Source organism: Streptomyces sp. NPDC008150 (genome assembly GCF_042956945.1).
In the GTDB taxonomy this organism is placed as follows: domain Bacteria; phylum Actinomycetota; class Actinomycetes; order Streptomycetales; family Streptomycetaceae; genus Streptomyces.
Genome location: NZ_JBIBHJ010000002.1, coordinates 679,008 through 734,294, shown reverse-complemented (window position 1 = coordinate 734,294; position 55,287 = coordinate 679,008). Strand labels below are relative to the sequence as shown.

At 73.2% G+C, this 55,287-nt stretch carries 52 protein-coding genes (1 of these 52 cut by a window edge); 29 read left to right on the top strand and 23 right to left on the bottom strand.

Annotated elements, in window-relative coordinates:
* The first annotated feature begins 160 nt into the window (after positions 1-160).
* The 6 genes from ACFZA0_RS09225 to ACFZA0_RS09200 all read left to right on the top strand — a co-directional run bounded on the left by ACFZA0_RS09225 (position 161) and on the right by ACFZA0_RS09200 (position 7,047).
* Positions 161-367, top strand: a complete 207-nt coding sequence (locus ACFZA0_RS09225) for a hypothetical protein (RefSeq protein ID WP_391013489.1) — start codon at positions 161-163, stop codon at positions 365-367.
* A gap of 420 nt (positions 368-787) precedes the next feature.
* Positions 788-1,726 carry an SCO0930 family lipoprotein gene (locus ACFZA0_RS09220; protein WP_391013487.1) on the top strand — a complete coding sequence of 313 codons (939 nt, stop codon included), beginning with the start codon at positions 788-790 and terminating at the stop codon, positions 1,724-1,726.
* A gap of 418 nt (positions 1,727-2,144) precedes the next feature.
* Positions 2,145-2,957: an SAM-dependent methyltransferase gene (locus ACFZA0_RS09215; RefSeq protein WP_391013485.1), complete on the top strand. Its 813-nt coding sequence runs from the start codon at positions 2,145-2,147 to the stop codon at positions 2,955-2,957.
* Positions 2,954-5,092 (top strand): EAL domain-containing protein, encoded by a 2,139-nt coding sequence (locus ACFZA0_RS09210; protein ID WP_391013483.1) that lies wholly within the window; start codon positions 2,954-2,956, stop codon positions 5,090-5,092. Before ACFZA0_RS09215 ends, ACFZA0_RS09210 begins: the two co-directional genes overlap by 4 nt.
* A gap of 255 nt (positions 5,093-5,347) precedes the next feature.
* Positions 5,348-6,166 (top strand): alpha/beta fold hydrolase, encoded by an 819-nt coding sequence (locus tag ACFZA0_RS09205; protein WP_391013481.1) that lies wholly within the window; start codon positions 5,348-5,350, stop codon positions 6,164-6,166.
* Between the two features lie 101 nt (positions 6,167-6,267).
* Entirely contained in the window at positions 6,268-7,047 is a 780-nt protein-coding gene (locus ACFZA0_RS09200; RefSeq protein WP_391013479.1) for an oxidoreductase, read from the top strand.
* 22 nt (positions 7,048-7,069) lie between these two features.
* Here ACFZA0_RS09200 and ACFZA0_RS09195 read toward each other — a convergent pair whose 3' ends face one another.
* Complete coding sequence (locus ACFZA0_RS09195) at positions 7,070-7,954, bottom strand: LysR substrate-binding domain-containing protein (RefSeq protein WP_391013478.1); 885 nt, start codon at positions 7,952-7,954, stop codon at positions 7,070-7,072.
* A 94-nt stretch (positions 7,955-8,048) separates the two neighbouring features.
* Between ACFZA0_RS09195 and ACFZA0_RS09190 the strand changes: the two genes are divergently transcribed.
* The 5 genes from ACFZA0_RS09190 to ACFZA0_RS09170 all read left to right on the top strand — a co-directional run bounded on the left by ACFZA0_RS09190 (position 8,049) and on the right by ACFZA0_RS09170 (position 13,420).
* Positions 8,049-8,756, top strand: a complete 708-nt coding sequence (locus ACFZA0_RS09190) for a succinate dehydrogenase (protein WP_391013477.1) — start codon at positions 8,049-8,051, stop codon at positions 8,754-8,756.
* A 1-nt stretch (position 8,757) separates the two neighbouring features.
* Positions 8,758-10,731 (top strand): fumarate reductase/succinate dehydrogenase flavoprotein subunit, encoded by a 1,974-nt coding sequence (locus ACFZA0_RS09185; protein WP_391013475.1) that lies wholly within the window; start codon positions 8,758-8,760, stop codon positions 10,729-10,731.
* Entirely contained in the window at positions 10,728-11,477 is a 750-nt protein-coding gene (locus tag ACFZA0_RS09180) for a succinate dehydrogenase/fumarate reductase iron-sulfur subunit (protein ID WP_391013473.1), read from the top strand. Before ACFZA0_RS09185 ends, ACFZA0_RS09180 begins: the two co-directional genes overlap by 4 nt.
* A gap of 300 nt (positions 11,478-11,777) precedes the next feature.
* Positions 11,778-12,551 (top strand): GNAT family N-acyltransferase, encoded by a 774-nt coding sequence (locus ACFZA0_RS09175; RefSeq protein ID WP_391013471.1) that lies wholly within the window; start codon positions 11,778-11,780, stop codon positions 12,549-12,551.
* Entirely contained in the window at positions 12,548-13,420 is an 873-nt protein-coding gene (locus ACFZA0_RS09170; RefSeq protein WP_391013470.1) for a 1-acyl-sn-glycerol-3-phosphate acyltransferase, read from the top strand. The genes ACFZA0_RS09175 and ACFZA0_RS09170 overlap by 4 nt, the downstream gene beginning before the upstream one ends.
* Positions 13,421-13,484: 64 nt before the next feature.
* Here the strand turns inward: ACFZA0_RS09170 and ACFZA0_RS09165 are convergent, their stop codons facing one another.
* The 4 genes from ACFZA0_RS09165 to ACFZA0_RS09150 all read right to left on the bottom strand — a co-directional run bounded on the left by ACFZA0_RS09165 (position 13,485) and on the right by ACFZA0_RS09150 (position 17,796).
* Positions 13,485-15,839: an ATP-binding cassette domain-containing protein gene (locus ACFZA0_RS09165; RefSeq protein WP_391013469.1), complete on the bottom strand. Its 2,355-nt coding sequence runs from the start codon at positions 15,837-15,839 to the stop codon at positions 13,485-13,487.
* Between the two features lie 73 nt (positions 15,840-15,912).
* Entirely contained in the window at positions 15,913-16,950 is a 1,038-nt protein-coding gene (locus ACFZA0_RS09160; protein ID WP_391013467.1) for an MsnO8 family LLM class oxidoreductase, read from the bottom strand.
* 49 nt (positions 16,951-16,999) lie between these two features.
* Positions 17,000-17,491: a hypothetical protein gene (locus ACFZA0_RS09155; RefSeq protein WP_391013465.1), complete on the bottom strand. Its 492-nt coding sequence runs from the start codon at positions 17,489-17,491 to the stop codon at positions 17,000-17,002.
* 89 nt (positions 17,492-17,580) lie between these two features.
* Positions 17,581-17,796 (bottom strand): dodecin, encoded by a 216-nt coding sequence (locus tag ACFZA0_RS09150; protein ID WP_391013463.1) that lies wholly within the window; start codon positions 17,794-17,796, stop codon positions 17,581-17,583.
* 247 nt (positions 17,797-18,043) lie between these two features.
* Between ACFZA0_RS09150 and ACFZA0_RS09145 the strand changes: the two genes are divergently transcribed.
* On the top strand, positions 18,044-19,300 hold the full coding sequence (locus ACFZA0_RS09145; RefSeq protein ID WP_391013461.1) for an extracellular solute-binding protein: 1,257 nt from the start codon (positions 18,044-18,046) through the stop codon (positions 19,298-19,300).
* A gap of 71 nt (positions 19,301-19,371) precedes the next feature.
* On the opposite strand, the gene ACFZA0_RS09140 is transcribed toward ACFZA0_RS09145, so the two are convergent.
* Positions 19,372-19,953 (bottom strand): CGNR zinc finger domain-containing protein, encoded by a 582-nt coding sequence (locus ACFZA0_RS09140; protein ID WP_391013459.1) that lies wholly within the window; start codon positions 19,951-19,953, stop codon positions 19,372-19,374.
* A 146-nt stretch (positions 19,954-20,099) separates the two neighbouring features.
* Here ACFZA0_RS09140 and ACFZA0_RS09135 point away from each other — a divergent pair, with 146 nt between their 5' ends.
* Positions 20,100-21,482 carry an MFS transporter gene (locus ACFZA0_RS09135; protein ID WP_391013457.1) on the top strand — a complete coding sequence of 461 codons (1,383 nt, stop codon included), beginning with the start codon at positions 20,100-20,102 and terminating at the stop codon, positions 21,480-21,482.
* Positions 21,483-21,514: 32 nt separating this feature from the next.
* Here the strand turns inward: ACFZA0_RS09135 and egtD are convergent, their stop codons facing one another.
* The 4 genes from egtD to egtA all read right to left on the bottom strand — a co-directional run bounded on the left by egtD (position 21,515) and on the right by egtA (position 25,986).
* Complete coding sequence (gene egtD / locus ACFZA0_RS09130; RefSeq protein WP_391013455.1) at positions 21,515-22,495, bottom strand: L-histidine N(alpha)-methyltransferase; 981 nt, start codon at positions 22,493-22,495, stop codon at positions 21,515-21,517.
* 73 nt (positions 22,496-22,568) lie between these two features.
* A complete protein-coding gene (gene egtC / locus ACFZA0_RS09125; protein ID WP_391013453.1) occupies positions 22,569-23,363 on the bottom strand; it encodes an ergothioneine biosynthesis protein EgtC in 795 nt (264 codons plus the stop codon).
* Positions 23,363-24,685 carry an ergothioneine biosynthesis protein EgtB gene (gene egtB / locus ACFZA0_RS09120; RefSeq protein ID WP_391013451.1) on the bottom strand — a complete coding sequence of 441 codons (1,323 nt, stop codon included), beginning with the start codon at positions 24,683-24,685 and terminating at the stop codon, positions 23,363-23,365. Before egtB ends, egtC begins: the two co-directional genes overlap by 1 nt.
* Positions 24,682-25,986 carry an ergothioneine biosynthesis glutamate--cysteine ligase EgtA gene (gene egtA, locus ACFZA0_RS09115; protein WP_391013449.1) on the bottom strand — a complete coding sequence of 435 codons (1,305 nt, stop codon included), beginning with the start codon at positions 25,984-25,986 and terminating at the stop codon, positions 24,682-24,684. Before egtA ends, egtB begins: the two co-directional genes overlap by 4 nt.
* 288 nt (positions 25,987-26,274) lie before the next feature.
* On the opposite strand from egtA, the gene ACFZA0_RS09110 reads away from it, so the two are divergent.
* Positions 26,275-27,159, top strand: coding sequence for a TIGR02452 family protein (locus tag ACFZA0_RS09110; RefSeq protein WP_391013447.1), 885 nt, complete (start codon positions 26,275-26,277; stop codon positions 27,157-27,159).
* On the opposite strand, the gene ACFZA0_RS09105 is transcribed toward ACFZA0_RS09110, so the two are convergent.
* The 3 genes from ACFZA0_RS09105 to ACFZA0_RS09095 form a co-directional block, all read right to left on the bottom strand.
* Positions 27,144-27,590 carry a type II toxin-antitoxin system PemK/MazF family toxin gene (locus tag ACFZA0_RS09105; RefSeq protein ID WP_391013446.1) on the bottom strand — a complete coding sequence of 149 codons (447 nt, stop codon included), beginning with the start codon at positions 27,588-27,590 and terminating at the stop codon, positions 27,144-27,146. The genes ACFZA0_RS09110 and ACFZA0_RS09105 overlap by 16 nt on opposite strands.
* A gap of 204 nt (positions 27,591-27,794) precedes the next feature.
* Complete coding sequence (locus tag ACFZA0_RS09100) at positions 27,795-29,282, bottom strand: SPFH domain-containing protein (protein WP_391013444.1); 1,488 nt, start codon at positions 29,280-29,282, stop codon at positions 27,795-27,797.
* 157 nt (positions 29,283-29,439) lie between these two features.
* Positions 29,440-29,658: a hypothetical protein gene (locus ACFZA0_RS09095; RefSeq protein WP_391013442.1), complete on the bottom strand. Its 219-nt coding sequence runs from the start codon at positions 29,656-29,658 to the stop codon at positions 29,440-29,442.
* A gap of 213 nt (positions 29,659-29,871) precedes the next feature.
* On the opposite strand from ACFZA0_RS09095, the gene ACFZA0_RS09090 reads away from it, so the two are divergent.
* On the top strand, positions 29,872-30,753 hold the full coding sequence (locus tag ACFZA0_RS09090) for a TIGR03560 family F420-dependent LLM class oxidoreductase (protein ID WP_391013440.1): 882 nt from the start codon (positions 29,872-29,874) through the stop codon (positions 30,751-30,753).
* 101 nt (positions 30,754-30,854) lie between these two features.
* On the opposite strand, the gene ACFZA0_RS09085 is transcribed toward ACFZA0_RS09090, so the two are convergent.
* The gene (locus tag ACFZA0_RS09085; RefSeq protein ID WP_391013438.1) at positions 30,855-31,418 is read right to left on the bottom strand and encodes an NAD(P)H-dependent oxidoreductase; all 564 of its coding nucleotides are present in this window, start codon (positions 31,416-31,418) and stop codon (positions 30,855-30,857) included.
* Positions 31,419-31,536: 118 nt separating this feature from the next.
* Here ACFZA0_RS09085 and ACFZA0_RS09080 point away from each other — a divergent pair, with 118 nt between their 5' ends.
* Positions 31,537-32,196 carry a TetR family transcriptional regulator gene (locus ACFZA0_RS09080; protein WP_391013436.1) on the top strand — a complete coding sequence of 220 codons (660 nt, stop codon included), beginning with the start codon at positions 31,537-31,539 and terminating at the stop codon, positions 32,194-32,196.
* Between the two features lie 106 nt (positions 32,197-32,302).
* Positions 32,303-33,340, top strand: coding sequence for a substrate-binding domain-containing protein (locus tag ACFZA0_RS09075; RefSeq protein ID WP_391013435.1), 1,038 nt, complete (start codon positions 32,303-32,305; stop codon positions 33,338-33,340).
* An 88-nt stretch (positions 33,341-33,428) separates the two neighbouring features.
* Here ACFZA0_RS09075 and trxA read toward each other — a convergent pair whose 3' ends face one another.
* Positions 33,429-33,824 carry a thioredoxin gene (gene trxA / locus ACFZA0_RS09070; protein ID WP_391013433.1) on the bottom strand — a complete coding sequence of 132 codons (396 nt, stop codon included), beginning with the start codon at positions 33,822-33,824 and terminating at the stop codon, positions 33,429-33,431.
* 120 nt (positions 33,825-33,944) lie between these two features.
* Here trxA and ACFZA0_RS09065 point away from each other — a divergent pair, with 120 nt between their 5' ends.
* Entirely contained in the window at positions 33,945-35,375 is a 1,431-nt protein-coding gene (locus ACFZA0_RS09065) for an FAD-dependent oxidoreductase (RefSeq protein ID WP_391013432.1), read from the top strand.
* 86 nt (positions 35,376-35,461) lie between these two features.
* On the opposite strand, the gene ACFZA0_RS09060 is transcribed toward ACFZA0_RS09065, so the two are convergent.
* Together ACFZA0_RS09060 and ACFZA0_RS09055 are read right to left on the bottom strand one after the other, a co-directional pair.
* Positions 35,462-36,109 carry a peptide deformylase gene (locus tag ACFZA0_RS09060; protein ID WP_391013430.1) on the bottom strand — a complete coding sequence of 216 codons (648 nt, stop codon included), beginning with the start codon at positions 36,107-36,109 and terminating at the stop codon, positions 35,462-35,464.
* A gap of 31 nt (positions 36,110-36,140) precedes the next feature.
* Positions 36,141-36,431: a tetratricopeptide repeat protein gene (locus ACFZA0_RS09055; protein WP_391013569.1), complete on the bottom strand. Its 291-nt coding sequence runs from the start codon at positions 36,429-36,431 to the stop codon at positions 36,141-36,143.
* 286 nt (positions 36,432-36,717) lie between these two features.
* Between ACFZA0_RS09055 and ACFZA0_RS09050 the strand changes: the two genes are divergently transcribed.
* Positions 36,718-37,047, top strand: coding sequence for a DUF397 domain-containing protein (locus tag ACFZA0_RS09050; protein WP_391013428.1), 330 nt, complete (start codon positions 36,718-36,720; stop codon positions 37,045-37,047).
* A gap of 270 nt (positions 37,048-37,317) precedes the next feature.
* Here the strand turns inward: ACFZA0_RS09050 and ACFZA0_RS09045 are convergent, their stop codons facing one another.
* The 3 genes from ACFZA0_RS09045 to ACFZA0_RS09035 form a co-directional block, all read right to left on the bottom strand.
* Entirely contained in the window at positions 37,318-37,764 is a 447-nt protein-coding gene (locus ACFZA0_RS09045) for a hypothetical protein (RefSeq protein ID WP_391013426.1), read from the bottom strand.
* A 47-nt stretch (positions 37,765-37,811) separates the two neighbouring features.
* A complete protein-coding gene (locus ACFZA0_RS09040) occupies positions 37,812-38,672 on the bottom strand; it encodes a Scr1 family TA system antitoxin-like transcriptional regulator (protein WP_391013424.1) in 861 nt (286 codons plus the stop codon).
* A 453-nt stretch (positions 38,673-39,125) separates the two neighbouring features.
* Positions 39,126-40,874: a tannase/feruloyl esterase family alpha/beta hydrolase gene (locus ACFZA0_RS09035; RefSeq protein ID WP_391013422.1), complete on the bottom strand. Its 1,749-nt coding sequence runs from the start codon at positions 40,872-40,874 to the stop codon at positions 39,126-39,128.
* A gap of 551 nt (positions 40,875-41,425) precedes the next feature.
* On the opposite strand from ACFZA0_RS09035, the gene ACFZA0_RS09030 reads away from it, so the two are divergent.
* Both ACFZA0_RS09030 and ACFZA0_RS09025 read left to right on the top strand, forming a co-directional pair.
* The gene (locus tag ACFZA0_RS09030; protein WP_391013420.1) at positions 41,426-42,403 is read left to right on the top strand and encodes an aldo/keto reductase; all 978 of its coding nucleotides are present in this window, start codon (positions 41,426-41,428) and stop codon (positions 42,401-42,403) included.
* Between the two features lie 425 nt (positions 42,404-42,828).
* The gene (locus ACFZA0_RS09025) at positions 42,829-43,920 is read left to right on the top strand and encodes an FAD-dependent oxidoreductase (protein ID WP_391013418.1); all 1,092 of its coding nucleotides are present in this window, start codon (positions 42,829-42,831) and stop codon (positions 43,918-43,920) included.
* 87 nt (positions 43,921-44,007) lie between these two features.
* Here the strand turns inward: ACFZA0_RS09025 and ACFZA0_RS09020 are convergent, their stop codons facing one another.
* Both ACFZA0_RS09020 and ACFZA0_RS09015 read right to left on the bottom strand, forming a co-directional pair.
* A complete protein-coding gene (locus ACFZA0_RS09020) occupies positions 44,008-44,202 on the bottom strand; it encodes a hypothetical protein (protein ID WP_391013417.1) in 195 nt (64 codons plus the stop codon).
* A gap of 524 nt (positions 44,203-44,726) precedes the next feature.
* Positions 44,727-45,815, bottom strand: coding sequence for an alcohol dehydrogenase catalytic domain-containing protein (locus ACFZA0_RS09015; protein WP_391013415.1), 1,089 nt, complete (start codon positions 45,813-45,815; stop codon positions 44,727-44,729).
* A gap of 112 nt (positions 45,816-45,927) precedes the next feature.
* On the opposite strand from ACFZA0_RS09015, the gene ACFZA0_RS09010 reads away from it, so the two are divergent.
* On the top strand, positions 45,928-46,821 hold the full coding sequence (locus ACFZA0_RS09010; protein WP_391013414.1) for a LysR substrate-binding domain-containing protein: 894 nt from the start codon (positions 45,928-45,930) through the stop codon (positions 46,819-46,821).
* A gap of 20 nt (positions 46,822-46,841) precedes the next feature.
* On the opposite strand, the gene ACFZA0_RS09005 is transcribed toward ACFZA0_RS09010, so the two are convergent.
* Positions 46,842-47,630 carry an NUDIX domain-containing protein gene (locus ACFZA0_RS09005; protein WP_391013412.1) on the bottom strand — a complete coding sequence of 263 codons (789 nt, stop codon included), beginning with the start codon at positions 47,628-47,630 and terminating at the stop codon, positions 46,842-46,844.
* Between the two features lie 460 nt (positions 47,631-48,090).
* On the opposite strand from ACFZA0_RS09005, the gene ACFZA0_RS09000 reads away from it, so the two are divergent.
* From ACFZA0_RS09000 to ACFZA0_RS08970, 7 genes are all read left to right on the top strand, one after another.
* Entirely contained in the window at positions 48,091-49,116 is a 1,026-nt protein-coding gene (locus tag ACFZA0_RS09000; protein ID WP_391013410.1) for an amidohydrolase family protein, read from the top strand.
* Between the two features lie 21 nt (positions 49,117-49,137).
* On the top strand, positions 49,138-49,821 hold the full coding sequence (ligK, locus tag ACFZA0_RS08995) for a 4-carboxy-4-hydroxy-2-oxoadipate aldolase/oxaloacetate decarboxylase (RefSeq protein ID WP_391013408.1): 684 nt from the start codon (positions 49,138-49,140) through the stop codon (positions 49,819-49,821).
* A 513-nt stretch (positions 49,822-50,334) separates the two neighbouring features.
* Positions 50,335-51,267, top strand: a complete 933-nt coding sequence (locus ACFZA0_RS08990; RefSeq protein WP_391013406.1) for an amidohydrolase family protein — start codon at positions 50,335-50,337, stop codon at positions 51,265-51,267.
* Positions 51,268-51,312: 45 nt separating this feature from the next.
* A complete protein-coding gene (locus ACFZA0_RS08985; RefSeq protein WP_391013405.1) occupies positions 51,313-52,689 on the top strand; it encodes an MFS transporter in 1,377 nt (458 codons plus the stop codon).
* 119 nt (positions 52,690-52,808) lie between these two features.
* Entirely contained in the window at positions 52,809-53,567 is a 759-nt protein-coding gene (locus ACFZA0_RS08980) for a PAS domain-containing protein (RefSeq protein ID WP_391013404.1), read from the top strand.
* Positions 53,564-54,544 carry a pyridoxal-phosphate dependent enzyme gene (locus tag ACFZA0_RS08975; protein WP_391013402.1) on the top strand — a complete coding sequence of 327 codons (981 nt, stop codon included), beginning with the start codon at positions 53,564-53,566 and terminating at the stop codon, positions 54,542-54,544. Before ACFZA0_RS08980 ends, ACFZA0_RS08975 begins: the two co-directional genes overlap by 4 nt.
* A 100-nt stretch (positions 54,545-54,644) precedes the next feature.
* Positions 54,645-55,287, top strand: partial view of an ABC transporter permease subunit gene (locus ACFZA0_RS08970; RefSeq protein ID WP_391013400.1) — the 5' portion only. The gene runs 38 nt beyond the window's last position; 643 of the gene's 681 nt are visible here — the first part of the coding sequence; it begins with the start codon at positions 54,645-54,647; its stop codon lies off the right edge, out of view.

The window sequence follows — 55,287 nt, the reverse complement described above, 5'->3', positions numbered from 1 at the left end:
GGGGGCGGGCCGCGGCGTCGGCTTCGGCCTGGGTTTCGGCGCGGGCGGCGGAGGGGTCGGCGTGGGGGGCGGCGGTGGCGTCGGCCGGGGGCGCGGGGCCGCCGGAGCCGGACGCGGGGCGGGCGGGGGCTTCGGCGCCGGCCGCGGTTTCACGGTCGGCGTGGGGCGGGGCACCGGTTTCGGCGGCGGGGTCGGCCTGGGCGTGGGCTTCGGCGGCGGAGGTGGTGGCGGAGGCGGCGGCGGGGGAGTGGGCGTCGGCGTGGGGGTCGGGGTCGGCGTGGGTGTCGGGGTGGGTCTGGGGCACGACGGCCTGGTGCCGCCGGCGACCGACACCGCGGTCAGGCCGTCCGGGCCGGACGAGGCGTAGGCACAGGCGTCGGCCGCCGCCACCCCGGCCGGGGCGCCGGCGAACAGCCACGCCAGCGTCACCAGGGCCACCACCCGCCGGGCGACGGCGGATCGGGTCGGTTCGGGTCCTTGCACGACCGAGATCATGAGTCCTCGCGCGTGCTGCCACGCCGCAGCCGTGATCCAACCCCCCGAAGGAGGGACGTGGGGGGTGCGGCGGTTTGACCGGACTTCACCCTCAGGACGGGACGAGCGAACGCGCGTACGAGGCGCGGGCGGGGCGATGCGCCGACGGCCGTGCGCGCGAGAGCCGCCGAAAGCCGCCGGCCGGCGGAAAAACCCGCGCCGGTTGAACGCACCCCCCGCCCCGGTCCGTACCCAGGGTCGTGCCGCGGCGCAGAGGGCGCCGCAACACCCTTGCGAGGAGGGGGAGTCGACGATGCAGAACTCCTGGCGGAGCGCCGCGCTCGCGGCCACGGCGGCGGTGGTGCTCGCGCTGACCGCGGCCTGCGGCCAGGGCGGGGCCACCGGGTCGGCGGGCGGTGCCCGAGCGGGCGCCGCGGCCGTGGTCGGCAACGGCGCGGACGACTCGGCCGGGGGTGCCGACGCGCAGGACGCCGGGGCCGCCGCGAAGCCCGCGGGCCGACTGGCCGTCTCCGCGCAGGCGAAGCTCGGCAACGTCGTCACCGACGGCTCGGGGCTCACGCTCTACCGCTTCGACGACGACCTGGCCGAACCCCCCACCACCAACTGCGACGGGCCCTGCGCCACGTCGTGGCCGCCCGTCCCCGCCGACGACGCCAAGGCGGGTGCCGGCATCGACGAGGCGCTCCTCGGCTCGGTGACCCGCTCCGACGGCACCCGGCAGCTCACCGTCGCCGGCTGGCCGGCCTACCGCTACGCGAAGGACACCGCCGCCGGCCAGATCAACGGGCAGGGCGTGGCGGGCTCCTGGTACGCGCTCGCCCCCGACGGCAAGAAGGCCGCCCCGGCCGCCGCCTCCGGTCTGCCCGGCCTGTCCGTCCGCAAGGACGCCCGACTCGGCGACATCGTCGTCGACCACCAGGGCCGGACCGTCTACCGCTTCCTCGAGGACGAGGCCTGGCCCGTGTCCAAGTCCGCCTGCACGGGCGCCTGCCTGGAGAAGTGGCCGGCGGTCGCACCCGTGAAGGCCGCCGACACCGAGGGCGTGCGGAAGAAGGGCCTGATGGGCTTCACCCGGCCCGACGGCGTCAAGCAGATGACGGTCAACTGCTGGCCCGTCTACACCTTCTCCGGCGACACCGCCGCCGGGGACACCAACGGTCAGGGCGTGGGCGGCACTTGGTACGCCGTCGCCCCCGACGGAAAGCCGGTCGGCGCGCCGGCCGCGAAGTGATCACCTCCCCCCACGGTTGATCACCCCGGTCCGGCGGCACGGCCGCAGGGAAGGGAGGGACGGTCGGCCTCGCCGTGCCGGACCGCAGAAGGAAACGCCACGCGCCGGCCCCGGCCCGCCCCCTCCTGCCGAAGGAGGGGGCGGGCCGTCCCGCCGTCACGGTGCGCACCCCGCGACGGCACCCGCGTACGCTGGTGGTGGAGGGCCAACCCCGTTACGGGGCAAGCCCGTTACCGTGCCGGGCGGCTTCGTCCGGCACACTTCGGACACTTTTCGCACGGCGTCCGGGCAAGAGCAGCAGGGCAGTTGGGACGCGGTGACCGGGAACGGACGGTCATTTTCCGTTTCGGGTCGCTCCTTCGGCGGACGATCAGTAGCCTCAGCTCGAACACCGGATCGCCTACGCGTTGGAGAATCGATGGAGCGTCCCGCCTGGGCCCCACGGAGCATCGACACCTCGGTGCCCAGCGTCGCGCGCATCTACGACTACTACCTGGGCGGCTCCCACAACTTCGAGGCCGACCGCGAAGCGGCCCGCAAGGTCATGGAGTTCGTGCCCGGCCTCCCCAAGATCGGCCAGGCGAACCGGGCGTTCATGCGGCGGGCGGTGCGGTACGCGGTGGACGAGGGCATCACCCAGTTCCTCGACATCGGTTCGGGCATCCCCACGTTCGGCAACGTCCACGAGATCGCCCAGGGGGCACGTCCCGGCGCCCACGTCGTCTACGTCGACCACGACCCGGTGGCGGTCGCGCACAGCCAGGCGGTGCTGCGCGGCAACCCGGACGCGGACGTCGTGGCGGGCGACCTGCTCAGGCCGCGGGAGATCCTGGCCGCCGAGCAGGTGGAGCGGCTCATCGACCTGAAGCGGCCGGTCGCCCTGCTCCTCGTTGCCATACTGCACTTCGTGGACGACGCGGACGACCCGTACGGCGCGCTGGCCGAACTCGGCTCGGCGCTCGCACCGGGTAGCCTGCTCGTCCTCACGCACGCCACGTACGAGGGCATGCCGCTCCCGTCCGAGCGCACCGAGGCCGCGGTCGACGTGTACAAGGACATCCGCAACCCGCTGATCATGCGCACACGCGACGAGGTCGCACGGTTCTTCGAGGGGTACGACATGGTGGAACCCGGGCTGGTACCGATGCCGCTCTGGCGGCCGGAGACCGATCCGGAGGACGAGGACCCGTTCGCCTTCTCCGGCTACGCGGGAGTGGGGCGTACGGCGTGAACGCGGAGCCGGACGGACCGGAGGACAGACTGCGCCGGTTCGCGACGATATGGAGCCGCGCGGTCTTCCCGGTCACCTCGACGTCGCTGACACGGCCCGAGTTCGAGGAACAACTCCTGCCGCTCGCACGGCGGTTGAGCACCGCGCTGCGGGCCAGGACCTTCGACGCCGAGGAGGGCAAGGCCGTCGGCGCCGCCCTGGTCGCGGCGCACTGCACCGACCCGGACGCGCTCAGCCACAGCCTGGACTGCGTCGAGGCGTACCTGGTGCTCTACTGCGGCGACGAGAACCCCGCCGACGATCTGCGGGCCCGCTCGGCCCGCCTCCAGCACGCCATGGCCGCCGGGTTCGCCCGCGCCCTGCGCGAACGCACCCTGGGCGAGCAGGAGTCGATCGCCCAGGCCGCCCTCCAGGCGCAGGGCGTGGTCGCCGCGGCGCTGCACGCGAGCGAGGCACGCTTCCGCGCGGTCTTCGAGGGCGCGGCGATAGGCATCGCGATCTCCGACCTCGCCGGGAACGTCCTCCAGGTCAACGACGCGCTGCTGCGCATGTTCGGCGGCTCCGAGCAGAGCGTGCGCGCCCGCAACGCCGGCGAGTGGTCGCACCCCGAGGACGGCCCGCAGATCGGCAAGCTCTACCAGGAACTGGTGCGGGGCGAACGCGAGCACTACCACGTGGAGAAGGCCTTCCACCGGCCCGACGGCACCACCCTGTGGACCAACCTCACGGTGTCCCTGCTGCGCGACGCCGACGGCAGCCCGCAGTACCAGCTCGCCCTCATGGAGGACACCACCGAGCGCCGGCTGCTCAACCTGCGGCTGCGCTACGAGGCCACGCACGACGCGCTCACCGGGCTGCCCAACCGCACCCTGTTCTTCGAGCGCCTGGAGAAGGCGCTGGCCGCGGGCGAGGGCCAGCGGTTCGGCCTCTGCTACCTGGACCTCGACGGCTTCAAGACCATCAACGACAGCCTCGGCCACGCGGCAGGCGACCGGCTCCTGGTCGAGGTCGCCGACCGCATCCAGTCCTGCGCGACCCGCTCCGGCGAGATGGTGGCCCGCCTCGGCGGCGACGAGTTCGTGGCGCTCATCACCGGCCCCGACACCGAGCGCGAGGTCGAGGAACTGGCCGGGCGCATCATGAACGCGCTCGTCACCCCCGTGCGCATCGACGGCCGCGAACTCACCGTGCGCGGCTCCATCGGCGTCGTCGAGGGACCCGCCGGCAGGCGCGGACCTGCCGAGGTGCTGCGCAGCGCCGACATCACGATGTACCGGGCCAAGTCGGCGGGCGGCAACCGCTTCGAACTCGCCGACGAGGAGGCCGACGCGCGCGCCATCACCCGGCACGGGCTCACCACCGCGCTGCCGGCCGCCCTGGACCGCAGCGAGTTCTTCATCGAGTACCAGCCGCTGGTCAACCTCGCCGACGGCGTGGTGCACGGCGCGGAGGCCCTGGTGCGCTGGCTGCACCCGCAGCACGGCGTCCTCGGCCCCGACCGCTTCATCACGCTGGCCGAACACACCGGCCAGATCGTGCCGTTGGGCCGCTGGGTGCTCGAACAGTCGGTCCGCCAGGCCCGCGTGTGGCAGGAGCGCCAGGGCCCGGACGGGGGACCGCTGCGCGTCAACGTCAACCTCTCGCCCCGCCAGCTCACTTACCCCGGTCTGGTGCAGGACACGGTCGACATCCTGGAACGGGCGGGCGTCGGGCCCGAGGCGCTGTGCCTGGAGGTCACCGAGTCCGCGCTGATCGGCGCCGACGACGACCTGCTCAAACCGCTGCGCCGGCTCGCCGAGATGGGCGTCGACATCGCCCTCGACGACTTCGGCACCGGGTACTCCAACCTCGCCAACCTGCGCCGGCTGCCGGTCAGCGTGCTCAAGCTGGACCGCTCGTTCACGCAGAGCATGCAGCAGTTCCCGGCGGACCTCGTGGACCTGAAGATCGTCGAGGGGATCGTCGCCCTCGCGCACAGTCTCGACCTGACCGTCACCGTCGAGGGCGTCGAAACGGGCGCCCAGGCCGACCAGTTGCGCATCCTCGGCTGCGACACCGCACAGGGCTGGTACTACGCCCGTCCCGGCCCGCCGGAGCGGCTGCACGAACTGGCCCTGGTGGACGCGACGGGCTGATTCGCGCGGCCGGCGCGACGGGCTGAGCCGCGCGGCCGGGTGCCCGCCCGGTCCGCGCTGCGGCCGTCGCGCCCGCGCGAGGACCGTCGGGAGCGCGCCCGGGGCGTCCCCGGCACCGTCCGGGGACCGTTGCTTTGCGGTCCTGTTAATCCGTACGGTCATTCGACCGATTCGTCGCGCAGTGCGCCCGCCGGGGCGGGAAGCTTGTGCCGTCGCCCCGCCGCAGCGGCGGGGCCTGGCCCCCAGGAGCCGGTCATGACCGCATCGCCCACGCCGCTCGTGTTCATCCACGGACTGTGGCTGCACGCCACCTCCTGGCAGCCCTGGGCCGACCTCGCCGCCGAGCACGGCTACGCCCCGGTCGCCCCGGGCTGGCCCGGCGAGGCGGCGACGGTGGCCGAGGCCCGCCGCGCGCCGGATGCCGTGGCCGGACGGGGGATCGACGACGTCACCGACCACTACGCCGGCATCATCGGCGCCCTCGACGCGCCGCCGGTCGTGATCGGCCACTCGTTCGGGGGCCTGATCGCCCAGAAACTGCTGGGCAAGGGCCTCGCCCGCGCGGCGGTCGCCATCGACCCCGCCCAGATCAAGGGCGTCAAGGCGCTGCCGCCGGCCCAGTTGCGCTCCGGTTTCCCCGTCCTCGGCAACCCGGCCAACCGGGGCCGGTCCGTCGCGCTGACCGCGGCCCAGTTCCGCTACGGTTTCGGCAACGCGCTGGAACAGGCCGAGTCGGACGAGCTGTTCGAGCGGCACACGATCCCCTCGCCCGGACGCCCGCTGTTCGAGGCCGCGTTCGCCAACTTCAGCAGGAACTCGGCGGCGAAGGTCGCCACGGACAACGCGGACCGCGGCCCCCTGCTGCTGATCTCCGGCGGCGTCGACCACACCGTCCCGGACGTCGTGACCCGCGGCGCGTACAAGCTCTACGCGAAGTCCCCGGCGGTCACGGAGCTCAAGCAGTTCCCCGACCGCGGGCACTCCCTGACCCTCGACCACGGCTGGCGGGAGGTCGCCACGTACGCGCTGGAGTGGCTGGACAAGAAGGGTGTGCACGGCTCACCGGGCGTGTGAGAGAGGGCCGTTGATCCGGTGCGCGGACGATTGGCCCGCGCAGCGCCCCTGTTGACCGAATGTTCGCGCCCCGCGGGGCGCCCACACGGGAGTTGAGAACCATGAGTACGGAGTTCGAGGGCAGGACCGCCGTCGTGACCGGCGCCAGCAAGGGCATCGGGCTCGCCGTCACGCGGGCGCTGGCGGCGGCGGGCGCGCACGTCGTCGCCGGGTCGCGCACCGCTTCCGACGAGCTGGAGGCGCTGGTCAAGGAGGGCTCGGTGACCTGGGTGCCCGTCGACCTCGGGGAGCCGGAGGCCGCCGACCGGCTGGTCGCGGCGGCCGGGGGCCGGATCGACGTGCTCGTCAACAACGTGGGCGCGGCCCCGGCGCGCACCGGTGGCTTCCTGTCGGTGGGCGACGACGACTGGGCGCGCACCCTCGACCTGAACCTCCTCACCGCGGTCCGCGTCACCCGCGCCGCGCTGCCGCCGATGCTGGCGGCGGGGCGCGGCAGCATCGTGACGGTGGCGTCGGTCAACGCCACCCTGCCCGACCCGCTGGTGATCGACTACAGCGCGGGCAAGGCCGCCCTGCTCGCCTTCTCCAAGGCGCTGTCCAAGGAGGTCGGCCCCCGGGGCGTACGGGTCAACACCGTCAGCCCCGGGCCCGTCGAGACGCAGTTGTGGCTCGGGGACGGCGGGGTGGCGCACACGGTGTCGGCGGCAGCGGGCGGCACTCCCGACGACATCGTGGCGCAGGCGGCCTCCGGGACCGCGACCGGGCGCTTCTCCCGGCCCGAGGAGGTCGCCGACGCGGTGCTGTTCCTCGCCGGCGACCGGGCGGGCAACATCACCGGCAGCGACCTGGTGATCGACGGCGGCCTGATCCCGACGCGGTAGCCGGGACGCCCGCCGCGCCCGCTCAGCGCTCCAGCAGCATCCGCTGGAGCTCACGGGCCGCACGCGGCGGGTCGACGTCGCTGCGGTGGGCCAGCGCGATGGTGCGGTGGAGACCGGGGCGGGCCAGCGGGGTGACCCGCAGCCCGCTCCCGGACCGTGCCGCCACCATGCGCGGCACCACGGCCAGCCCGAGGCCCGCGCGGACGAAGCCGAGCACCGCGTCCATCTCACCGCCCTCCACCGCGAAGTCCGGTTCGAAGCCCTCCGCCCGGCACGCGGCGACCGTCAGCTCCCGCAGGTCGTAGCCGTGCCGGAACATCACCAGGCGCTCGCCCTCCAGGTCCGAGATCCGCACCGCGGCCCTCGTCCCGCCCGGACGCGGGGAATCGGGGGAGGACACCACCACCAGGTCCTCGCGCAGCAGCTCCACGGTGGTCAGCGCCGGCGACGGGGTGGGCAGCGGGAGCACGACGAGCGCGAGGTCGAGCGCACCGCGCGCCAGCTCCCGCACCAGGTCGTGCGAGCCGCCCTCCTCGACCATCAGCCGGATACCGGGATAGCGGTCGTGGAAGGCCCGCAGCACGTCGGGCACCAGTCCCGTGCACAGGCTCGGTGTCGCTCCCAGCCGCACCCGGCCGCTGCGCAGCTGCACCAGTTCCTGCACCTCGTACCGTGCCGTGTCCGCGTCGGCGAGGATCCGCCGGGCCAGCGGCAGCAGCGCCTCCCCGGCGTCCGTGAGGGCGATGTTGCCGCGTGCCCGCACGAAGAGATCGGCCCCCAGCTCCCGCTCCAGCGCCTTGATCTGCTGCGACAACGAGGGCTGCGCCACGTGCACGAGGTCCGCCGCGCGCGTGAAGTGCCGGGTCTCGGCGACCGCCACGAAGTACTGGAGCTGCTGGAACTGCATGCCCCCACCCTAGACCTCGATAGTTGCAGGCTATGGAATCAAGGAAAACCATGTCTTGGACCGATCGGGTCCTTCGGCCCTAGCGTTGGCCAACATGGCTCTGGCAACGCGGACGGACCGACGGCCGTCCTTCGCACGCAGCGTGTGGGACAGCACCGTCGGCAAGAAGACAGTGATGGCTGTCAGCGGCCTGATCATGCTGCTGTACCTGGTCGTCCACATGTTCGGCAACCTGAAGATCTTCTTCGGTCCCGGCACGTTCAACTCCTACGCCCACTGGCTGCGCACCGTCGGCGAGCCCTTCATGCACTACGAGTGGACCCTCTGGGTGATCCGCGTGGTGCTGGTGGTCGCCGTCGTCGCCCACGCGGTGTCCGCGTACCAGCTCAGCCGCCGCGACATCAGGGCGCGCCCCACCAAGTACGTGCACAAGAAGGCCGGTTCGAGCTACGCCACGCGCACCATGCGCTGGGGCGGGATCATCCTCGCGCTGTTCGTCGTGTGGCACATCCTGGACCTGACCACCGGCACCGTGCACTCCGGCGGCTTCCAGCCCGGACACCCCTACCAGAACGTCGTGGACACCTTCTCCACCTGGTACGGGAACGTCATCTACATCGTGGCGATGCTCGCGCTCGGCCTGCACGTGCAGCACGGCTTCTGGAGCGCCGCCCAGACCCTCGGCGCCGGCAGCCGCTCCCGCGACCGCGCCCTCAAGACCGTCGCCAACGTCCTCGCGGTGCTGCTCACGCTGGGCTTCATCGCGGTGCCCGTGGGTGTCATGACCGGACTGGTGAGCTGACATGAGTGCTTCCGACCTGAGCGTTTCCGCCGACTTCGCCGACTACACGACCGGGGAACCGGTCGCCGACACCAAGGCCCCGGCCGGGCCGGTCAAGGAGCGCTGGGACACCCGACGCTTCGAGGCCAAGCTGGTCAACCCGGCCAACCGGCGCAAGCACACCGTGATCGTCGTCGGCACCGGCCTGGCCGGCGGCTCGGCGGGCGCCACGCTCGCCGAACAGGGCTACCACGTCGTGCAGTTCTGCTACCAGGACTCCCCGCGGCGCGCCCACTCCATCGCCGCCCAGGGCGGCATCAACGCCGCGAAGAACTACCGCAACGACGGCGACTCCGTGCACCGCCTCTTCTACGACACCGTCAAGGGCGGCGACTTCCGCGCCCGCGAGTCGAACGTGCACCGCCTCGCGCAGATCTCCGTCGAGATCATCGACCAGTGCGTCGCGCAGGGCGTCCCCTTCGCGCGCGAGTACGGCGGCCTGCTCGACACCCGCTCCTTCGGTGGCGTCCAGGTCTCCCGCACCTTCTACGCCCGCGGCCAGACGGGCCAGCAGCTCCTCCTCGGCGCCTACCAGGCGCTGTCCCGGCAGATCGCCGCCGGCAACGTCGAGATGCACCCGCGCACCGAGATGCTCGACGTGATCGTCGTCGACGGCCGCGCCCGCGGCATCGTCGCCCGCGACCTGATCACCGGGAAGATCGACACGTACTTCGCGGACGCGGTCGTCCTCGCCAGCGGCGGCTACGGCAACGTCTTCTACCTGTCGACGAACGCCATGAACTCCAACGCCACCGCGGTCTGGCGCGCCCACCGCCGCGGCGCCTACTTCGCCAACCCCTGCTTCACGCAGATCCACCCGACCTGCATCCCGCGCACCGGCGAGCACCAGTCCAAGCTGACCCTGATGAGCGAGTCGCTGCGCAACGACGGCCGGATCTGGGTGCCGAAGGCCAAGGGCGACAGCCGCCCGCCCAACGAGATCCCCGAGGACGAGCGCGACTACTACCTGGAGCGCATCTATCCGTCCTTCGGCAACCTCGTGCCCCGCGACATCGCCTCCCGCGCCGCGAAGAACGTGTGCGACGAGGGACGCGGCGTCGGCCCCGGCGGCCAGGGCGTCTACCTCGACTTCGCCGAGGCCATCCAGCGCCTGGGCCGCAAGGCCGTCGAGGCCAAGTACGGCAACCTCTTCGACATGTACGCCCGGATCACCGCCGAGGACCCGTACCGGGTCCCGATGCGCATCTACCCGGCCGTGCACTACACGATGGGCGGACTCTGGGTCGACTACGACCTCCAGACCACCGTCCCCGGCCTGTTCGCGGTCGGCGAGGCCAACTTCTCCGACCACGGCGCCAACCGGCTCGGCGCGTCCGCGCTGATGCAGGGCCTGGCCGACGGCTACTTCGTGCTGCCGGCCACGATCAACGACTACCTGGCCCGCAACCCGCACCAGGACCCCGTCACCGACGAACACCCCGTCGTCCAGGACGTGCTGGCGGAGACGCAGGACCGGCTCAACCTCCTGCTCGCCGTGGACGGCGACCGCACCCCGGACTCCTTCCACCGCGAACTCGGCGAACTCATGTGGGAGTTCTGCGGCATGGCCCGCACGGACGCCGGACTGCGCAAGGCACTTGAGCGCATCCCGCAGATCCGGGAGGAGTTCTGGCGCCGCATCAAGGTGCCGGGCACCGGCGAGGAGTTCAACCAGTCGCTGGAGAAGGCCAACCGCATCGTCGACTACCTCGAACTCGCCGAGCTGATGTGCCTCGACGCGCTGCACCGCGCCGAGTCCTGCGGCGGCCACTTCCGCGAGGAGTCGCAGACCCCGGACGGCGAGGCCGCCCGCCGGGACGACGCGTTCTCCTACGCGGCGGCCTGGGAGTTCACCGCCACCGGCGCGGCGCCCGTCCTGCACAAGGAAGACCTGGTCTTCGAGTACGTCCACCCCACCCAGCGGAGCTACGCATGAAGCTCACCCTGCGCGTCTGGCGGCAGAAGAACGCCGACGCCGACGGCGCCATGTCCACGTACGAGGTGGACGGGATCTCCAGCGACATGTCGTTCCTGGAGATGCTCGACACCCTCAACGAGGAACTCATCCTCAAGGGCGACGACCCGGTCGCCTTCGACCACGACTGCCGCGAGGGCATCTGCGGTGCCTGTTCGCTCGTCATCAACGGCGACGCGCACGGGCCCGAGCGGACCACCACCTGCCAGCTGCACATGCGGTCCTTCGCCGACGGCGACACCATCGACATCGAACCGTGGCGCGCCTCGGCGTTCCCGGTTGTGAAGGACCTGGTCGTCGACCGCTCCGCGTTCGACCGGATCATCCAGGCCGGCGGCTACATCACCGCCCCCACCGGCGCCGCACCGGAGGCGCACGCCGCACCGGTCCCCAAGCCCGACGCCGACTTCGCCTTCGAGCACGCCGAGTGCATCGGCTGCGGCGCCTGTGTGGCCGCCTGCCCGAACGGTGCGGCGATGCTGTTCACGTCCGCGAAGATCAACCATCTGAACGTGCTGCCGCAGGGCGCCCCGGAACGGGAGACCCGCGTGCTGGACATGGTCTCCCAGATGGACGAGGAGGGCTTCGGCGGCTGCACCCTGACCGGCGAGTGCGCCACCGCCTGCCCCAAGGACATCCCGCTCATGTCGATCACCGGCATGAACAAGGAGTGGCTGCGCGCGACCCGCAGGGCGTCCCGGCGCTGACCCGGCCGGCCCGCCGCCGGGCGGCCCACAGACGTTCGCCGAGCGTGCGGACGGGCGGGACCGGGAGTGGTGCTCATCCCCGGTCCCGTCTCGCACGCCGTACCCCGCGCCGTCGGCGCCACCCGGGCGCCCGCACGGCGTGCCCGACACCCCGCGCCCCCGGCATTCAGCAACCGCACATCCCCCCTCCTGGCACAGGTCACGCGCACGCCAACCGGCGTCGGAAGAACTGACCCGGCGGCCCGCGACACGGTCCGCCCGTCGTCCCGCCGAACCGGCCCCCGTGCCCAGGAGACAGCCATGCCCGGCGCCACCACGCTCGACCGTGCTCCCCAGCCCGCGGCACCCTCCCGCTACACCGTCACCCTCGCCCGTGACGAGGCCGACCTGCGCGCCGCGCAGCGCCTGCGCCACGACGTGTTCGCCGGCGAACTGGGGGCCCGGCTCACCGGCCCCCGGCCCGGCCTCGACACCGACGACTTCGACGCGTACTGCGACCACCTCCTCGTCCGCGACACCCTCACCGACCAGGTCGTCGGCACCTACCGACTGCTGCCGCCCGAGCGCGCCGCGATCGCCGGACGCCTGTACGCGGAGGGCGAGTTCGACCTGACCCGGCTCGACGCGCTGCGCCCCGGCCTCGTCGAGGTCGGCCGCTCCTGCGTGCACCCCGACCACCGGGACGGCGCGGTCATCGCCCTCATCTGGGCAGGCATAGCCCGCTACATGACCGACCGCGGCCACGCCTGGCTGGCCGGCTGCTGTTCCGTCCCGCTCTCCGACGGCGGCACCCTCGCGGCCGGCGCCTGGGACCGCGTCCGCGCCAAGCACATGTCCCCGGACAGCTACCGGGTGCGGCCACTGCGGCCCTGGATCCCCGGGGCCGACGCCCGCCCCGGACACACTCCGCTGCCGCCGCTGCTGCGCGGCTACCTGCGGCTCGGCGCCTGGGTCTGCGGCGAGCCCGCGCACGACCCCGACTTTGGGGTCGCCGACCTGTTCGTGCTGCTCCCGATGGAACGGGTCGACCCCCGCTACCTGCGGCACTTCCTCTCCCTGCTGGCCGCCCGGTGAGCGGCTGGCTGCCCACGGCGCCCTGCACCCCGGCGCACTGCGTGACCCCGGCGGGCCCGGCCGTCGGCGTGCCGCGCGCCGTGGCGCGGCTGACCGCGGTCGTCGCCCTCGTCGCGGCGGGCGCGGCGCTCGTCCCCCTCGCGCGGTGGATCCCCGAGCGCCGTACCCGCCGCTGGTGCCGTGCCGTCGTACGGGCCGCGGGAGTCCGCACCCGGCTCACCGGCGGGCCCGCCGTCACCGGCGGGGCGCTGCTGGTCGCCAACCACGTCTCCTGGCTGGACGTCCCCCTGCTGGGCGCGGTGCGCCCGGCCCGCATGCTCGCCAAGCGGGAGATCCGCGCGTGGCCGGTCGCGGGCCGGATCGCGGAGGGCGCGGGCGTGCTGTTCATCGAACGGGACCGGCTGCGCGCCCTTCCGGACACGGTGGCCCGGATCGCCGGGGCGCTGCGCCGCGGCGCGGCCGTCGGGGTCTTCCCCGAGGGCAGCACCTGGTGCGGGCGCTCGGGCGGCACCTTCCACCGGGCCGCGTTCCAGGCGGCGCTGGACGCCGGGGTGCCCGTGCAGCCGGTCCGGGTCCGCTACCTGGCGGCCGCCGGAGCGGTCAGCACGGCGCCCGCCTTCGTCGGCGAGGACACCCTGCTCGCGTCGATGTGGCGCGTGGCGCGCACCGGGGGCCTGACGGCCGAGGTCCACGTCTGCCCGCCCCTCCCGCCGGGCCGCTACCCGGACCGCCGTGCGCTGGCGGCGGCGGCCGAGGCGGCGGTGCGGGGCGCGGCGGCCACGGGCGGGGTGACCGCGGACGCGGGCGCCCGCCGCCCGGAAGTGCCGTGCGCGGCAGGGGCGTTGGCCACGGCGGAGGTGCCGGGGTAGGGGAGGCCCGGTGCCGCCCCGGGCGAGACCTCGCGGGTCCCCTCGCCATGGCCCGGTCGGGCTGTCAGCGCGGCCCGCCCGTACCGAGTGCCCGCTTCAGGTACGGGGCCGTCGCACTGCCCTGCGCGCGGGCTACCGCCGCCGGGGGACCCGTCGCCACGATCCGGCCGCCCTCCTCGCCGCCGCCCGGCCCGAGGTCGATCACCCAGTCCGCGCCCGCCACCACCGCCATGCCGTGCTCGACGACCACGACCGTGTGGCCCGCGTCCACCAGCCCGTGGAGCTGACGCATCAGCACCTCGACGTCCGCCGGGTGCAGTCCCGTCGTCGGCTCGTCGAGCAGGTACAGCGTGTGACCGCGTCGGCCGCGCTGCAACTCGCCCGCCAGCTTGATGCGTTGGGCCTCACCGCCGGACAGCTCGGTCGCGGGCTGCCCCAGCCGCAGATAGCCGAGGCCCACGTCGAGCAGCGTGGCCAGCGAGCGGGCGACCGACGGGACGTCGGCGAAGAACTCCCCGGCGCCCTCCACCGTGAGGTCCAGCACCTGCGCGATGTTCCGCCCCCGGTACGTCACTTCGAGCGTCTCGGGGTTGTAGCGGGCCCCGCCGCAGTCCGGGCACGGCGCGTACGTCGACGGCAGGAAGAGCAGCTCGACGCTGACGAACCCCTCGCCCTGGCAGGTCTCGCAGCGCCCTCCCGGCACGTTGAACGAGAACCGCCCGACCCCGTAACCCCGTTCACGCGCCTCGTCGGTGGCCGCGAACACCTTCCGCACGACGTCGAACAGCCCTGTGTACGTCGCCAGGTTGGAGCGCGGGGTGCGCCCGATGGGGCGCTGGTCCACCGAGACGAGGCGGCCCACGCCCTCCGGCTGCTCCGGGATCTCACCCACCAGCGTCGACTTGCCCGACCCGGACACGCCGGTGACCGCGGTCAGCACGCCGAGCGGGATCTCGGCCGTGACGTCCCGCAGATTGTGCCGCGACACCGGGCCCACCTTCAGCCGGCCGCGCGGCGCCCGTACCTCGCGCCGCGCCGGGGGAGCGGTGTCGAAGAGGTAACGCGCCGTCACCGACTCGGCCACGTCGGCCAGTTCGGCCACGGGACCGCTGTGCAGCACCCGGCCGCCGTGCTCGCCCGCGCCCGGCCCCACGTCCACCAGCCAGTCGGCGGCACGCACCACGTCCAGGTGGTGCTCCACCACGAACACCGAGTTCCCGGCCGCCTTCAGCCGCGCGACGACGGTGAGCAGGGCCTCGGTGTCCGCCGGGTGCAGTCCCGCCGACGGCTCGTCGAGCACGTACACCACGCCGAACAGTCCCGAGCGCAACTGCGTGGCCAGGCGCAGGCGTTGCAGCTCGCCCGCCGAGAGGGTGGGAGTGGCGCGGTCGAGGCCGAGGTAGCCGAGGCCCAGTTCGACGACCGGCGCGATCCGGGACCGCAGGTCGCCGGTCAGCACCCGGACCGTCTCCGAGCCGTCCCGCTCGCCCGCCAGCAGCGCGTCCAGGTCGGTGAGCGGCAGCGCGGCCAGGTCGGCGACCGTACGGCCCGCGAAGGTCACGGCGAGCGCCTCCGGGCGCAGCCTGCGGCCGTCGCAGACCGGGCACCGCTCACTGGTGAGGAACCGCTCCGCCTTCGCGCGCAGACTCGTGCTCTTCGAGTCGGAGAACGTCTTCAGCACATACCGTCGGGCACTCATGTACGTGCCCTGGTAGGGGCGTTGGATGCGTCCCGCGTCCCGTACCGGGTGCACCGTGACGACGGGCTGCTCGTCCGTGAACAGGATCCACTCGCGCTCCGCGGCCGGCAGCTCGCGCCACGGGCGGTCCACGTCGTGCCCGAGCGCGTCGAGGACGTCCCGCAGGTTCTTGCCCTGCCAGGCACCCGGCCAGGCCGCGATCGCCCCGTCCCGGATCGACAACGACGGGTCGGGGACGAGCAGTTCCTCCGTCGTGCGGTGCACACGCCCGAGGCCGTGGCAGTGCGGGCAGGCGCCCGCGGCGGTGTTGGGGGAGAACGAGTCGGAGTCCAGCCGGCCGGCACCGGGCGGGTAGTCACCGGCGCGGGAGAACAGCATCCGCAGCGAGTTGGACAGGTTCGTGACCGTTCCCACCGAGGACCGGGACGTCGGGCCCGACCGGCGCTGCTGGAGCGACACGGCCGGCGGCAGCCCGGTGATCTCGCCCACCTTCGGCGCGCCCACCTGGTGGATCAGCCGGCGTGCGTACGGCGCGACCGACTCGAAGTACCGGCGCTGCGCCTCCGCGTACACCGTCCCGAACGCGAGCGAGGACTTGCCGGACCCGGACACCCCGGTGAACACGGCCAGCACGTCCCGCGGGATGTCGACGTCGACGCCGCGCAGATTGTGCTCACGGGCGCCGCGGACGCGGACGTACTGGTCGTGCGGAGCGGGCATGACGGGCGACTCCCGGAGCGGGGACGAGGGGCGGACACGGCAGGCGGAGGATGTGCGATCGCGAAGACGCGACTCACCGATCGTAGGCGAGCGGGTCCAGTCGCGCCTCGCGCGCCGCCCGGAGCACCCCGGCCAGCCGCCGGTGGGAGTCGAGCAGGGCCGTCCGGTCGTAGGTGCTCGTCGTGACCAGGACCTCCTGGGCGCCCGTGTCCGCGAGTACGTCCTCCAGCAGCCCGCCGACCTCCCGCGCGGTGCCCGCCACCTGGCCGCGCAGCCCCGCCTCGTAGAACTCGCGCTCCTTGGCCGTCATCGGCAGGGACGCCACCCGCTCGGCGGGCGGCAGCGGCGGGAACGTGCCGTGGGTGCGCGCGTGCGCCATGGACCAGGCCTCGGGCACCAGCAGCCGCTCGGCCGCCCCGGTGTCCGCCGCCACCGCCACGGTCCCGGAGACGACGACGTACGGCTCCGCGGCCCAGGGGGAGGGCCGGAACCCGCTGCGGTAGCGGTCGACGGCGCGCAGCATCCGCTCGCGGTCGCGGAGGTCACCGACGACCACCGGGAGTCCCGCGCGCGCGGCGATCACGGCCCCCTCGCCGACGGCCAGCACGAAGGGCGGTACGACCAGCCCCTCGGCGGGCAGCGCGCGCACGCCGCTCGTGGAGGCGCCCGCGAACCACTCGAGGAGTTCGTCGAGTTGGGCCGCGAAGTCGTCGGCGTCGCCCTTGCCGCGTCCCAGCGCCCGCCGCACGCCGTCGGTGAACCCCACCGACCGCCCGAGTCCCATGTCCACCCGTCCCGGGAACAGCGACTCCAGGACCCCGAACTGCTCGGCCACGACGAAGGGCCGGTGATTGGGCAGCATCACGCCGCCGGTGCCCACCCGGATGGTCCGCGTCGCGGCGAGCACCGCCGCCGCGAGCACCGTGGGCGCGGATCCGGCCACGCCGGGCACCCCGTGGTGTTCCGACACCCAGAAGCGGTCGTAGCCGAGCGCCTCGACCTCGCGCGCCATCGCCACCGTGTCCCGCAGCGCCTCGCCCGGCGGCCGGTCCGCGCGGGTGCGGGAGCGGTCGAGGACGGAGAAGCGGGTGCCGGCGATCACAGAGCTCACCCTCAGGTCAACGTGCGCGCGGGCGGGGCATTCCCGCGGGGTGCGGCCGTCAGGTGCGGCCCTCGCCGTCCTGGGCGTCGCGCAGCGCGGCGGACCGTGCCGCCCAGCGGGCCCGCACCACGGTGAACCCGGCCCGCTCCGCGTCGTCGCAGACCAGTTCGTCGTCGTCGACGAGCATCCGGATCTCGCGGTCGCGCGCGAGGCGGCGCAGGGTCTCCAGCTTGGTGCGCCGGGCCGGTCTGCGGTCGTCGTTCCGGCGCATCAGCAGCCGGCCCTCGGGCAGCCCGTGCTCGGCCAGCCAGCCGAGCGTGTCGCGACGGCAGCGTTCGGGCCGCCCGGTGAGGTAGAGGACCTCGCACGTGAGGGCGGATTCCCGGGCGAGTGCCACCCCCTCGGCGACCGGCGGGTCCTGCGGCGCCGCCGCGAAGAAACCGCTCCAGTCGCGCGGCGAACGGTCGAGGAAGTGCTGCCGGTGGGCCGTGTCCGCGAGGGTGTTGTCCAGGTCGAAGACGGCGAGGGACGGCTTGTGGTGGTCGGTCACCCGCCCACCCTAGGGACGGCCGGCCCCGGCCGCCGCCGGGACCGGGAGGAACGCGGCGGGGCAGGCGGCCGGGAGGGGCCCGGACCGGCTCAGTCGTCCGCGTCGATGCGGAAGCCGACCTTCAGGCCGACCTGGTAATGCGCGATCTCACCGTTCTCGATCTGCCCCCTGACCTGGGTCACCTCGAACCAGTCCAGGTTGCGCAGGGTCTGCGAGGCGCGGCTGATGCCGTTGCGCACGGCCTGGTCGACCCCCTCGTGCGAGGTGCCGACGATCTCCGTGACCCGGTACGTGTGCTCGGACATGCGAGTGGTCCTCTCCGCCGTGACGGCTCAAGCGGTTCACGTTCACGCGCGTCACGCGCAGCCGCGTACACGCGTTCCTCAACCGTGCCGCATCCCGGCGCCGACCGCGAGGCGTCGGCGTCCCGGCCGGACGCCCCTTGACCTCGGGCATTGGTCCATACCAAAATCCTGGCACCCGCACGAGTCACGAGCTCGTCCCCCACGTCGGGCTCCTTCGCCCTGTCCGTCAGACAGAACTGGACCACTCGTGAGACCTCGTCTGCTCGCCCTCGTCTGCGTGTCCGCCTCACTCGTCAGCGCCTGCGGTGCCCTGCCCGGCTCCGCAAGCGGCCGTCACACGGTCACCGTCTGGCTGATGAAGGACAGCGCGTCCAAGGAGTTCCTGAGCAGCTTCACCAAGGATTTCGAATCGACCCACAGCGATCTGCGCCTCGACATCCGCATCCAGGAGTGGACCGGCATCGGCGGCAAGGTCGAGGACGCGCTGTCCTCGGAGTCCGCCGACGCGCCCGACGTGATCGAGGTCGGCAACACCCAGGTGCCGCAGTACGTCGAGGGAGGCCGGCTGACCAACCTGACCCTGGAGTCCATGCGCGACTGGGGCATGGGCGACTGGCTGCCCGGCCTCGCGGAGCCCGGCCAGGACGGCTCCATCCAGTACGGCATCCCCTGGTACGCCGCCAACCGCGTCGTCGTCTACCGCAAGGACCTGTTCGAGCAGGCCGGCATCAAGTCGCCGCCCCGCACCCGCGACGAATGGATCGAGGACACCGAGAAGCTCAACTCGGGCGGAAACCAGGGCATTTACCTGGCCGGACAGGACTGGTACACGCTCTCCGGCTTCATCTGGGACGAGGGCGGCGACCTCGCGACGGAGAAGGACAGCCTGTGGCAGGGCGCGCTCGACACCCCCGCCGCCCTGAGCGGCATGGACTTCTACCGCCGGCTCCAGTCGCTCGGTGACGGCCCCGTGGCCGCCGACGAGGAACACCCGCCGCAGGCGGGCGTATTCGCGAAGGGGAAGGTCGCGCAGATCATCGCCGTCCCGGGCGTGGCCCAGGCGATCACGCAGCAGAACCCCGAACTCAAGGACGAGCTGGGCTACTTCACCATTCCCGGCCCGACTGCGGAGAAGCCGGGGGCCGTCTTCACCGGCGGCTCCGACCTGGTCGTGCCGCGCAACACCGACGACCGGGACGCGGCCGTCGCCGTCGTCGCCGCCCTCACCGGCAGCAAGTGGGACACCGAGCTGGCCCGCACGATGGACTACGTGCCCAACAAGACCACCCTGGCCGACGCGGTCGGCGGCGAGGAGGGGGTGGCCGCGATGGCGGCCGGTGCCGCCCAGGGCAGGGCGACGCCCAACAGCCCGCAGTGGGCGGCGGTGGAGGCCGACAACCCGATCAAGGGCTACATGACCCGCGTACTGTCCGGGAACGACCCGGCGACGGAGGCCAAGCGCGCGTCCGAGAAGATCACCGACGCGCTGACGCCCCACCTGTGAGGCGGAGGTGAGAGGGGCGTTGGCGGTCATCACGCCAACGCCCCTTTCCGCGCTGCACAATTGATGCACCGTCAGTCGTGCGGAAGCCCGGTCGCAGGCGCGGTGGCCGTCTGCCGCGCCGTGTAGCGGCGGGCCTTGGCCCGGTTGCCGCACACCCGCATAGAGCACCAGCGGCGGCTGCGGTTCTTCGACACGTCCCAGAACACCCAGGCGCAGGCGTGCTCGGAGCACCGCTTGAGCCGGGCCGCGTCGCCCGTGACGGTCAACTCCGTCCACGCGACGGCGAGTCGGGCCAGGGCCGCGCGGACCGGTGACAGTTCCGGCGCGGGGGACAGTGCGGGGCCGCCCGCCCCGCCGCCCCGGACGGACATGAGCACGGGCAGTTCTCGCAGCGCCTCGTCCGCCCCGGCGAGCAGCGCGGCGTCGGCCGTCTCGCCGACGTGTGTCCCCAGTTCCTCGCGCACGCCGTCGCGCAGACGCAGGCACAGGGCGTGGTCGGCGGCGCCGATCCGGCGCGGGCGGTCGAGGAGTTCCCGGGCGGCCAGCCACGCCGACAGTCCGGCCGGCGTGGCCAGTTCGTCGGTGCCGAGTTCCACGTCGACCGTGTTGGCGAAGGCCTCGATCAGCAGTGCCGAAGCCGGTGCGTCGAGCATGGGCCCCTCCTCCCGTTCCGAAGGCCGCCATCCTACGCCCGGTTAACCGGCTAACCCCTTTGCCGGGTAGCGGAGTTCCGGTGCGCCGTGCCAGAATCGGCGGCCCGTACATCACCGGTGAAGCCGTTAGAAGGTTAGGGGAGCTGATGAGTGCGCACGGTGAACACACCCTCCACGCGGGGCAGGAGCGGACGGCCGCGGAACCGCGCGAACCGCACGTGGGGCCGGACGTGAAGCCGGACGCGGGGCCGGACCGACCGCCGCCCGCGCCGCGCAACGTCCCGGTCCTCCTGGTCTTCACCGCCGTCACCAACCTCGCCGACGGCGTCACCAAGATCGCCCTGCCGCTGCTCGCCGCCCGTGCGTCGGGTTCCCCGGCCCAGGTCGCCGCCGTGTCGCTCACGCTGTCCCTGCCGTGGCTGCTGGCCGCCCTGCACGTCGGCGTCCTGGTCGACCGCGTGGACAGGCGGCGCCTGCTGTGGGCCGCGGACGCCCTGCGGCTCGCCGCACTGGGCGCCGTGATCCCGGTCGCGGTGCGCGGTGACGTCACCGTGCCCGTGCTCTGCGCCGCGGGCGCGGCGCTCGGCGTGGCCGAGGTCGTCGCGCTGACCTCGGCCGCCGCGCTGGTCCCGGCCCTGACCCCGCCCGCCGGCCGCGAACGCGCCAACGCCTGGATCGCGGGCGCCGAGACCGTCTGCAACGAGTTCTGCGGCCCCTTCGTCGGCGGCCTGCTCCTCGCCGCCGGAACCGGTGTCGCGCTCGGCGTCACCTGGGTGTCCTACCTGGCCGCCACGGCCGTCCTGGTCCTGCTCGTCGGCGACTTCCGCGCGACCGCACCCGACGGGACGGCCGCCGCGGGCACCGTCCCGGCCGGCGTGAACCAGCGGATCGCCGAGGGGGTGCGCCGTCTCTGGCACCACACGCTGCTGCGCACCATGGCCCTGATCCTGACCGTGCTGTGCGCCTGCTGGGGCGCCTGGCTGGCCCTCATGCCCCTGTACGCCACCGAGGTCATGCGGCTCGGCTCCCGTGAGTACGGGACGCTGCTGAGCGCCCTCGGCGTCGGCGGGCTGGTGGGCGCCCTCGTCGTCACGCGGGCCAACCGGTACTTCGGCCGCCGCCGGGTGATGTTCGCCGACCTGGTCGGCACCTGCGCGATGATGGCCGTTCCGGCGCTGACCGGCAGCCTCTGGGCGGTCGCCGGGGCGGCGTTCGCGGGCGGCCTGGGCGGCACGCTCTGGACGGTCAACTCCCGTACGATCGCGCAGCAGTCGGTGCCCGGGAACATGCTCGGCCGCTACCACGCCGTGAGCCGCCTGTTCAGCTGGGGCGCGATGCCGCTCGGGGCCGGGCTGATGGGACTGCTGGCCCAAGGGGTCGGCTTCCGCGCGGCGTTCGCCGTCTTCGCGGCGTCCGTCGCCCTCACCGTCGTCCCCTTCGTACGGGTCCTCACGAGGTCCGCCCTGGACGCCGTGCCCGGAGCACGCGACGCCGGGCCGGACACCGTCACGGTGCCCGGCCCGGCGTGAGACGGCCCGGAGGTCCGGCCGCAGCGGGTCGGTCAGCCCGCCGTCGCGAGGACGACGGCGAAGCCCGCCCCGTTGTCCGCCCAGACGTGGTCCGTGCGCAGGCCCGCCCCGGCCAGCTCGGCCCGCAGCCCGTCCGTGGTGAACTTGGCGCTGCGCTCGGTGATCCACTCCTCGCCGGCCGCGAAGTCCACCGCCAGGTCCAACTTGCCCAGGGTGACGGTCTGTTCGGCGGTGCTGCGCAGCCGCATCTCGATGTGCTGCTCGTCCTCGCGCCACACGGCCCGGTGCTCGAAGGCGTCCGGGTCGAAGTCGGCGTCCAGCTCACGGTTGAGGACGTGCAGGAGGTTCTTGTCGAACGCCGCGGTGACGCCCTCCCTGTCGTCGTACGCGGCGATCATCTCCTCGGTGTCCTTGACCAGGTCGGCACCGATCAGCAGGAAGTCCTCGGGGCGCATGAGGGCGCGCAGCTCCCGCAGGAACGGGCCGCGGACGGCACGCCGGAAGTTGCCCAGTGTGCTGCCGATGAACGCGATCAGCCGCGGGCTCTCCTCCGGAAGCGGCGGCAGCGTGAACGGCGCCGTGAAGTCGGCCCGCAGGGCGTGCAGTTCGAGCCGCGGGTACTCCCGCACGAGCCGGTCGGCCGCCTGGTGGAGGGCGTCCGCGCTGACGTCGACGGGGACGTAGTGCAGCCCCGCGGGGCCGAGCGCGTCCAGGATCAGGTTGGTCTTGGTGCTGCTGCCGGAGCCCAGTTCCACCAGGGCGCGGGCGCCGGTCCGTTCGGCGATGTCCCGGGCGTGCAGCTGGAACAGCCCCAACTCGGCACGCCACAACGGATATTCCTTGAGCTGGGTGATCTCCTCGAAGAGTTCGCTGCCCCGGGCGTCGTAGAACCAGGTGGGCGCGGTGGACTTCGGGGTCCGGGTCAGCCCTGCCGCGATGTCGGCGCGCAGGGCCGTCGCGTAGTGCTCGGCGTCCAGGGTGTCGGTGTAGCCATAGGTGCGGGTGCCGGCCACGGGTGCCTCGCTTCGTTCGGCGGCGGTTGGGTGCGGGTGCGATGCCGTTCGGGGTGGTCGGGAGCCGGGGGGTTCACGCGTGCGTCCCCCTCGCCGGTGCGGCCGCCGGCGCCGGGCCGGCGGCCGGGCTCACGAGCGGCGTGAGCCGCACGTGGCGCCGGTCGGCGGTCAGCAGGGTGCGGTCGGGGACCTCCCGCCAGCCCGGGTCGTCGTCGTAGGGCTCGGACGCCACGACCGTGCGGCCCGGCTCCGAGAGGTACCAGAGGGTGTCGCCCCAGGCGGTCGCGGCGATCGTCGAGCCGTCCGTGAGCAGCAGGTTGAGCCGTGCCCCGGGGGCCGCCTCGTCGACCTCGCGGACCGTGGCCGCCAGCGCCGACCCCGCCTCGGTGCCGCCGCGCAGGCGGGCGAGGACCAGCGCCCACACGAACGCCGAGTCGTTGCGCGCCTCCATGGACAGCAGGTCCGTCGCGGTCAGCGCGCCGGTCAGCGGCGCCAGCGACCGCGGCCAGCCCGGCACCGCCCCGTTGTGGCTGAACAGCCAGATGCCCGCGGCGAACGGCGCCGCCGCCGCCTCGGCGTCCGCACCGGCCAGGGTCGCGTCCCGGACCGCGGCGAGCACCGCGCCCGAGCGCACCACCCGCGCCAGGTCGGCGAAGGACAGGTCGGCCCAGATGGGCCCCGCGCGCCGGTAGCGGGCCGGTACGGGATCACCCTCGGCGTACCAACCGACCCCGAAACCATCGGCGTTGACCGTCCCGTGCGCCTGGACGCGGGGCGCCCACGACTGCCGGTGCAGGGCGTGCGGCGGATCGACGAGGAGCCCGCCCAGCGGCTCCGAGGGCCCCAGCACGGCGACATGGCGGCACATCAGGCGTCCACGCCCGCGGAACGCGCCGTGCGGAAGCCGCAGAAGATCTGCCGCCGGATCGGATAGTCCCAGTTGCGGAAGGTCCCGCGGCAGGCCACCTGGTCCACCCCGAACGAACCGCCGCGCAGCACCTTGTGGTCGGGTCCGAAGAAGACCTCCGAGTACTCCTTGTACGGGAACGCCGTGAAGCCCGGGTACGGCAGGAAGTCGCTCGCCGTCCACTCCCACACATCACCCATCAACTGCCGTACCCCCAGCGGCGACTCGCCCGCCGGGTAGCTGCCCGCCGGAGCCGGTCGCAGGTGCCGCTGGCCCAGGTTGGCGTGCTGCGGGCCCGGATCGGCGTCGCCCCACGGATAACGGCGCGAGCGGCCGGACGCCGGGTCGTGCCGGGCCGCCTTCTCCCACTCGGCCTCGGTCGGCAGCCGCCGTCCCGCCCAGCGGGCGTACGCGTCGGCCTCGTACCAGCACACGTGCAGCACCGGCTCGTCGGGCGGCACTACCTCCGTGACGCCGAACCGGCGCCGCAGCCACTGGCCGCCGTCCCGGTGCCAGAACTCCGGCGCCGTGATCGACCGCCGCCGGACGTGCGCCCAGCCCTCGGGCGCCCACCAGCGCGGTTCGTCGTAGCCGCCGTCCGCGATGAACGCCTGGTACGCCCCGTTGGTGACGGGCGTGGTGTCGATGAGGAACGGCGCCACCTCCCGCCGGTGGGCGGGGCGTTCGTTGTCCAGCGCCCACGGCTCCGTCGAGGTGCCCATCGTGAACGGGCCGCCGGGCACCAGCACTTCGGCCGGACCGTCGTACGGCGCCGCGGACTCCGGCTCCGGCGCGGTCAGCGCCTGCGGACCGCTCCGCAGCTGATGGGTTATCAGCATCGTCTCGTCGTGCTGCTGTTCGTGCTGCGCGATCATCCCGAACGCGAAGCCGGACTCCGTCAGCGCGGTGCCCCGGAACCCGTGCTTCTCCAGCACGTCCAGGGCCTTGCCGCGCACCTCGGCCGCGTACCGGCGGGCCTCGACCGGGGCCAGCAGGGGCAGGCTGGGGCGGGCCGAGCGCGGGTGCTCGAAGGCGTCGTAGAGGCTGTCGATCTCGGGCCGCATCGCCTCGTGCCCGGCGACGGCCCGCAGCAGCCACTGCTCCTCCTGGTTGCCGATGTGGGCCAGGTCCCACACCAGGGGCGACATCAGCGGCGAGTGCTGCGCCGTGAGGTCGGGGCCGTCGACGCAGTCGGTGAGCAGCGAGGTCCGTTCCCGGGCCCGGGTCAGCGAGGCGAGGGCGCGCTCGCGCAGGGCCTCCGGGTCGGGGGTGGGGTCGGTCATGACGTGATGTCCTTCCCGTACGGGCGGCGGTCCGCACCGCACAGCCGGTCGAGCAGGTCGTCGGCGGGGCAGCGGCCCCGGAAGACGTACCGGTTCAGGTAGGAGGCGACGGCGTCGGTGATCCGCCGGTCGGCGCCGAGCCGCGGCAGGGCTTCCAGCGCCGCCACGAAACAGGCCACCGCCACCTCGTGCAGCTCCGGGTCGGCGAGCCCGTACCGGGCCGCGTCGAGCCAGAGCCGGTTGGTCGGCGCGCGTCCCGCGCGAGTGCGCTCCGCGAGCGGCTTGACCGCCCGGTACGCGGTCTCCGCCGCCTGCGGATCGTCGAACAGCGCGGTCGTCACGGCGAGCGGCACGATCCAGCCGTCCTCGCCGGGCTGGGCGTCCAGCATGCGCAGTTCGAGGTGGCCGCGCGGTCTGACCGGCGGGAACAGCGTCGTCAGGTGATAGTCGAGATCCTCCCGGGTCGGCGGCCGGGGCAGACCCGAGCGCGTCCACTCCCGGAAGGTCAGGCCGTCCGGCACGTGCCAGGGACCGTCGCCGTCACCGCGTACGCACATGACGGGGGAGTCCAGGACGTGCCGGGTCCACGCCTCGCGCGGCTCCGCGTCCAGGTCGGGGCCGCCGGCGCGGCCCGGACCGATCTCCACCCAGCGCAGCTGCCGCGTCGAGCGCCAGCCGGTGGGCCGTCCGCCCGCCATGGGCGAGTTCGCGAACGCCGCCATCAGGACCGCGCCGAGCTGGTGCGCCAGCCACCAGCGGCGCCCGAGACCGAGCGGGCCGGGCTCCTCGTACCCGGCGTCCAGGCAGACCTGGACGGAGGCGGAGGTGCACATCATGGCGCGCCCGGCGGGACCGGTGCGGTCGAGACAGGCCTCCATGGCGTCGTACCGCGGCTCGCGCAGGAACCGGCGGGGCGGCTGCCAGGGATCGTGCCCGATGCCGACGAGACGCAGCCCGTCCTCGCGCAGTACCGCGCGGACGGTGCGGAGGTCGGCGGAGACGGTGTCGACGCACTCCGCGAGGGAGGCGGCGGGCGGCGAGCTGAGTTCGAGCTGGCCGCCGGGCTCGACGGTGAACAACGAGGTGAGGGGCGCGGTGCGCAGGGCCGCGTGCACGGCGCCCAGTCGTTCGGGTGCTACGGGGAGCTGCGGTCGCCGCAGCTCGTGGACGAGCCATTCCAGTTCCACGCCGAGCAGCCGGGGCGGGCCCGTCTTGAAGGAGATGCCGTGGACCAGCGCCTCCGCCCCCGCCTCGGTGACCGCGGCGCGGGGCTCCGTACAGTCACTCAACGATTCGGACATGTCGGGATCCTCCTGAGATTCCACCATGCCACCGGTCCGGGATTCGAGCCGCCCGGACCGATGCCGTTCGTCCCACCCAAAACCCTCGAACCAATTCGCACAAGGGTGCAAATCCTGCCGTTCCGGGCCGGGGTCGACCGTCGGGGCCGCCGCTCCCGGAGGTGTCGCCGGCCCGGAAACCCGGTTGCCCCGCACGAGGGCCGTCACTCACCATTCGGTCATGGGAAAGACGGGGGAGACGGGGGAGACCGCGCGGGCCGCGGTCGTGGCGCCCACGGGGGTGGCGCCATGAGCGCGCGGCTGCGCGGGATCGCCCGCGAGAACGAACGGATCATGGCGGCGGGGGAGTACCGGGCACCCGCCGGGCATGTCGTCCCCCTCGCGCGGGCTCTCGGCCAGGCGTGTGACGGCACCAGCGTCCACGGCCCCGGCCCGCTGCCCACCGCGGCCGGACGGTGGCCGGATCCGGCCGGTGCGGGCGCCCCCGACGGGGCGTCCACGGACCGCGGTCCGCTGCTGGAGGTCACCGGGGAGAGCACCCTGGAGGCGGCCCGCCGGCTGACCGGCGCGCAGGACGGCGGCCCCGTCGCCGCCCTGAACTTCGCCTCCGCGCGCAACCCCGGCGGCGGCTACCTCAACGGCGCGCAGGCCCAGGAGGAGGCGCTGTGCCGGGCGTCCGCCCTGTACACGTGCCTGCTGCGGGCCCGCGGTTTCTACGACCACCACCGCACCCACCGCGACCCGTTCTACTCGGACCGCGTCGTCCACTCCCCGGCCGTGCCCGTCTTCCGGGACGAGAAGGCCCGCCTGCTGGACACACCGTTCGCCGTGGGCTTCCTGACGGCGGCGGCCCCGAACGCGGGAGTGGTCCGGCGCACCGCTCCCGAGCGGACCGGTGAACTGCCGGCCGCCCTCGCGGTGCGCGCCGAACGGGTCCTGGAGACGGCCGCCGCGCAGGGTTACCGCCGTGCGGTGCTGGGGGCCTGGGGCTGCGGCGTCTTCCAGAACGACCCGGCCGCGGTCGCGTCCGCCTTCCGGGCGCAGCTCGTCCCCGGGGGCCGTTTCGCGACAGCCTTCGACCACGTCGTGTTCGCGGTCCTCGACCGCACCCCGCGGGCCGGGGTGCGGTCGGCCTTCGAACGGGCCTTCGCGGAGCGTCAGCTCCAGCCGTAGCGCTCCCGCAGCCGGTGCACCACGAGGTTGAACCGCATGCGGTCCAGCGCGCACGCCTCGCGGCGCATGCCGTCCTCGTGGACACGCAGCACGCGGTCGACGCTCACCCACGAGTCGCGGCCGGTCCGGTCCCACGGGCCGCTGCCCATCGGCACCCACTCGCGGTCGCCGTCGTGCCGCTTGCTGGAGAGCTGGACGGCCAGCAGTGTCCCGCCGTCCTCGCGGGCCACGACGAGCACCGGGCGGTCCTTGCCGCGGCCGTCGTTCTCCTCGTAGGGCACCCACGTCCAGACGATCTCGCCGGGGTCGGGGTCCCCGTCGTGCGCGGGGGCGTACTCGGTGCGCACCCGGCCGACCTCGTTGGGGTCGGCCTCGACGGTGGCGGTGGGGCCGTAACGGCCGGGAACGTCTTGATCGGGGAAGGAAGTCACAGGGAGCACGTTAGCGGCCGCCCTCAACGCCGTGACCCCGGGCGTCCCTTGCGCGGCCCGCGGCCCAACTCCTCGGCCGCCGGGCGCCGGTGGGCCGCCGGCTCCGCTCGCGGAGTCGCGCGGAACCGGCGAGGGGAGCCGCACCGGCGTGAACCGGTGCGACTCCCCTCCCCTTCACGGCACTTGGCGGTCCGGCCGGACCGCTCAGTCGGAGTCCCTCTCCACCGGCACCTTCTGGGCCGACGGCGGCTGGAACCCGTTGAGCGGGGACGTCCCGTTCGACGGCTGCTCGTTCTGGTTCATCGACGACAGGATCTGCCGGGCCAGGCCCAGCCCGGTGCCGCCCATGGTGAGCGCCTTGGCGAACAGGTCGCCCATGCCCTCGGCCCCGTTGAGCAGCACCATGTTGTCGACGTTCCCGAACGCGGAGGCACCGGCCCGCACGATCTCCGGCCAGTTCTCGGCCAGTTGCTGTGCGACCACCGCCTCCTGGTTCTCGGCGAGAGCCGCCGCCCGCGCCTTGATGGCCTCGGCCTCGGCCAGACCCTGTGCCCGGGTCGCCGCGGCCTCCGCCAGACCCTTCGCCTCCGCCGACGCGGCCTCGGCCTCACCGGTCGCCCGGGTCGCCTCCGCCGCCGCCGAACCCCTGGCCTTCGTCGCCTCGGCCTCGGCGGCCGCGGCCACCTTCACCCGGGACGCCTCGGCCGCCGCGGCGAGTTCGGTCTCCTTGGCCTTGGCCTGCGCCCCGGAGATCCGTACGTCGCGCTCGGCCTCGGCCAGCGTGCGCTTCTCGTAGGCCTTCGCGTCCGCCGGCTTGCGGACGTCCGCCTGCAACTGCTGTTCCCGCCGCTGGGCCTCCAGTTCGGCGACCCTGGTCTCCTGGACGACCACTTCCTGCCGGGCCGCCGCGTCGGCCAGCGGGCCGGCCTGCCGGGACTTCGCGGCGGCGTTGTCGCGCTCCGCCTGGTACCCGGCCTGGAGGATCTCGCTGTCCCGGGTGGCCTCGGCCATCCGGGCGAAGGACTGCTGCTCGGCCTCGGTGGCCAGCCGGTTCGACTCGGCCGCCGCGATCCTCGCGTCCCGCTGGACGGCCGCCGCGTGCGGCGCCGCCAGGTTCTGGATGTACCCGGTCGGGTCCTCGATCTCGTGGATCTGGAGCGAGTCGACGATCAGACCCAGCTTCTCCATCTCCGTGCCGCACGCCGCCCGGGTCTGCCCGGTGAGCTTCTCCCGGTCACGGATCACGTCCTCGACCGTCAACCCGCCCATGATGGAACGGAGATGACCGGCGAAGACGTTGTGCACACGGGCCGACATCATCTTCTGCTGATCCAGGAAACGACGGCCCGCGTTGGCGATCGACACGAAGTCGTCGCCCACCTTGAAGATGACGACCCCCCGCACCTTCAGCGGAATGCCCTGGTGCGTCACACAGTCCACATGCAGTTCGGTCTCGTTCAGGTCGAGCGAGAGCTTGCGCACCGCCTGCACGCCGGGCAGCACGAGCGTGCCGCGCCCCGTGACGATGCGGAAGCCCATGCCCTCCTCAAGGCCCTCGGTCCTGTGCTTGGAACCGGAGATGATCAACGCCTCGTTGGGCTCGGCCACTCGCCACATCATCTTGAACAGGCCGATCACCACGAGAGCGGCCACTACGACCACTCCCGCCACGACGCCGACAACCATCGGCATACGCCCCCTTACGATGGTGCCCTTTCGGCACCGAACGAGGGGAGTTTGCTCCTCGGCGGGGGCCCGCAGAAGATCCTGACGAACTCTTGTTGCCATCCTGACGCTTATGGCTCCGACCTGCGACAGAGCGGACCGCGCCGGCCATGGACAGGACGCCTCAACTGTCGTACGCCGCCGACACGTAGACGGTTCTCGGCGGCAGGTACTCCACCACCATCACCACCGTCCCCCGCTCGATCCGGTCCGTCCCCACGGCCGGGTAGGCGAGGAAGTGCTCGGCCCCGCCGCGGACCCGGACGATCACCTCGCCGACGAGGCCGGGACCGATCGTTCCGGTGACCCGCCCCATCAGTCCCACCATCGACGCATCGCCCATGGCCACAGGGTACGGGCCGCGCGTGCGGGTGCCGCCGTCCCGGGCGGGAGGTCCGCGGCGCGGACCGGGGGCGTTCGGGTGCGGCCCGACGGCCGGGCGGCCGTTTCCTTGACTTCGAGAGGACTCCAGCACCTAGCGTCGACGACGTCGAGACATCGGGCGGTCGCGGAGCGACGTGCGCACCGCCGACGGAACAGGTGAACGGAGAGACGGATGCGGGTGGGCGTGCACATCAGCCGGTTCGGTTACCCGGGGGGTGCGAGGGCGACCGCCGCCGAACTGGCCGCGACCGGTGCCGCGGCCGAGGAGGCCGGCGTCGGCTGGCTGTCGGTGATGGACCACTACTTCCAGATGGAGGACAACGGCGGCGCCGAGGACCCCATGCTGGAGGCCTACACGACGCTGGGCTTCCTCGCCGCCCACACGCACACGGTGCGCCTGGGCGCGCTGGTCACCGGTGTCACCTACCGGCCGCCCGGTCTCCTCGCGAAGGTCGCCACCACCCTCGACGTCCTGTCCGAGGGGCGCGCCACCCTCGGTATCGGGGCCGCCTGGTACGAGCGGGAGCACCTCGGGCTCGGGGTGCCGTTCCCGCCGCTCGCCGAACGCTTCGAGCGGCTGGAGGAGGCCCTGCGGATCTGCCTGCAGATGTGGGACCCGGACGACGACGGCCCCTTCGAGGGCGACCACTACCGGCTCGGCGCGACGCTGTGCCGGCCGGCGCCGGTGAGCGCACCCCACCCGGAGATCATGATCGGCGGCTCCGGAGAGAAGAAGACTCTGCGGCTCGTCGCGAAGTACGGCGACGCGTGCAACCTCTTCGGGGCCTCCCCGGAGGTGGTGCGGCACAAGCTGGACGTGCTGCGCGGGCACTGCGACGACGTCTCGCGGGACTACGACACCATCCGCAAGACCATGATCTACACAGGCGATTCGGTGAAGGCGGGGGACGTCGACGGCTGCGTGCGCGACCTCTCCGGGTACGAGGGCCTCGGCATCGACACGGTGATCTTCGCGCCCACCGGGGACGCGCCGGCCGTGTGGACCGAGACGTTCGCCGCGGACGCGGTGCGCAAGCTCGCCGACCTGGCCTGAGCCCCGCTCCGCGTGCCGCGGAAGCGCCGAAGGCGCCGGAGCCCGGGGTACGGGTTCCGGCGCCTTCGGCGCGCGGGGGGTACTGCTTCGGTCGTGCGTGCTCAGGCGGCCGTGACCTCGCCGGCGTGGCTGTGCAGCCGGTTGACGACCTCGGTGAGCTGCTCGACGATCTCGGCGTCGTCCGAGGGGTGGATCTCGGCGAAGCGGGTGACCGAACCGGGAACGGAGAGCTTCACGTCCTCCAGCACCTTGCCGCCGGCGATGGCCACGGCCTTGCGGGTGTCGTCCTGCGCCCACACGCCGCCGTACTGGCCGAACGCGGTGCCCACCACGACGACCGGCTTGCCGGTGAAGGCGCCGGCGCCGTACGGGCGGGACAGCCAGTCGATGGCGTTCTTGAGGACGGCCGGGATCGTGCCGTTGTACTCGGGGGAGAAGAAGAGGAAGCCGTCGGAGGCGTTCGCGGCCTCGCGCAGCTTGGCGGCGGCGGCCGGGACGTTGTCCGCGACGTCGATGTCCTCGTTGTAGAAGGGGACGTCGGCCAGGCCCTCGTAGATCTCGACCTGGGCGCCCTCGGGGGCGAGCTTGGCCGCCGCCTCGGCGAGCTGGCGGTTGTGCGAACCGGCACGGAGGCTGCCGACGAGCGCGAGGATACGAACAGACATGCTAACTCCAAGGGTGCTGAAACATTGCCGTCACAATCCGGACCGGGGTCCGTTTAATGTTGTAGCAGTCTAACCGGACCGCGGTCCAGTTTTGCCCTGGATGCTTTACGCTGAGTTCATGCCAGCCTCTCCGCCGTCTTCTCCGAAGCCCCGGAAGACCGTCGAACTCGCCGCCGAACCAGTGCTGTTGGGGCTGGGAACGGAGGCGGACGAGCCGTGCCTGCGCGCCGACGCCGCGCGCAACCGCGCCCGTCTGCTGGAGGCCGCGACGAGGCTGGTCGCGGAGCACGGCGCGGGCGCCGTCACCATGGAGGCCGTCGCCGCCGCCGCCTCGGTCGGCAAGGGCACCGTCTTCCGCCGGTTCGGCGACCGCACCGGGCTGCTGATGGCCCTCCTCGACCACTCCGAGAAGAAGTTCCAGGCGTCCTTCCTCTCCGGCCCCCCGCCGCTGGGCCCCGGCGCGCCCGCCGTGGACCGTCTGAACGCCTTCGGCATCGCCGTACTGCGCCGCTGGTCGGAGGAGTTGGAGCTGCAACTGGCCGCGGAGCCCGCCGCCGGGCGCCGGTTCTCCCTCGCGCCCCGCCGGGTCCACCACCGCCACCTGGCGATGCTGCTCGAACAGGCCGCCCCCGGCTCCGACAGCGAACTCCTCGCGCAGACGCTGATGGGGTACCTGGACCCCGCGCTCGTCCATCACCTCACCGGACGGTGCGCGATGACCGGGAGCAGGCTGGAGGCCGGCTGGACCGACCTGGTCACCCGCCTCACCCGCGCCTGAAGGACCGGCCGTTCGGCGCCGGTGCTCCCAACATGGCGGTTTTCAGGGCCTGTTGACGCCCCCGCGCGCGAAGTGGCCGGTGTTCTCTGCGAGGATGCCGCACGTCATGGTGCACACCCCTGGAACACCCGCGTCCCCCACGCCCGCCCTCGCGAACGGCTTCGTCCCCACGAGCGCCGACGTGGCGCGTCGCGCCGGAGTGTCGCGCGCGACCGTCTCCTACGTCCTCAACAACACCGCCGCCGTCCGGATCAGCGAGCCCACCCGCCGCCGGGTCCGCGAGGCGGCGCAGGACCTCGGGTACGTGCCGCACGCGGCTGCCCGCAGCCTGCGCGCCGGACGCAGCCGACTGGTCCTGCTGCCCGCGCAGCCCGGAAACGGCACGCTGTACCACCGCCTCGTCGCCGAACTCCAGGAAGAACTGGGCCGGCTCGACTACACGGTCGTCCAGTGCGGCGCCGCGCCCGCGCGCGGTGACCGCGCCGCACGGGCCTGGGCCGAACTGCGCCCCGCCGCCGTCATCGTCCCCGCGTCGAGCCTGGAACCCGACGGCCTGACGGTCCTCGCGCGCACCGGCGTCCGCGTGGTCCTCGCCCTCGGCCCCCAGGCCGTCGAGGGCACCCACACCCTGCTCACCGACCACGAGTCGGTCGGGCGCCTGGCCGCCGAACACCTCTACGAACGCGGCCGCCGCCGTATCGGCGTCGTGCTGCCGCGGGAGGCGGGCCTCGACGACTACGCCCTGCCCCGGCTGCGCGGCGTACGCGCGGCCCTGCGGGACACCGACGCCGCGGTCACGGAACTGCCGCTCGCCCACGAGGAGGAGGACGCCGCCCGGCTCGCCGCGCGCTGGCGCGGACTGGGCCTCGACGGCGTGTTCGCGTACAGCGACGAGTACGCGATGCTGCTCATGCGCGCCCTCCAGGACGAGGGCGTGGCCGTGCCCGGGGACACGGCGGTGGTGGGCGCCGGCGATCTCATGCTCGGCCGGCTGCTGCGGCCCCGGCTGAGCACGGTCGGCATCGACCTGACCTCGTGCCGGGCCCTCGCCGAACTGGTGGACCGCGCCGTGCGCGACCCGGCCTGCCCGCGGGAGACCCACCGGATGCTGCGGGTGGGTATGGTGCCCCGCGAGTCGAGCTGAGCGCCCGCGGCGCGCCGCCGGGACGGTGCCCCGGCGGTGACGTGCGGGCGGGGCCGGGGGCCGCGCGCCCGCGCCGGCCCCCGGTCGGTCACTGCTCGGTCTGCTCGCCCTGCCCCGCGGCTGCCTGCTGCTCGGCGACGGACTTGCGGACCTCGTCCATGTCCAGCTTGCGGGCCTGGCCGATGACGTCGGTCAGCGCCGCCTCCGGCAGCGCGCCGGGCTGGGCGAAGACCGCGACCTGGTCGCGGACGATCATCAGCGTCGGGATGGACTGGATGCCGAACGCGGCGGCCAGCTCGGGCTGCGCCTCGGTGTCCACCTTGCCGAACACCAGGTCGGGGTTCTCCTCGGCGGCCTTGTCGTAGACAGGGGCGAACTGCCGGCACGGACCGCACCACGACGCCCAGAAGTCGATCAGCACGAACTCGTTGTCCGTGACCGTCTCGTCGAAGTTCTCCTTGGTGAGTTCCACGGTCCTGCTCATGGTCTGCATCCCTCTTCCCGAAGTCGGTGCGAAGCCGTCGGCACAACGCGGCCGACCGCCCGGGTATTCCGCGCGCGTACCCGTGTGGCCCGCGCGCACACCACCTTGCAGACTGTCCCCATGACGGATACGGAACCCATCGCATACGACGTCGTGGTGCTCGGAGCAGGTCCTGTGGGGGAGAACGTGGCGGACCGCACCCGTGCGGCCGGCCTCTCCACCGCGGTCGTGGAGAGCGAGCTCGTCGGCGGCGAATGCTCGTACTGGGCGTGCATGCCCAGCAAGGCCCTGCTGCGCCCGGTCATCGCCCGTGCCGACGCCCGCAGGGTGCCCGGCCTGCGGCAGGCGGTGCAGGGTCCCCTCGACGCGTCGGCGGTCCTCGCGCACCGGGACTACTACACCTCGGACTGGAAGGACGACGGCCAGGTCGCCTGGGTCGAGGGCATCGGCGCCGACCTCTACCGCGGCCAGGGCCGCCTCGACGGGCCGCGCAGGGTCACCGTGACGGGCGCCGACGGCACCGAGCGGGTGCTCACCGCCCGGCACGCCGTCGCCGTGTGCACCGGCACCGACGCCGTGGTGCCCCACCTGCCCGGCATCGACGACGTACGCCCGTGGACCAGCAGGGAGGCCACCAGCGCCAAGGCCGTGCCCGGCCGTCTGATCGTGGTCGGCGGCGGCGTCGTGGCCGTCGAGATGGCCACCGCGTGGCAGGCCCTCGGCTCCCGGGTGACGCTGCTGGTCCGCCGCGGCGGCCTGCTGGAGCGGATGGAGCCCTTCGCCGGCGAACTGGTCGCCGAGTCGCTCACCGAGGCCGGCGTGGACCTGCGGACGAACACCTCCGTCACCTCGGTGACCCGGGAGAACGGCACGGTCGTCGCGGTCACCGGGGACGGCGACCGCGTCGAGGCCGACGAGATCCTCTTCGCCACCGGCCGCGCGCCGCGCACCGGCGACATCGGCCTCGACACGGTCGGACTGAAGCCGGGCTCGTGGCTCACCGTCGACGACAGCCTGCGCGTCGTGGACAGCGAGTGGCTGTACGGGGTCGGCGACGTCAACCACCGGGCGCTGCTGACCCACCAGGGCAAGTACCAGGCGCGGGTCGCGGGTGCCGCGATCGCCGCCCGCGCGGCCGGGGTGCCCCTGCTGGAGACCGACCGCTGGGGCGCCCACGCCGCGACCGCCGACCACGACGCGGTGCCGCAGGTCGTCTTCACCGACCCGGAGGCCGCGGCCGTCGGCCTCTCCCTCGCGGAGGCGGAGCAGGCCGGCCACCGGGTCCGGGCCGTCGACGTGGACCTCGCCACGGTCGCGGGCGCCGGGCTCTACGCCGACGGGTACCGGGGCCGGGCCCGCATGGTCGTCGACCTCGACGCGGAGATCGTCCGCGGTGTCACCTTCGTCGGCCCGGGTGTCGGCGAACTGATCCACTCCGCGACGATCGCGGTCGCCGGGGAGGTCCCGATCGACCGGCTGTGGCACGCGGTGCCGCCCTACCCGACGATCAGCGAGGTCTGGCTGCGGCTGCTGGAGGCGTACCGGGGCTGATCCCGCACGCACACGGGAGCGGGGGCCACGGCGTCGGCGCGCCGCGGCCCCCACTCCCGCTCCCGTGCGGACTCGAAGTCGCCCGCTCAGCCGGGCAGTTGGAACCCCAGAGCCTTGGCTGCCGCGTCCGGCACGGGCTGCGCCCAGCGCTCCGCCACCGCCTCGTTGGAGGACAGCGAGCGCGGCTCGGCGAGGTCGAGGTAGAGCGTCCCGTCGAGGTGGTCCGTCTCGTGCTGCACGATCCGCGCCGGCCACCCGGCGAACACCTCGTCCACGGACCGCCCGCCCTCGTCCAGCGCCCGCAGCCGCACCTCGGTGTGCCGCGCCACGACGGCCTGCCAGCCGGGAACGCTCAGGCACCCCTCGAAGAACGCGGCCCGCCCCGGGCCGACCGGCTCGTACGACGGGTTCACCAGCACCCGGAAGGGCTGCGGCACCCGCCCGCGCGCCACCCGCACCTCGTCGGACACCGGTGCCGGGTCCTCCACGACCGCGATCCGCAGCGGCACCCCGACCTGCGGTGCCGCGAGGCCGACGCCGGGGGCGGCGTGCATGGTCACCCGCAGCGCCTCGACGAAGCGGGCGAACAGGCCGGGGTCCAACTGCCCGTCGTAGGGCTCGATTCCGCCCCGCAGTACGGGATCGCCTGCGGCGACGACGGTCAACGGGCCGTCCGCGGCGAGGAGTTCCTCGACCTGTTCGGCAAGGGGCGCACGATCACTCGGAGATGCCATCCGGCAAGGATGGCACGGTCCGGGCCCGGGATCAGAGCTCCGCGAAGTCACCGGCGAGCGCCGACGCGAGCCGCAGGTGCGGCTGCGCCTCGTCACCGCGTCCCTGCCGCTCCAGGGTGCGGCCGAGCATCAGCCGGGCGTAGTGCTCCACCGGGTCCCGCTCGACGATGGTGCGCAACTCGGCCTCGGCGCGCCACAGTTGGGCGGAGTGGTAGTAGGCGCGGGCCAGCAGCAGCCGGGGTCCGGTCTGCTCGGGCACCTCGTCCACCAGCGAGCCGAGCACGCGCGCGGCGGCGGCGTACTCCTTGGCGTCGAAGAACATCCCCGCCCGCTGCCACCGCTCCGCCGGCGTTCCGTGGTCGTAGTACGTCGTGTCCGTCGTCTCCGGCGAGTAGGCCGTTTTGTTCGTGTCCACGTGAATCCTCCTTCGGGGACGGGAACGCGGGAGGGTGGTTGAATATTTCACTAACGGGGCGTGTTCGGCTGTGCGCGTGATGCGCGGGAGCGCGCGCCGCCGCGCCTCGACGGAAAAGTCGTACGGCATATCGGCTCGTTCGCGTATGGCGGTGCGAGGCAGGGCATCCTAACCTTGGTTGTGGTAGCGCTGCGTGATCCTGTCGCTGCTTTTTGTGGTAAAAGGCCGGGAATATTCAGGTAGTTGGCCTGCGGCGGTGTACAGCCGTCCACTAGTGTTGCCGCGCACCGTCCGGACGCATCGGGGGATCTGGAGGACTGAGGTGGTGCATGGGGGGAAACCCTTGTGGCTCAGGAGCAGCAGGTGCGGTAACGAGAACGAATGTGTGGAGGTCGCGGTGAGGTGTGGCTGTGTCCTCGCCCGCGACTCCAAGGCGCCTGCCGGGCCGGCCGTCACGTTCACCGCCCGTGTCTGGACGGATTTCCTGGACGCTGTGGCGGTGGGGGAGTTAGAGGGCCCGTGACGTTCGTATCCAGCCATCGACACAAGGCAGGGGGCCTTATGGGTGCTGGGGTATCCGCAGCGGAACAGCCGGGCGGGAAGGCGCGCGACAGGTCGGCGACCTTCGGTGGAGCGGTCACTTTCGCCCTGGCCGTCGGCGCGGCCGCGACGCTCGCGGCGGCGGTTGCCTCCGTCCTCGTCGACAGCGTCCTCGCCAAGCGCGTCCTGTGGGTCGCCGTGATGCTGGCGGTGGCGGTCAGCGCGGGTCTCTGGCGGGCGGGAGTGTCGTCGGTTACGGCGCCCGCGCCGGATCCTGATCGTCTTCCGCACGGTTCGCAGGCCGGTTCGCCCCGCTAGCCCGGCCGGCCGCCCGGCGTCCCAGGGCCCGCTTCACCCACCACGACAGTCCTGTGGTGGCGGCGGCGACCAGGAAGGTCCCCACCGCCGTGCCTATACGGGACCACGGCAGATGCAGGTGCCCGGCCGCGTTCACCACGAACAGGGCGGCGCACACCAGCACCGTCAGGGCCGCCAGCGCCAGGACGCCGATCCTTGTCACCAGCCGCAGTCGCGTCTCCCCGCGTGCGGTCTCTATGGCGATCAGGTTCCGTGTCTGCTCGGCGGTCTGGATCGCCTGCGCCCTGAGTCCCTCGTCGTTGGGGCCGGCCTGCGGGCCCGCCTCCACCGTTTCCGGCTGCGCCCTGTCCAGCAGGCGCTGCCACACCGACCTGAAGACCACGGTTGGTCCTCCCCCTGGCTCCGCCGTCCGTGACGGCCGCCGCGCTGTCAACGGACGCCGAGGTCCTGCTGGATTCGGCTGATCAGGTCGGCCGAGTCCGACTCGCTGAGTGCTGCTTCCTCGATGGTCTGGAAGCACTCCTGGTACCGCGCCAGCAGGTCCAGGTCCTCGCCCCCGGTCATGCTGCCCGCGGCGTGCTCCAGGTACAGCAGGTCGTCGTCGTCGGGAAAGCCCAGGAGGACGAAGCTGCCGAGAGTGCTGTAGTGCGCGCCCGCCTCGAAGGGCAGTACGCGCACGGCGATTTCCTCACGCCCGCCCAGGTCCAGCAGTTGCCGCAACTGCTCGGCCTGCACCTCCGGCCCGCCGATCTGCCGCCGCACCGCCGCCTCGTCCAGCAGGAACACACAGGCCGGGCCGCCCGGGTTGTCGAACATCCGCTCCCGGCGCTTCATGCGCAGCGTGACGACGCGTTCGAGCCGCTCGGGGTCCAGGCCGCGCGGCGCGAGCAGTGCCTCGGCGTAACGCTTCGTCTGGAGATGTCCCGGCACCACGATGGGGTGGTAGGTGTGCAGGGACGTGGCGGCGCCCTCGTATCCGAGGTACTGGGCGAACTGGGGTGTCACGACGTCGTGGAAGCTCGACCACCAGCTCGGGCCCTTGCTGCCGCGCGCCGCCTGCTCCAACTCCGCCACCCGGTCCGGGTGATCCACTCTGTAGAGGGCGAGCAGCGCACGGAGGTCGCTGACCGACACACCGACCGTACCCGTCTCCACGCGGATCAGCTTCGACTGCGACCACTCGACGTTCCGGGCCGCCTCGCGTTGGGTCAGGCCGGCGTTCTCGCGCGCGTGCCTGAGTGCCAGTCGCAGCTTGCGCCGGTTCAGGCTGGGGTCCACAAGGGGTGTCATCGCCGCTCCTTCGCCGTGCACGTACCCGCGACCTCATCGGCCATGCACAGAAAGCTCCTAGCTATTGGCTCTGCACATTATGCTCCGAGCATTCTGCATAGAGCCAAAAGGCGGCTGCGGCCCCCCGGAGTGCCACGCGAGGTGGTGTGCCCGCCGTGACCTGCGCCGCTGGACCGTCTTCCTCGACAACGCGGCAGACCTCGCCCGCGATCCCGAACGCCCTTCTTTTTTGCGGTGGTTGGGAGTGGGGGAGCGCATACGGCGCACAATGCCGCTCATCGCCGCCGAACACGCTCCGGCGCACTACCCGGCGGCGGTCCGGACCGGCGGTCCGCGTCGGGTGCGCCGCGGCACCCCAGCGGTGGGCCGACCGGCGAACGGCCGTGGCCGGCACCCGCTGCGGGTGCCGGCCACGGCCGGTGGTGGGAGAGGGGGAAGGGGCGGTGCCGGTGATCAGCTCTTGCCGGGGCGGGTGACCCACTTGCCGTCGATCCAGCTGCTGACGGTCTCGTAGCCGGAGCGGAAGCCGCCGAGGTAGTCGACGCGGACGTCCCGCTCCGCCGTGGAGAGCTGCTTGGTGTAGCTGCTCGCCCGGTCGGCGGGGCCGCCCGTCGTGTTCACGGCGATGTACGGGTACGGGAAGACCGGCCGGCTGGCGACCGTGCCGCCGTCCGTGCCCAGCCGGTTGGTGACCAGGCTCGCCGGGGCTTTGCCCGCGGTCACCCAGTCCATCACCGCGGACAGGGCGTCGAAGCTGTTCGGCCCCTGGCCGCCGCCGCAGTGCGCGACGCCGGGCAGCAGGAACAGCCGCGCGAAGCTCTCGGTCCTCGCGGTGCCGCCCATCGTCTTCGACACCGCCTTGTAGTACGCCATCGTGCCGACCGCCGGGATGTGCTGGTCACCGAGGCCGTGCCAGAGGATCAGCTTGCCGCCGGCCGCCTTGAACGCGGAGAGGTCCGGGTCGGTCGCGTCGTACGTGGCGTGGTTGAGCCTGAGGAGGTTGTTGAAGTAGGCGCTGGTGAACTTCACGTCCTTGTACGTGAGGGTGGGCCGGGCGTTCGGGAAGACCATGTAGCGGATGGTCTCCTTGACGAAGTTCTGGTCGCCCGACGGTGTGTCCGCCGTCGCCGGGACGATCACGTCCCAGTTCAGCTCGGAGCCCAGGAGCTGCCAACCCGGGTACAGCAGCTTGCCGTTCTCGTCGTGCGGGCCCGCGTAGAGCTTGTGCAGGGTCTTCACCTGGGCGGCGTTCAGGCAGAAGTCGTCCGGCGCCGAGGTCTGTCCCGCCGCGCACTTGATGCTCGCCGGATCCCACGTGCAGCTGAGCGGATCGGTGATCACGCCGTCGGTCGCGCCGCAGCCCTTGAGGACCGCCGCGTGCAGCGGTGCCAGGTCGGGCGTGGTCAGCGTGGCCCTGCCGTTGTCGGAGTAGACCGCCTGCGCGTTCCAGGCGTGGGCGAACACGTTCAGCGCGGTCCAGTTGTTGGCGGGGGCGCCGGCGACGATGCCGTTGAAGTCCTTGGGGTAGCGCTGCGCCTCGGTCAGGGCCTGGTGGCCGCCCTGCGAACACCCGGAGAAGTAGGAGTGGGTGGCGGCCCGGCCGTAGAACCGCTTGATGATCTCCTTTGCGGCGACGGCGACTTCGTGGTCCGCCTTGTAGCCGAAGTCGACCCGCAGGGTCGGGTCGGTGGCGAAGACGCCGGAGCCGTTGAAGTGGCCCTCGTTGTTGGTGGCAACGGCGAACCCGCCGTCCGTCAGCGGGGTGCAGTCGGCGGCGGCGGGGACGTTGTTGAGGTTCACCGAGCCGCAGTTGCCGCCGCAGCCGACCTGGAGGTAGTTCTGCTGCCAGCCGGTCAGCGGCAGCCGCAGCTCGAACTGGATCTGCGGCGCGACGAGTCCCGTCACGTCGCAAGCGGCCCATTTTCCGAGGGAGTTGGCATCGGCGGCCATGACCTTGGCCGAGGTGATCGCCGTCGGGGCGCCGGGAATCGCGGCGAGGTCGAGCTTGGCGACGGCCGTACAGTCGATCGCGGGTGGCGTTCCGGCGTCGGCGGCCGTCGCGGCGGTGTACGCCGCGTTCCCCACCGGGCCCGAAGCGGCCTGACTGCCGGCCAGGGACAGCACCGTTCCGACGAGCACCGCGAGCGCCGCCAGCAGGGCGGCCGCCCTTCCGGGACGCCAACGGGCGAGAAGTCTAGCCATGTTCATCTCCAAGGGTGCCGGACTGCACGGAGGTTCGGCCGGGCCGCCCGTGGCGACAGGAGCTGGCAGGGGCATGACATGCACAACTGCGCCGCGAAAGGCGCCGGTTGGGGTGCGGCGGGTCAACGCGCCTTTGCTGCGGTGCTGTTGCGTCGTCATGGACGTCCTCTGCCGCCGGGTCCACGGGGACACGTGCCTCGGGGACCGTAAGGCCGGGCAGGGGCGGGCGCAAGAGTTGTCAGCAGAATTGTTGACGATGCGGGGTGATGGGCGGACGCCGGCCGGCGCGGCGCGCCGACGCCACCGCCGGGAACGTCAGCGCCGGAAAGATCCACGGCGCCTACGATCGTGTCGCGCCCCGACGTCCGCCCCGCCGCCGTGTCCCTCCGCCCCGCCCCCGGCACCCCTCCGACCGAGACCGCTCCCGTACCCGCCCGTCCTCCCGCACCCGACCGGCACGCTCCCGCCCCGCGGGGCCTTGGACAGGTCCGGCTTCCGACAGGTCCCGGCCGCCGTCGGCCCCGCCCGTTCCCCTGGAGACAAGTCACCACATGCGCACCACGACTCTCGGCATCAACGGCCCCGCCGTCGGCGTCATCGGCCTCGGCTGCATGGGCATGACCTTCGGCTACGACATGGCCGTCCCGCGCGACGAGCCGACCTCCGTCGCCGTCGTCCACCAGGCCCTCGAAGCGGGCGCCAACCTCATCGACACCGCCGACGTCTACGGCCCCTACACCAACGAGGAACTCCTCGGCCGCGCCCTGGCCGGCGCCCGGCGCGAGCAGGCCGTGCTCGCCACCAAGGTCGGCCTGTACGTGTCCGACCCCTCCGGCGGCCCCCGGAGCTCGCCCCAGCTCGCCAACGACGGCCGCCCCCAGCACGTCCGTCGGGCCATCGACGACAGCCTGAGGCGTCTGGGCACCGACCACGTCGACCTCTACCAGCTCCACCGCGTCGACCCGGACGTGCCGGTCGAGGAGACCTTCGGCGCGATGGCCGAGGTGGTGCGGGCGGGCAAGGCGCTCCACCTCGGGCTGTCCGAGGTCACCGTCGAGCAGATCAAGCGCGCGCAGAGCGTGCACCCCGTGGCGGCCGTCCAGTCCGAGTTCTCGCTGTGGACGCGGGACGTGCTGGCCGACGTCCTGCCCTACTGCCAGGACCAGGGCATCGCGCTGCTGCCCTACGCCCCGCTGGGCCGCGGCTTCCTCGCCGGGCGGTTCGCCTCCTTCGACGACCTGCCCGAGGACGACTTCCGGCGCCGCAACCCCCGCTTCCAGCAGGACGCGCTGCGCGCCAACCTGGCCATCGCGGACCGCGTGCGGGAGATCGCCGAGCGCTCCGGCATCACACCGGCCCAGGTCGCGCTCGCGTGGATCGTCGCCCAGGGCGAGCGCGTCGTGCCGATCCCCGGCACCAAGACGCCGAAGTACCTGGACGACAACGCGGCCGCCGGGGAGGTCGAGTTGAGCGCGCGGGACCTCGCCGACCTGAACGCGCTGCCCGCCCCCAGGGGCGGCCGCTACTGAACCGCGCCGCGGCCCGGCGGGCCCCTCGTGCGCGCGCCGCCCCGCGGCCTCCGCGGCTCCCGGGCGCGGTGCCGCCCCCGCACCCGCCGCCCGTTCGGGGCGCGCGGCGCCGGTCCGGGCACTGATCCGCGGGTACCCCGGCGCCCGGTCCACGGGCAGACGTGAGACTGTCGCACACGGAGCAGGGGAACTGGGCGGTCGGGACACGGCGGTTCGGCTCGTGCGGCGCACCGTCGGGGCACCGCCTGAGCGCCGGCGCGGTGCCGCCGGCCGGGACTGCCCCCGGCCCGGTGGTCCACCGTCCCGGCGGCCCGCCGGCTGCTCCGACAGTCCGTCGGTCCGGTGCGGCGGGACGTCCGCCCCACCGGTCCGGACGGTCGCCGGGAACAACCCGGCGCCCGGCCGGGAAGCGAGAGGAACAGCCCGTGGTACGTCACACCGTTGTGGTCGGAGGGGGAGTCATGGGCTCCGCCGCCGCCTGGCACCTGGCCTCGCGGGGTGACCAGGTCACCCTGTTCGAGCAGTTCCCGCCCGGTCACGACCGGGGCAGTTCGCACGGCACCTCGCGGATCTTCCGCCTGGCCTACGACGACGCGTTCTACGTCGGTCTCGCCGTCCGCGCGCTGCCGCTGTGGCGGAAGCTGGAGGAGGAGACGGGCCGTGAGGTGCTCGAACTCACCGGCGCCGTCGACCACGGGCCCGTCGGCGCGACCGAGGCGCTGCACCGCGCCCTGACGGCGGCCGGACGGCCCGTCGAGCGGCTCACCCCGGACCAGGCCGCCGAGCGGTGGCCCGGTCTGCGCGTGGACGGCACCGCCGTCTTCCACCCCGAGGCCGGCCGGGTGCACGCCGATCATGCCGTCGAGGCGTTCCAGGAGGCGGCCCGGCAGCACGGCGCCCGTGTCCGGCACGGCGTGAAGGTGACCCGGCTCGCCGTGCGCGGGCAGCGGGTCGAGGTCGTCACCGACGGCGAGGAGGCCGTGGTGGCGGACGCGGTCGTGGTGGCGGCCGGAAGCTGGACTCCCGGGCGGCTGGCGGGAGTCGTCCCCGGTCTGCCGCCGATGCGGATAACCCAGGAGCAGCCGGTGCACTTCCCCGCGCCGGACGCCCTCGGCTGGCCCAGTTTCATCCATCACGGCGGTCCGGACGAGGCGGTCTACGGACTCGGCAGTCTGGACGGGGTCAAGGTCGGTTTCCACGGCGTCGGTCCGGTCGTCGACCCCGACCACCGGGACCGCACGATCGACCAGCAGGCCGTCGCCCGGCTCCAGAAGTACGCCGAACGCTGGCTCCCCGGCGTGGACGCCACCGAACCTGCCGCCCTCACCTGCCTCTACACGACCACGCCCGACGAGGACTTCGTCATCGACCGCCGGGGCCCGGTCACGGTCGTCGGCGGCTTCTCGGGGCACGGCTTCAAGTTCGCGCCGGTGGTGGGGGAGTTGGCGGCGGACCTGGTCGGGGGCGGGAACGGACTCGACCGCTTCAGCATGACCAGGCCGCGCACCGGGGGGTGAGGGGCGGCGCCCGCCGCCGGGCGCCGCGAGCGCGGGCGGGGGCGCGCGGCGCTCCCGCGCGGACGGGGCACGGCGCGCCGCCCACGCTCACAGGTCCCAGAACGAGCCGTACTTCGCGGTGAGTTCGGCTATCTCGGCGGGCTCCAGCAGGCGGCGCTCACTCTCACCGAGCAGGAGGAGCAGGGCGCACACCTCCTCCAGTTCCGTCGCGGCCCCCGTCGCCGCCGCGAGGTCGCGGCCGGTCACCAACGCCGGACTGGCCGACGCCGCGGCCGAGGGCATCCGGGGGGAGGGTGCGGACCTGCGCGTGACGGGGCGTCGGGCCCAGTACTGCAACCGCGTCTGGTCGACGGCTACGAGCACCGCCCCTCGTCGTAAGCCTCCCGCGTCCACCGGTCGATGTCCCACGTCATGATTCGCCGCCTCACCAGCGCGAACGCTCCCACCTTGCGCGAACCACAGGCGGTGACCGCATGACCGTCCAGCCCCTGCTCGACGCGCCGGACCTCCAGGAGGACGCCACCCGGGCCCGGACCAAACTCCGCACGCAAATCGGCGAACCGCGGACCCGGCTGCGGGAGGCCGCGTCGCACCTCGAACACCTCGCGATCACCCGGGAGCACCCGAGCCAGGTGGGGACGACTGGTCGGACTCGGCATCCCCACCGAGGTCGACACTGGCAGCTTCGCCGGGAAGCAGCGACCGGCCGAGCCCCAAGTGGCCTCGTTCGCGTCAAACAGCGGCCATACAGCTACCTGTGCTCGTAAGAGTCGCGGTCGTGCGGGTGGTGGGGATCAGGGGGCTCGTCAGCCGGCCGACGGGGTGAGGCTGGTGCGGTCGAACGGGCCACCGTGCGCGGCGGCGTACGCGATGGCGTCGTTGACAGCATCGAGGCCGAACGACCGGACTCGTTCGGGGGCGAGATCCAGAGTGCCCGAGGCGAGGAGCCGGACGATGCCGGCATTGGCTGTGCGCGGGTACATCCACTGCCCGCGCACGGTGATCGAGTTGCGCATGATCCACGGGTACGGGAGTGCGAGGTCGTCGCCACCGAGCATGCCGACGCCGCCCATGAGGACGACGCGGCCGTACTCGCGCACGGTCATGGCCGCCGCGCGCGACGCCGAGCTGGGTGCGCTCGGCGGGAGCAAGTCGATCACCATGTCGATCGGGCCGTCGGCCGCCGCGGACATCGCCGCGCGATCGGTGGCCTCGTCTCCGGTCAGCGGGACCGGGCGCAGACGCGGGCCGAACCGGTCGGCGAGGAGGTCGAGGGCGGCCTTGTTGCGGCCCGGGGCGACCACGCGGCCTGCTCCCATCGCGAGCGCGACCGCGACCGCGCTGCTGCCGAGGTTGCCGGTGGCCCCGCTGACGAGCAGCGTCTCGCCTGCCGCGAGCCCGCCTGCCAGCAGCCCGCCGTAGGAGATGGCGTGCACGGTGAGCGCTGCCCAGCGGGCCGGATCGTCCCCGGCCGCGGCGGGCAGCGGAAAGACGTTCTCCGTCGGGACCCGCATGAGCTCGGCGAACGCACCGTCGTGCCAGTACCGGGCGAGCCGCGCGCCGCCCTCGCCGCGTGAGCTCCAGCCCTGGAGCGTGATGTCGGGTGTCAGGGCGTCGTCCCGCGAACGCACCGTCGAGTCGCACCACACCACATCGCCGACGCGCAGCCGGGTGGTGTCCGGGCCGACGTGGACGATCCGCCCCACCCCGCCGACACCGGGCACGACGGGCGGGACAAGGGGGTAGTTCCGCTCGCCGCTGAAGACTTCGCCCGCGTAGGGCCCCACATTGGCGGCGAGGACCTCGACCACCACCTCGCCACCCCCGGCCTCGGGGTCGGGCACCTCCCGCACCGTGAGCTGTGCGCCGAACCGCGTCAGAACTGCTGCTCGCACGTGATGACCTCCATGTTCGTCCGTGTGTGTCCGTTGCTCGTGAGATCGACACTAGGAGCTGGGTGGGCATGCCGGAAGCGACGATCTGGCATCCGTGGTATGCGTAGGTCGCATGGACATCTCCAGCTCGGGACTACGGGTCCTGCGGCAGATCGCCGAGTGCGGCAGCTTCACCGCGGCAGCCGAGCGACTCGGCTACACGCAGTCGGCAGTCTCACGACAGGCCGCCGCACTCGAACGCAGTACCGGCACCACCCTGTTCGAGCGCCGCCCCGACGGGGTACGGCTCACTCCTTCCGGTCTGACCCTGCTGCGGCACGCCCACACGGTCCTGGCCTCGCTCGCAGCAGCCGAGCGTGAGCTCGCCGGCACCGTCCCGCGGACCGAACTGGTGCGGCTCGGGGCAGTCCCGAGCGCGGGCGCGGCGATCCTGCCCGCCGCGCTCGCGCACCTCGCGGTGGCCGACCCGCAGACCACGGTCACCACCCGCGAGAGCACCACGCCCAGCCTGATCCGGGCGCTGCGCGCCGGCTCGCTCGACCTCGCCGTGCTGACGTCCCGCCCACCCCACCGGCCCTTCGACGGCGAGTCACCGCGCCTGCACGTCGAGACCGTCGCGGACACCGAACTGGTCGTGGCGGCGCCCTCGACCGGAGAGTTCGCCGGACGCAGCAGGGTGCACGTCGACGAGCTGGTCGACGCAGCGTGGATCGCCTCTCCGTCATCGCGCTCCGAGCCGCTGCTCGGCGTCTGGCCCGGCCTGCCCGGACGGCCCCGCGTCATCCACTCCACGCGCGACTGGCTGACGAAGCTCCAGCTGGTCGCGGGCGGCTTCGGCGTGACGACGGTGCCGTCCCGGCTCTCACCGGTGCTGCCGCCCGGAGTGAGCCTGCTGCGCGTCGACGGCGCACCCCCCGAGATCCGCAGGGTGCTCGTGGCACGCCTCCCCGGCCACCCCGCCCCGGCGATCGCGACCGTCACCCGAGCGATCACTTCGACCGCCTGAACCGGTGCGGGCCGGCGCCGTCACCACCCGCACGGTGCCGTCAAGTCCTCGATGCCGTCCGCCAGTTCGGCCGGCCGGTCCGGCCATCCCGTCCTGTGCCAGTGCGCTAGCCGCCAGGCCAGGCGGCGCGGCCACACCGGGGTGCCGGGCAGTCCGGCCACCGGGAGCCAGGCCGGTACGCCTCCGTAGTTGTCGAGGGTCTCCGGGGCGCCGACCTCGCCCTCGGCGGCCACCAGGAAGTAGTGCTCGCGGCGGCCGTCCTTCCAGACGCGCGCCAACTCCCGCACCACCGTGCCCGTCAGGCCGGTCTCCTCGCCCAACTCCCGCAGTACGGCGTCGTGCAGGGTCTCGCCGGGCTCCACTCCGCCGCCCGGGATCTCGTAGTACGTGCTGTCGCCGTCGCCGTCGGGTGCCGTGCCCTGCGTGGCGCCGGTGCCCTTGTCGGCCGTCGTGCCCGCCCAGGTCTCCCGGAAGCCGATCAGCAGGACGTGCCCGTCGCGGATCACCACCGCTCCGGCCCGTACCCGCACCGGTTCCCTCGCCGCCGGGTCGTCCCAGGGTGCCGTCGGGCCGACCTGTTCGCCGTTCGCCCAGGCCCGCAGCACGGCCTCGGCGGTGCCCGCCGGGCGGATGCGCGTGTGCAGCGCCTCCGGCAGCGGGAGGGAGCACCGGACGCCGGGGGAGGGGGCCGTGCCGTCCGTGTCGTCGTCGGCGGCGGGGAAGACGCAGGAGCCGTCGGCGGGGTCCCGCAGCAGGAGGAGGCCGTTGTCGTCGAGTTGCACGCGCGCGCTGTCCGGTCCGTTCGGCATGCGGGCAGGGTAGCGAAGGCGTCCGGCGGTGATCGGGCGGTGATCGGCGGCGGGGATTCACGGCGGGACGGTGACACGCACCCGCGGTCCGCGCGAAGCTGCCCCCCGCAGTCGTCCCCGTGCGGTCGTTCCCCGTTCGGCCGGCCCTCGCGCGCGTGAGGGGCCGCGGGTGGTCCGCCGGGGCGGCGCGGGGTCCGCGAGACGGCGGAACTTTATCGTCACGCATATTGTCAACAAAATCGTTAGCCGTTAGTTTGATGGCCGAGCCGTCTCGAAGGAGAACGATGGTGCGATCAGACGCGGTCCGTCCTGCGGTCCGCCCCGAGGTCCCGGCGCGTGCGCCGCGGTACGAGGGTGCCGCGGTCCTGAGACCCGGGCGCGATGCGGGCGGTTCCCCCGGCCCCGCCCGGCCTTCGCTCCCCGACGTGCCCCAGCCCCCTCACAGCACCCAGGAACAGTGATGATCATCGATTGCCACGGTCACTACACGACTGCCCCGCCCGCGCTGGGAGCCTGGCGCGACCGTCAGGTCGCGGCACTCGGCGACCCGTCCGCGGCGCCCGCGCGGACGGACCTGAGCATCGGTGACGACGAGCTGCGCGAGAGCATCGAGTCCAACCAGCTCCGGCTGATGGACGAGCGCGGCATCGACCTGACGATCTTCTCGCCGCGCGCCTCCTTCATGGCGCACCACGTCGGCGGCTTCGAGACCTCCGCCGAGTGGGCGGCGATCTGCAACGAACTCTGCCACCGCGTCAGCCGGTTGTACCCGGAGCGGTTCGCGATGGCGGCGATGCTGCCGCAGTCCCCGGGCGTCGACCCGGCCACCTGCGTCCCGGAACTGACCCGCTGCGTCGAGGAGTTCGGGGCCGTCGCGCTGAACCTGAACCCCGACCCCTCCGGCGGCCACTGGACCGCGCCGCCGCTCACCGACCGCTCGTGGTACCCGCTCTACGAGAAGATGGCCGAGTACGACGTGCCGGCGATGATCCACGTCAGCACCAGCGTGAACCCGGCCTTCCACACCACCGGCGCGCACTACCTGAACGCCGACACGACGGCGTTCATGCAGCTGATCCAGGGCGACCTGTTCGCGGACTTCCCCACCCTGCGCTTCGTGATCCCGCACGGCGGCGGCGCCGTCCCTTACCACTGGGGACGCTTCCGGGGCCTGGCCATGGCGCTCGGGAAGCCGCCGCTGGAGGAACACCTGCTGGACAACGTCTACTTCGACACCTGCGTCTACCACCAGCCCGGCATGGACCTGCTGTTGGACGTCGTCCCCGCCAAGAACGTGCTGTTCGCCTCGGAGATGATCGGCGCCGTCCGCGACATCGACCCCTGCACCGGCAACTACTTCGACGACACCCGCCGCTACACCGAGGCCGCCCGCATACCCGCCGACGACCTCGCGGCGATACAGGAGCACAACACCCGAGCCGTCTATCCGCGCCTGGACTCCCTTCTCAAGAACCAGGGCCGCTGACGGCGAAAGGAAGAGCACGACATGTACGAACTCGGAGTCGTCCACCGCTCCATCACCCGCCCCGACCCCGCCGACGTCGCGTCCCTCGCGCCGTTCGGCGTGGCCACCGTGCACGAGGCGATGGGCCGCACCGGCCTCATGCGCCCCTACGTGCGGCCCGTCTACCCCGGCGCCAAGGTGTGCGGACCGGCCGTCACCGTGCTGCTCCAGCCCGGCGACAACTGGATGCTGCACGTCGCCGTGGAGCAACTCCAGCCCGGCGACGTGCTCGTGGCCGCCTGCACCACCGAGTCCGAGGACGGCTTCTTCGGCGAGCTGCTCGCCACCTCGGCGCGGGCGCACGGGGCCGCGGGACTGATCATCGACGGCGGCTGCCGCGACGTGGCGGAACTCCAGGAGATGGACTTCCCCGTCTTCAGCCGGGCCGTCAACGCCAAGGGGACCGTGAAGGCCACCCTCGGTTCCGTGAACATCCCGGTGATCTGCGCCAACGCGCACGTCGTCCCGGGTGACGTCGTCGTCGCCGACGCGGACGGCGTGGTCGTCGTACCCGCCGGGCGCGTGGCCGAGGTCGCCGAGGCCTCCCGTGCCCGCGAGGACAACGAGGCGCGCAAGCGCGCGCGGCTCGCCACCGGTGAACTCGGCCTCGACATGTACGCGATGCGCGACCCGCTGAAGGCCGCCGGTCTGCGCTACGTGGACTGAGCCCACCGCTAGGGCGCCGTTCGCCCCCACCCCCCGAGGACGGCGCCCCGGCGCGCGACGCGACGACGTCGCGCGCCCCGCGGGAGGCGGTGCCCCCGCGTGCGCCCCACCGGCACGCGCCCGACCGCACCCGTGTCCGTGCGCACACCCCCACGCGTACGCACCCGCGCACCCTTGTGCGCACCCCCGCCCCGGCCGTCGCGCCGGGCCGACGGGACCGGCTCCCGTCCGCGGCAGGGCCCTTCCCGTTCCACGGGAACCGCGCCGCCGCCCCGCGTCACCCTCGCGGGACCGCCCCGGCGTCCCGTACGGACAGCATCGTCCGGCCCGTGCCCCCGCGCGGCCGGCCCGCCGTCCGCCGCTCCGTCGCACCGAGCCGCACGTCCCTCGACTCGCAGTCGCTCAGCGGTCCACAGAAACACAGAGCCCGCAGCCCGCACCGGCCCTCCGCCGGGTGCCGCCCCTTCCCCCCCCCGGCACCGGCTGCGACGAACGAATCGAGAAGGAGTCCCGATGAGCGCCCCCGCACCCACCCCCCAGCCCAAGACCCCCGGCTGGCTGGACTGGTACGCGAACCCCTCCGCGCCGAGCTTCCGGCTCCCCGCCGGCACGGTGGACACCCACTGCCACGTCTTCGGACCGCAGGCCGCGTTCCCGTTCGCGCCGGAACGCAAGTACACGCCCTGCGACGGCGGCAAGGACGACCTGTTCGCCCTCCGCGACCACCTCGGCGTCGCCCGCAACGTCATCGTGCAGGCCACCTGCCACGGCGCCGACAACTCCGCCATGACCGACGCCGTCCGCGCCGCCGGCGGCAGGGCGCGCGGCATCGCCACCGTCCGGCCCGACGTCGACGAGGCGGAGTTGCGGCGGCTGCACGAGGCGGGGGTGCGCGGGGTGCGCTTCAACTTCGTACGGCGGCTGGTGGAGACCTCGCCGCACGAGGACCTGAGCATCATCGCCAAGAAGATCGCGCCGTTCGGCTGGCACGTGGTGCTCTACTTCGAGAGCGCCGACCTGCCCGACCTGGAGGACTTCTTCGCCTCGCTGCCCACCCCGCTGGTCGTGGACCACATGGGCCGCCCCGACGTCACGCGGCCCGTCGGCGGACCGGAGTTCTCCCGCTTCCTGCGCTTCGTCGAGCACAACGACGTCTGGGTCAAGGTCACCTGCCCGGAGCGGCTCACCGTCACCGGCCCCGCCGCCCTCGACGGCGAACGGCACGCGTACACGGACGTGGTGCCCTTCAGCAGCCGCGTCGTCGACGAGTTCCCCGACCGTGTGCTGTGGGGCACCGACTGGCCGCACCCCAACCTCAAGAACCACATGCCGGACGACGGTCTGCTCGTCGACCACGTCCCGCAGGTGGCCCGCACCGAGGAGCAGCGGCACAAGCTGCTCGTCGCCAATCCGATGCGCCTGTACTGGCCCGGAGAGGACGTCTGAGCCGCCGCCCGCCCGACCGCACCCGACCGACGAGGGCCCCTCCCCATGGACAACGCCAACGCACTGAACCGGCTGGACAGACTGCCGATCTCCCGGTTCCACAAAGCCACCCTGCTCGCGGTCTCCTTCGCGTACTTCTTCGAGTTCGCGGACGTCAACAGCTTCTCCACGACGGCGCCCAAGCTCATCGACCTGTGGGGCATCTCCGTCGACCAGGTCGCCTACGTCACCTCGCTGTCGTTCGTCGGCATGTTCGTCGGGTCGATCGTCGCCAGTGCCATCGCGGACCGGTGGGGACGCAAGCGCGCCCTGGTGCAGACCACCCTGTTCTTCGGGGTGTTCTCGTTCGCCTCCGTGTTCTCGTGGGACGTCGTCTCCCTCGGCGTCTTCCGGATCCTGACCTCGGCGGGGCTGTCGGCCATGACCGTCGTCGCCGTCATCTACGTGGCCGAGATGTTCCCGTCGGCGGTGCGCGGCAAGTACCAGGCGTACGCCATCGTCATCGGCATCTGCGGCACCCCCGCCACCAACCTCATCGCCAGCCTGGTGGTGCCCGTCAACGACTGGTCGTGGCGGCTCGTCTACCTCTGGGGCGCCCTCGGCATCCTGCTCGTGCTGTTCACCCGGCACCTCAAGGAGTCGCCCCGCTGGTTCGAGAGCCGGGGCGAGCACGCCAGGGCCGACCAGGTGCTGCGCGAGATCGAGACCCTCGTCGCCGCCGAGAAGGGCCCGCTCGCCGAGCCCGCGCCGCCCGTCGAGGAGACCGCGTCGACCAAGGTGCCGCTGCGGCTGCTGCTCCAGAAGAAGTACCTGCTGCCCACCCTGCTGCTCACCGTGCTGTGGGTGACGCAGACCATCGGCTTCTTCGGCTATTCGAGCTGGGCGCCCACCCTGCTGTCGAAGGAGGGCTTCAGCGTCGAGAGCTCGGTCTTCTACGTGGCCCTCACGACGGTCGGCGCGCCGCTCGGCTCGTACCTGGCGTCCCTGGTCACCGACCGGTTCGAACGCAAGTGGTGCCTGGTCGCGTTCGGCAGCGTCATCGCGCTGTGCGGCCTGCTCTACGGGCTGACCTTCAACCCGGTCCTGATCGTGGTGTTCGGCTTCCTGGTGAACCTGTTCGAACGCGGCTACACGGCCCTCGGGTACGCGTACTCGCCGGAGCTGTTCGACACCCGCAGCCGCTCGCTGGGCACCGGTGTCTCCTACGGTCTGGGCCGGCTGTCGAACGCGGCGGGCCCCCTGGTGGTGGCAGCGCTCTACAACAGCCACGGGTACCGCAGCGTCTTCTACTTCATCGCCGTCACGTGGCTGGCCGGCGCCGTTGTCCTCGCCGTGTTCGGGCCGCGCACCCGGCGGGCGGCCATGGCGTCGTTGCAGGGACCCGCGGCCCCGGCGGACGCGAAGGGGCACGCCGCCGTCTGACCCCCCGCGGCCGTCGTCCCGTCGCCGGACGCCCCCGCCACCCCCTCCTGCTGGACTGTTCGTATAAGGTCTGGACGAACAGTCCAGCCGGACGCCGGCCCAGCAGGAGGGGGTGCCCCATGCCCGATCAGCCGCACAGCGCCGCACGGCACGGCGACCGGCCGCACGGCGACCAGTCGCACGGCGACCTGGCCCGGCCCGAGCGGGACGCGATCCTCGCCGCCCTCGCCCCGGTCGTCGACGGACTCGCGGCCACCTTCGGCCCGGTGTGCGAGGTCGTGCTGCACGACTACCGCCGTCCGGAGAACTCCGTCGTCGCCGTCGCCGGTTCGGTCACCGGACGCGAGGTCGGCGGCGTGATGAGCGAGATCGGCCTGCGCATGGTCGCCCGCGGCGACGACGCCAGGAACGACCTCAACTACCGCACCCGCACCGCCGACGGCACCCTGCTCAAGTCCTCGACGCTGCCCCTGCGGGACTCCACCGGAGCCGTCTTCGGCGCCCTCTGCGTCAACCTCGACGTCGGCGCCGTCGACCACGCGCACGCACTGCTCGGCTCGTTCGCCGGGATCGGGCAGGCCCCCGCCGCCCCGCCGGGCACCACCTACTTCGGCAACGACATCGACGCGGTCGTCGACGCCGTCCTCGACGACCACCGCCTGCGGCGCGACCGGAGCTGGGCGCAGCTCGACCGGGCCGGGCGGCTCGGCCTGTTCCGCAGCCTCGACGAACGCGGCGTCTTCGCCGTGCGCCGCGCCGTCGAGCACGTGGGCGTCCGCCTCGGCATCTCCCGGGCCTCCGCGTACAGCTACCTCGCGCAGGCCCGCGCCAACGCCGTACCCCCTCCCGCCCCGACCCCCGATGGAGGCACCGCGTGACCACCACCGCCCCGCCGATCACCCTCGACGACGTCCGCGACGCGGCGGCGCGGATCGAGGGCGTCGCGCACCGCACGCCCGTCCTGCGCTCCCGCACGCTCGACGAACTGGCCGGCGCCGAGGTCTTCCTCAAGTGCGAGAACCTCCAGCGCGTCGGCGCCTTCAAGTTCCGCGGCGCCTACAACGCGGCGTCCCGGCTCACCCCGGACCGCCTCGCCCGCGGCATCGCCGCCTACTCCTCCGGCAACCACGCCCAGGCCGTCGCCCTCGCCGCCCGCGAGCTGGGCACCACCGCCGTCATCGTGATGCCCGAGGACGCGCCGCGCTCCAAGCGGGAGGCGACCGCCGCCTACGGCGCCGAGATCGTCACCTACGACCGCTACACCGAGGACCGCGTCGCCGTCACCGAGGCGCTCGCGGCCGAACGCGGTCTCACCCTCGTACCGCCCTACGAGCACCCGCACGTGATGGCGGGCCAGGGCACCGCTGCCCTCGAACTCCTCGAAGAGACAGGGGAGTTGGACGCCCTCGTGGTCCCGGTCGGCGGCGGCGGGCTGATCGCCGGGTGCGCCGTCGCGGCCAAGGGGCTGCACCCCGGCATCCGCGTGATCGGCGTCGAGCCCGAGGCCGGCGACGACACGCGGCGCTCGCTCGCGGCCGGCCACCGGGTCACCGTCCCCGTGCCGCGCACCATCGCCGACGGGCAGGCCGTCGACACCCCCGGCGAACTCACCTTCGCCGTGATCCGCGAACTGGTCGACGCCGTCACGCTGGTGAGCGACGACGAGATCCGGGCCGCCATGCGGTTCGCGTTCGAACGCCTGAAGCTGGTCGTCGAGCCGAGCGGCGCCACCCCGCTCGCCGCCCTGCTCACCGGCCGCTCCGAGGTGCCGCGCGGCGGCCGGATCGGCCTGGTCCTGTCCGGCGGCAACGTCGCCGCCGACCGCTTCGCCGGACTCTGCGGCACGACGCACTGACCCGCTCCCCGACGGCCGGGCGGCACGCGCCCGCCCGGCCACGCCCCGTACGGGTCACCACAACGCGCCCCGGCGGCGGCCCGCCCGGTCCAATGGACGGGTGACCGCGCCCCCCGACGACTGCCTCGCCCGCAACGAGTGGATCTGCGGCGAATACCTCACCACCCGCCGCCACATCCTGCTCGACGCCGTGCTCCAGCACCTCCAGCTCACCGCGATCTCGGTCGCCCTCGGCCTGGTGATCGCCGTGCCCCTCGCCGTGCTCGCGCGCCGCTGGGGCTGGGCGGCCGGACCGGTCCTCGCCGTCACCACGATCCTGTACACCGTCCCGTCGCTGGCGATGTTCTCGCTGCTGCTGCCGGTCTACGGACTGTCGGCCACCCTCGTCGTCGCCGGGCTCGTCCTCTACTCCCTCACGCTTCTCGTCCGCAACATCCTCGCGGGCCTGCGGGCGGTCCCCGAGGAGACCCGGCAGGCGGCCCGCGGCATGGGGTACGGACCCGTACGGCAGCTCCTCACCGTCGAACTCCCGCTCGCGCTGCCCGCCGCCATGGCGGGCCTGCGCATCGCGACCGTCTCGGCGGTGTCCTTGGTGACGGTCGGCGCCATCGTCGGCTTCGGCGGACTCGGCAACCTGATCTACGCCGGCATGAACACCTTCTTCAAGGCGCAGGTGCTCACCGCGTCCGTGCTGTGCGTGGTCATCGCGATCCTCGCCGACGTCCTGCTCCTGCTGGTGCAGC

What these genes read in the sequence shown, in the direction of transcription:
- ACFZA0_RS09220 (WP_391013487.1), top strand. Translation starts at nt 788, where the DNA reads ATGCAGAACTCCTGGCGGAGCGCCGCGCTCGCGGCCACGGCGGCGGTG.
- ACFZA0_RS09215 (WP_391013485.1), top strand. Translation starts at nt 2,145, where the DNA reads ATGGAGCGTCCCGCCTGGGCCCCACGGAGCATCGACACCTCGGTGCCC.
- ACFZA0_RS09205 (WP_391013481.1), top strand. Translation starts at nt 5,348, where the DNA reads ATGACCGCATCGCCCACGCCGCTCGTGTTCATCCACGGACTGTGGCTG.
- ACFZA0_RS09200 (WP_391013479.1), top strand. Translation starts at nt 6,268, where the DNA reads ATGAGTACGGAGTTCGAGGGCAGGACCGCCGTCGTGACCGGCGCCAGC.
- ACFZA0_RS09195 (WP_391013478.1), bottom strand. Translation starts at nt 7,954, where the DNA reads ATGCAGTTCCAGCAGCTCCAGTACTTCGTGGCGGTCGCCGAGACCCGG.
- ACFZA0_RS09190 (WP_391013477.1), top strand. Translation starts at nt 8,049, where the DNA reads ATGGCTCTGGCAACGCGGACGGACCGACGGCCGTCCTTCGCACGCAGC.
- ACFZA0_RS09185 (WP_391013475.1), top strand. Translation starts at nt 8,758, where the DNA reads ATGAGTGCTTCCGACCTGAGCGTTTCCGCCGACTTCGCCGACTACACG.
- ACFZA0_RS09180 (WP_391013473.1), top strand. Translation starts at nt 10,728, where the DNA reads ATGAAGCTCACCCTGCGCGTCTGGCGGCAGAAGAACGCCGACGCCGAC.
- ACFZA0_RS09175 (WP_391013471.1), top strand. Translation starts at nt 11,778, where the DNA reads ATGCCCGGCGCCACCACGCTCGACCGTGCTCCCCAGCCCGCGGCACCC.
- ACFZA0_RS09165 (WP_391013469.1), bottom strand. Translation starts at nt 15,839, where the DNA reads ATGCCCGCTCCGCACGACCAGTACGTCCGCGTCCGCGGCGCCCGTGAG.
- ACFZA0_RS09150 (WP_391013463.1), bottom strand. Translation starts at nt 17,796, where the DNA reads ATGTCCGAGCACACGTACCGGGTCACGGAGATCGTCGGCACCTCGCAC.
- ACFZA0_RS09140 (WP_391013459.1), bottom strand. Translation starts at nt 19,953, where the DNA reads ATGCTCGACGCACCGGCTTCGGCACTGCTGATCGAGGCCTTCGCCAAC.
- ACFZA0_RS09135 (WP_391013457.1), top strand. Translation starts at nt 20,100, where the DNA reads ATGAGTGCGCACGGTGAACACACCCTCCACGCGGGGCAGGAGCGGACG.
- egtC (WP_391013453.1), bottom strand. Translation starts at nt 23,363, where the DNA reads ATGTGCCGCCATGTCGCCGTGCTGGGGCCCTCGGAGCCGCTGGGCGGG.
- egtB (WP_391013451.1), bottom strand. Translation starts at nt 24,685, where the DNA reads ATGACCGACCCCACCCCCGACCCGGAGGCCCTGCGCGAGCGCGCCCTC.
- egtA (WP_391013449.1), bottom strand. Translation starts at nt 25,986, where the DNA reads ATGTCCGAATCGTTGAGTGACTGTACGGAGCCCCGCGCCGCGGTCACC.
- ACFZA0_RS09110 (WP_391013447.1), top strand. Translation starts at nt 26,275, where the DNA reads ATGAGCGCGCGGCTGCGCGGGATCGCCCGCGAGAACGAACGGATCATG.
- ACFZA0_RS09100 (WP_391013444.1), bottom strand. Translation starts at nt 29,282, where the DNA reads ATGCCGATGGTTGTCGGCGTCGTGGCGGGAGTGGTCGTAGTGGCCGCT.
- ACFZA0_RS09095 (WP_391013442.1), bottom strand. Translation starts at nt 29,658, where the DNA reads ATGGGCGATGCGTCGATGGTGGGACTGATGGGGCGGGTCACCGGAACG.
- ACFZA0_RS09090 (WP_391013440.1), top strand. Translation starts at nt 29,872, where the DNA reads ATGCGGGTGGGCGTGCACATCAGCCGGTTCGGTTACCCGGGGGGTGCG.
- ACFZA0_RS09085 (WP_391013438.1), bottom strand. Translation starts at nt 31,418, where the DNA reads ATGTCTGTTCGTATCCTCGCGCTCGTCGGCAGCCTCCGTGCCGGTTCG.
- ACFZA0_RS09080 (WP_391013436.1), top strand. Translation starts at nt 31,537, where the DNA reads ATGCCAGCCTCTCCGCCGTCTTCTCCGAAGCCCCGGAAGACCGTCGAA.
- ACFZA0_RS09075 (WP_391013435.1), top strand. Translation starts at nt 32,303, where the DNA reads ATGGTGCACACCCCTGGAACACCCGCGTCCCCCACGCCCGCCCTCGCG.
- trxA (WP_391013433.1), bottom strand. Translation starts at nt 33,824, where the DNA reads ATGAGCAGGACCGTGGAACTCACCAAGGAGAACTTCGACGAGACGGTC.
- ACFZA0_RS09065 (WP_391013432.1), top strand. Translation starts at nt 33,945, where the DNA reads ATGACGGATACGGAACCCATCGCATACGACGTCGTGGTGCTCGGAGCA.
- ACFZA0_RS09060 (WP_391013430.1), bottom strand. Translation starts at nt 36,109, where the DNA reads ATGGCATCTCCGAGTGATCGTGCGCCCCTTGCCGAACAGGTCGAGGAA.
- ACFZA0_RS09055 (WP_391013569.1), bottom strand. Translation starts at nt 36,431, where the DNA reads ATGTTCTTCGACGCCAAGGAGTACGCCGCCGCCGCGCGCGTGCTCGGC.
- ACFZA0_RS09040 (WP_391013424.1), bottom strand. Translation starts at nt 38,672, where the DNA reads ATGACACCCCTTGTGGACCCCAGCCTGAACCGGCGCAAGCTGCGACTG.
- ACFZA0_RS09035 (WP_391013422.1), bottom strand. Translation starts at nt 40,874, where the DNA reads ATGGCTAGACTTCTCGCCCGTTGGCGTCCCGGAAGGGCGGCCGCCCTG.
- ACFZA0_RS09030 (WP_391013420.1), top strand. Translation starts at nt 41,426, where the DNA reads ATGCGCACCACGACTCTCGGCATCAACGGCCCCGCCGTCGGCGTCATC.
- ACFZA0_RS09020 (WP_391013417.1), bottom strand. Translation starts at nt 44,202, where the DNA reads ATGCCCTCGGCCGCGGCGTCGGCCAGTCCGGCGTTGGTGACCGGCCGC.
- ACFZA0_RS09010 (WP_391013414.1), top strand. Translation starts at nt 45,928, where the DNA reads ATGGACATCTCCAGCTCGGGACTACGGGTCCTGCGGCAGATCGCCGAG.
- ACFZA0_RS09005 (WP_391013412.1), bottom strand. Translation starts at nt 47,630, where the DNA reads ATGCCGAACGGACCGGACAGCGCGCGCGTGCAACTCGACGACAACGGC.
- ACFZA0_RS09000 (WP_391013410.1), top strand. Translation starts at nt 48,091, where the DNA reads ATGATCATCGATTGCCACGGTCACTACACGACTGCCCCGCCCGCGCTG.
- ligK (WP_391013408.1), top strand. Translation starts at nt 49,138, where the DNA reads ATGTACGAACTCGGAGTCGTCCACCGCTCCATCACCCGCCCCGACCCC.
- ACFZA0_RS08990 (WP_391013406.1), top strand. Translation starts at nt 50,335, where the DNA reads ATGAGCGCCCCCGCACCCACCCCCCAGCCCAAGACCCCCGGCTGGCTG.
- ACFZA0_RS08985 (WP_391013405.1), top strand. Translation starts at nt 51,313, where the DNA reads ATGGACAACGCCAACGCACTGAACCGGCTGGACAGACTGCCGATCTCC.
- ACFZA0_RS08980 (WP_391013404.1), top strand. Translation starts at nt 52,809, where the DNA reads ATGCCCGATCAGCCGCACAGCGCCGCACGGCACGGCGACCGGCCGCAC.